The following is a 56,642-nucleotide window of genomic DNA, read 5'->3' as shown; positions in this document are numbered from 1 at the left end:
CCCGGGGGTACACCTGCCCGACGAACTTGGTGGGTCGCGCGAAGGCCGGATCGTCGGCCTGCACCCGAGTGTGGGTCACCAGTGCGGCGATCTTGCGACCGGGCAGGGCGCTGTACATGCTGCGGGCCAGCAGCGAGCCGATCATGCCCTCGGTCTGGGCACCGAGCAGGTCCAGCGGATAGGGGGCACTCAGCGCGGGATCAGACGCGCTCTCCATGGCGAGGAGGCCGATCTGCGGGCCGTTGCCGTGGGTGAGGACGACCTCGTGTTCGTGCGCGAGCGCGGCGACCGCCGTGGCGACCCGGTCGATGTTCGCCTGTTGCACGGACGCGTCGGGGTGTTCGCCCCGGTGCAGCAGGGCGTTGCCGCCGAGGGCGATGACGATGCGCATGGTTCAGTCCTCCAGAGTGGCGACGAGCACGGCCTTGATGGTGTGCAGCCGGTTCTCCGCCTGGTCGAAGACGATGGAGGCGGATGAGGAGTAGACCTCGTCGGCGACTTCCAGTGCGTCCGGGCCGTAGTTGTGGGGTACTTCCTCGCCGAGCCGGGTGTGGTGGTCATGGAGACCCAGACATCGGTGTGGAGGAAGTCGGCGCCGCGTACGCCCGTTTCGACGTCCTCGGTGAGGGTGATCCGGGCCCCGCTCCGCTCGGCGAGCGAGCGGCAGGCAGTGACCAGTCCGGGTTCCGGCCACAGCCCGGCGGGCGCGGCGATGCGTACGTCCATGCCGAGCAGAGCGCTCATGGCCAGCAGGGAATTGCCCATGACTGTGAGTCGGGTGCGCGGTGTCGGGCAGACCGTTGTAGACGGGGACACCGGAGTGGGTGGCGAGCGCCGTGACCGTCGACTGGGCTGAGCCGCGGTACTTGATGGCATCAAACAGGCGGACGAGCACGCGGGCCGTGTCGGCGACGGACTCCTTGGCTCCCACGTGAGTGTCGCCCGGCCCTAGGCAGGTGGTCGCGGCGCCCTGGTCCGCGGCGGCGACCTCGAAGGCGCAGCGGGTGCGGGTGGAGGTCTTCTCGAAAATCAGCGCGCGGTGTCTGCCGGTCAGGCGTGGTCGCTCCGTGCCGCCGCGCCGGGCGGCCTTGAGGTCGGCGGCGAGGTCGAGGAGGTGGTGGATCTCAGCGGCGGTGAAGTCGAGTTCGCTCAGGCAGGAGCGGCCTCGCAGGTCATCGAAGAGCAGGGCGTCGACGTTGCGCGGGGTCAGCCGGGACAGTTCGAGACCGGGGCGGTGGAGGATCGCTTGGCGGAGTCGGCCGACCTCGGAGTCGACGTGGAAGGTGTTCATGGCGAGCTTCCTCAGGCCGTACGGACGTGGTCAGTCGTGGTGCCGTGGCGTGTACTTCCGGGAGCCGCCAGTGCGATACCTCCGCCTCCCCCGAGAGCTCCCCTTGGCCGTCATGGGGGTCTCGGGCGCCCGTGCCTGAGGGACCGTGGCCCCGGGCTGCGCGTGCACCGTCTCGCCGTACTCACCGCGGTCGCGCTTCAGCCAGACGTAGACCGGCAGGCCGAGCAGCAGCACGAACAGCCCGTAGTAGACGGTCTGGTAGCCGCTGCCCTGGATCGACCAGTACGAGAAGGCCATCGCGAGCGCGGCGACGGTGACGTCCCGGGCCAGCTGCCCCGGCTTCAGGCTGTCCCTGCCACGTACCAGCAGCCAGTACAGCTGGGCGGCGGTGGAGAACAGGTACGGGATCACGGCGGTGAACACGCTCAGCAGGACGATCCTGGTGAAGACGTCCTCGAAGCGCGTGTAGCTGAACACGGTGATCAGCGAGGCGAGCAGGGTCGAGGCGACGATGCCGAAGACCGGGACGCCGCTGTCTCCGCGCAGCTTGGCGAAGGTCCCGGGGAAGAGTCCGTCGCGGGCTGCGGCGTAGGGCATCTCCGCGCACAGCATGGTCCAGCCGTTGAGGGCACCGATACCGGAGACGATGGCGGCGACGGCGACCGCGTCGCCCGCCCAGGTGCCGCCGAAGATGTTGTTCGCGGCGTCGGTGAACGGCGCGGTGGAGGCGCCGAGTTCGCCGTGCGAGACGGTACCGAAGACGGCAAGGGTGCCCAGGATGTAGATGACGGCGCAGACGAGCGTGCCGTACACGGTGGCCCGTGGCACGTTCCGCCCCGGCTCGCGCACGCGGCCGGCGACCACGGAAGCGGCCTCCAGCCCGAGATAGCTGAACAGGGCGATGGCCGCGGCGGCGGAGATCGCACCCGGCGCCGGCCGGCCACTGGCGTTGAAGGCGCCGAAGTTGTCCGGGTCGATGAACAGCAGCCCGATCGTGGCCATGAACACCAGCGGGACGAACTTCAGCACGGTGGTGGTCACTTGGAACGCGCCGGTGTTTCGCACACCGGTGAGGTTGATCGCAGCGGGGACCCACAGGCCGATCAGGGCGATGAGCACCGAGATCCCGGTCCTGTGCCCGGTGTTGACGAACACCTCGACATAGCCGACCCAGGCCACCACGATCGCGGCGTTCCCCGCCCAGGCGGTGATCCAGTACGACCAGGCATTGAGGAACCCGGCGAACTCCCCGAAGGCCTCACGGGCGTAGACGTACGGCCCGCCGCTCGCCGGGACCCGCTTCGACAGTGCCCCGAACGTCACGGCCAGCGCGAGCGCGCCGAGCGTGACGGCGACGAACGCCACGAGCGAGATGGGCCCGTACGGGGCGAGGGCCGACGGCAGGGCGAAGACCCCGGTTCCGATGATGCTGCCGATCACGAGCGCGGAGGCCGCGGGAAGGCCAAGTGCCGCCTTCGGGGCGGCTGGTGCGCCGTCGTCGGCGGCTTTGGATCCTTTGGGGGGCGCGGACATGACTGTGCTGCTCCTTGGATTGATCACAGAGAGGGAGTCGATCCACGATTGATCCTTCTGCTCCACGGCGACCGGGGTGAGTGGCCACAAGTCCCCCTGTTGGCCCGTTGGTCCCGAGTGCCGGCGGCTCTACCCGCCCCCGACGTTGCCTCGATGCGTGGATTCAGTCGTGCGGGACGACGGCCACGGGGCAGCCGACGTGGTGCAGCACCGCGTGCGTGACGCGACCGATATGACTGCCCGGACGGCCGTCCCGCGTCCGGCGGCCCACGACGGCGAGGGAGGCCCCGGTCGACGCGCGCACGAGTTCGGCGGTGACCCGGCCTTCGGCCACGGTCTCGACGACAGGGACACCGGACACGGGCTCGGGTCGGCTGTCCTCGGTGAGTTCGGACGACGCGCTGATGACGTGGATCACGTGCAGCCTGGCGTCGCGGCGGCGGGCGGACCCGAAGGCGAACTCGATCAGTTCGTCGCAGGGGCGGCGGGTGTCCAGTCCGAGGACCACGTCACGGTAGGGCGTTCGGGGGGCTCCTCGGGTGAGACGCCGCCCACGGCCGGCAGGTGTTCACCGCCGGCGCCTGGCTCGCGCGGACGAGCACCACGGGACGCGGAGACCGGGCGACGACCCGCTGGGAGACCGAGTCGAGCACGAACCCGGCGAAGCCGCCGAGGCCATGGGAGCCGAGCACCATCAGGTCCGCGGCCGCGGCCGCTTCGGCCAGCGCGGAGTCCGTGGAGTCGGCCTTCACCGGTTCACCGTCGATCCGCAGCCCGGGGTGCGCGGCGCGGACGCTGCCGACCTCGCCGTCCAGGGTCTGCGTGGCCCACCCGACCTGGGTGGTAGACCCCATCCTGCTCCTTGAGGATGTGCTCGCGCAGCAGGCCGAGTGTCTTGACGAGGCGCTCCGGCCAGGTGGGGTCGGCCAGGAATGGTCCGTCCGCTTCTGCCAGCACGGCCTCGATGCGGCGGTGCTCGGCCTCCAGCGCGGCGATCTTCTCGGGGAACTCGGCGGCCATCGCGGGGAACAAGCCGCCCTCCTCCACCTGGGTGTGCGGACCGAGCACGGCGGCGATCTCCCGGGCCAGTTCCGCCATACGCGTGACCCTGCCGTCGCGGTGGGCGTCGCGCACGTGGCTGATGAGATGGACAGCCGTGTCATGCTCACGGGTCAACTCGTCGTTCGCCGTGAGGGACTGGCATCCGCAGTACTCGCACATGTCAGGCTCCGTTCCCGGTCAGTGCGAGTGGACGGCGGGCGACCGGCGGGTGAGCGCGTGCCGAACGCCCGTGCCCGTGAAGGCCAGCGCCAGCGCCGCGACCACGCCCAGCAGGATCAGCCCGATCGCGTAACTGCCGTAGACGCCGTACAGCGAGCCCATCACCAGGGGCGGTACGAAACCGCCCAGGCCGCCCGCGGCACCGACGATGCCGGTGACCGAGCCGACCTTGTTCGCCGGGGCCACCAGCGCCACCAGGGCGAAGACGGCACCGCTGCCCGCGCCGAGCGCGGCGGCCATCAACAGGAACGCGATCGTACCGACCGGTACGAGGGACGGAGTCAGCGACTGTGCGAAGGCGCCCACGAGCACAACGGCCAGCGATCCGCCCAGCACCCGGACAGGGCCCAGCCGGTCGGACAGCCAGCCGCCCATCGGGCGCATCGCCACCGCCAACAGCACGAAGCCGGCCATGCGGTTCGCCGCGTCCACCTGCGTCAGGCCGTAGCCGGTCTTGAGGTAGGTGGGCAGGTAGACGGAGAAGGCGACGTAACCGCCGAAGGCCACCGCGTACAGCGCGGACGCCTGCCAGGTGACACCCAGTGTGCAGGTCGCGGCCAGTCGGCGGACCAACGGTTCGGTCGGCACCGTTCGTCCCGGCGCGTCCCGCAGCAGCAGCGCCGCCACCACCGCGTACGCCGCGAGCACGGCGGCGGTGATCAGGAACGGGTTCGCCGTGCCGTACGCGTCCACCAGCGGCACCGTGGTCAGCGCGCTGACCACGGTGCCGCCCATCCCCATGCCGAAGATCCCGATCGCCAGTCCGCGCCGCTCGGACGGGAACCACGCGTTGACGAAGGGCACCCCGACGGCGAACGCGGTGCCGCCGACACCGAGGAAGAACCCACCCACCAGCAGGGCGGTCAGCGAGGAGTGCCCGGCGAGACCGAGGTAGAGAACCGGGATGATCGTGGTGGCGGAGACCAGCGGGAACATCACCCGCCCGCCGAACCGGTCCGTCAGTGCCCCGACCGGGATCCGGCCCAGGGAACCGACCACCACCGGCACCGCCACCAGCAGCGACTGCTCGAACGCGGACAGCTCCAAAGAGTCCTTGAAGCGCGGGCCAAGCGGGCTGAGCAGCGCCCACGCCCAGAAATTGACGGCGAAGCCGACCGTGGCCAGCGCCAGCATCAGCCACGCCCGGCCGGACACCGTTGCCGACCCCTCGTCGTTCTTCCTCGGTGCTTGCAGCATGCTGCCGCTCCTCCTGCTCACAGATCTGGTCCGGCCGGCTCCTCCGGCCCGGACCAGGCCGCGTATCCGCGACGTACCGCGTGGGCCCTCAGCCAGAGTCGGTGAGCATGCGCCGCCGCACGGTGGGCCGAAAGTCCCTCGCCGCCCGCCTGGCGGGTCCCGCCTGGTGGGCCGGGTCGGCCTGCGAAAGGACCTATGGGCCCCGTGTCTTCACACCTGGGCACCGGGACAGTGGATGTACGGCCATGCATCGGGCACTGATGGCCGGCAGTCCGCAGGGAGTGGAGGAGCCACCCACATGCACGAGAGCGACGGCTTCCGCAGGCTCGACCGGCAGGAGTGTCTGCGTCTGCTGGTCAGGGCACCCGTGGGCCGCCTCGTCTACACCCGCCAGGCACTGCCCGCGGTCCTCCCGGTGAACTTCAGCCTCGACAGTGACTCCTCTGTGGTTTTGCGCACCTCGGCGGGCTCCGACCTGGTACATGCCGTCGACGGCGTGGTCGTCGCCTTCGAGGCCGACGACTTTGCCCCCGCCCACCACTCCGGGTGGAGTGTGATCGTCACCGGCCGGGCCACCGTCGTCACCGACTCCGCCGAGCGGCAACGGCTGTCCCGCACCGGTCCCCGCTCTTGGACACCCATCGCAGATCCCGTCTTCGTGCGGATCGAGTCCGAACTCGTGACCGGGCGGGAACTCGTGGGCACCGGGGCACGGACCGCGTGAGCGCCTCGGCCTGAGCCTCCAGCCTTGTCCGGGTGGGGGTCCCGGGCTCGCACAGCAGGTCGCGCTGGAGTTCGAGGGCCATCTTGCGCTCAAGGTGTACCCGCACCGCACGGATATCGCGCCTGGCTTCTCGGGGGGACCTTCGGAACCTACATCGGATCACCAGCTCCCTGGTGTCCGCGCCGGGGCCCCAGGGCCGGATCGGGCATCCTCGGTTGTCGCCGTCTCCCGTTCCCTGGCACTGCGGCCGTTCGGACGTGCTGCCGCACGCGGGGTCCGCTCGCCCTCGGGTCCGTAGCCGAAGCGGATCAGCAGCTGCGGATGGCACCGTTTGGCCGCAGGGTCGCGCGTCGCCTCGCGCAGGTCCCGCCACTCCATCGCCTGGTGCAGCATCGAGGTGCGCACGCCGTGAGCGGTGGCCACCAGCAGTGTGCGCTCCAGCGCCTGGCCCGCCCGCAGCCAGTCCTCCTGCCTGTCGCATACGGTCCACAGCAGGGCCACCTGGGCGTGCCGCTCGAAGCGCACGGACGGCCGTTGCCTCGACCACGCCCGACCGGTGAAGTCCCGCATCGGCATCCGCCCGGCCGCGTCCAATGGGCGGGGCGCGGTGACCGGGATCCCATACGGGCTGGAGCCCGGCAGAGTGATCCAGGCGCGGCTCTCCGCCGTGCGAGCCTCGTCGGTGGAGTTGCGCATTTCGGCTGCGGAGGTCACTTGCAGCAGCCGACGGGTGCCGAGGATGTCGGGGACGTACATATGCGCGCCCTCGGCCCGTGCGGCGGCGACCATCTCGGTGACGATCGGCTCGGGCACCGTGCGCCCGGTGAAGGGCATCCGGCTGGTGTGGCGGCGCTCGACGGCCTCGTACAGCCCGCGGTAGTCGGGTGGGGCGTCCGCGGTGGCCATCAGGTGCAGGGCGGCCAGGAGATCGGGGTCGTGCGGGTCCGGCAGCAGGTGCACCCAGGGATTCCAGCCCAGATGGGCTGCGGCGACCCGCAGGTTGAAGACGGCAGCGCCCGTGGACAGGTGCCGGGCGCGCTCGTCGGGATCGGCCAGCGGCAGGACGCGCCTTCGGTCGGCGCGGACCTCGATGGACCGGGTGGCCGGGTTCAGACAGAAGCGCCAGGGCTGGGTGTTGTGGATCGACGGGGCGGCCACCGCTGCCGCCAGCAGCGTTTCCAGCGCGGTGGCGTCGATCTCCCGGGTCTGCATGGGGAGCTCCTCACTCGTCCGCGGTACCGCCGGCGTGGGGCGGTTCCCCATCTGCCCTCTACCTTCCGCCTACAGCCGATCTTGCGGCGAGGGCCGCCCGGCCCCTGTCGCGGACCGGGCGGCCCGGGCCCTTGGTGGTCAAGGGCTTCATAGGGCTTGCGTGGCGGGCAGGGCGGTGGCCGGCAGGACGACGCCGAGTGCGCCGACGAGGGAGACCACCACCAGGGTGCGTGCCAGGTCGGAGCTCCAGCGGGTGCCGCCGGACGGCTTGCGGGCGGCGGACCGCCTCGACTTCTCCCGCGCCACCATCGACGCCTCGCGCGTGCAGGCCAAGCGGGGGCGAAGCAGCCCAGAAGTCGGTCCGAGCCCGGTTGACCTCGCCCGGCCGGGCTCCAAGCATCACGTGCTGACCGACGCCCGCGGCACTGCGCTGCGGGTGTCGCCGACCGGCGGTCACCGCCACGATGTCAGCCAACTGCTGCCGCTGATCGACAGCCTGGGCCGGTGCGGGGCAAGCGGGGCCGGCGCCGGCGCAAACCCGCACGATATACGCCGACCGCGACTACGACATCTACCGCCGCCGACTGCGCGAGCGCGGCATCACACCGAAGACCGCCCGACACGGCCGGCCACACGGCTCGGGCCTGGGCGAAGTCCGCTGGGTCGCCGAGTCAGCCATCGCCTGGCTCCACGGCCCCCGCTGCCCACGAACCCGCTGGGAAGCACGCGACGACATGCACGACGCCTTCCTCCAACTCGCCCACTGCACGACCCTCGCCCGCAAGCACCCGGCTTCCTGAAAGCACCCCTAAGAAGGTCGGGCCGGAAGGACACACGGAGAGGGACCTTCGGCCCCGGGCTCGGCACGCCGCGGAAGCCTAGCGTTCCGGGCCATGGAGAACGATCAGAACGCACGACCGGGACAGTCGCGCGTCGCCCGGGGCTGGCCGCTTGACGCGCGGCGACTGCTGACGCGCCGCGAGGTGTCCGCTGACGGACGTGCCGTGATCGGTGAGGCCGACGGCAAGTGGGAGGGCTTCTACCGGGACCGGTGGGCGCACGACAAGGTGGTGCGCTCGACGCACGGGGTGAACTGCACCGGTTCGTGTTCGTGGATGGTGTACGTCAAGGACGGCATCATCACCTGGGAGCACCAGGCCACCGACTACCCGTCGATCGGCGCGGACTGCCCCGAGTACGAGCCGCGCGGCTGCCCGCGCGGGGCGTCGTTCTCCTGGTACACGTACTCGCCCAGCCGGGTCCGCTACCCGTATGTGCGGGGTGCGTTGCTGAAGCTGTGGCGCGAGGCCCGCAAGCGGCTGGGTGACCCGGTGTCCGCGTGGGCCGAGATCACGTCCGACCCGGCGAAGGCGCGGGCGTACAAGCGGGCCCGCGGCAAGGGCGGCCTGGTGCGCGCCGACTGGGACGAGGTGAGCGAGCTGATCGCCGCCGCACAGGTGCACACGGTCAAGTCGTACGGCCCGGACCGGGTGGCGGGCTTCTCGCCGATCCCGGCGATGTCGATGGCCTCTTTCGCGGCCGGCGCCCGGTTCCACTCGCTGATCGGCGGCACCCTGCTGTCGTTCTACGACTGGTACGCCGACCTGCCCATCGCCTCGCCGCAGGTCTTCGGCGACCAGACCGACGTACCGGAGGCGGCCGACTGGTGGAACGCGGGCTATCTGATCATGTGGGGCTCCAACATCCCCGTCACCCGCACGCCCGACGCGCACTTCCTGACCGAGACCCGCTACAACGGCACCAAGGTCGTCGCGGTCAGCCCCGACTACGCCGACAACGTCAAGCATGCCGACGAGTGGCTCTCCCCCCACCCGGGAACGGATGGCGCGCTCGCCATGGCCATGGGGCATGTGATCCTGCGCGAGTTCCTCGTCGACCGTGAAGTGCCGTACTTCCAGGACTACCTGCGGACGTTCACCGACGCGCCGTTCCTGGTGGCACTGCGCGAAGGAGCCCACGGTCTCGTCCCGGACGGGTTCCTGACCGCGGCCGACCTCGGCCGGGACGAGGAAACCGAAGAGAACGCGGCGTTCAAGACCGTCCTGCTGGACCGCGCCACCGGCGAACCGGTGGTCCCCGGCGGCTCGCTCGGCTTCCGCTGGGGGGAGGCCGGACGAGGCCGTTGGAATCTGGACCTTGGCGATGTCGAGCCCGAGCTGAGCCTGCTGCAGCGGGCTGAGGACACGGTGGAACTCACCCTTCCGCGATTCGACGAGGGGGCGACCGAAGGCGGCTCGTTCATGGTGCGCGGGGTGCCCGTGCGACGCATCGGCGGGCGCCTGGTGACCACTGTCTTCGACCTGATGCTGGCCCAGTACGGCATTCACCGTCCCGGCCTTCCGGGCAGCTGGCCGGAGTCGTACGAAGACGCGTCGGAGCCGTACACCCCGGCCTGGCAGGAGACGGTCACCTCCGTGCCGGCCGAGCAGGCGGCACGGATCGCCCGGGAGTTCGCCCGCAACGCCGAGCGCACCAACGGTCGTTCCATGATCGCCCTCGGCGCCGGAACGAACCACTGGTTCCACTCCGACACCATCTACCGCGCCTTCCTGGCCCTGACCACCATGACCGGCTGCCAGGGCGTGAACGGCGGCGGCTGGGCGCACTACGTCGGCCAGGAGAAGGTCCGTCCGGTCACCGGGCAACAGCACCTGTCGTTCGCCTTCGACTGGCAGCGGCCCACCCGGCACATGGCGGGCACCTCGTACTGGTACCTGAACTCCGACCAGTGGCGCTACGAGGCGTTCGGACCCGAGGAGCTGGCGTCCCCGCTCGGGGAGGGGCGCTTCGCGGGGAAGGGGTTCGCCGACTGTCTGGCGCAGGCCGTGCGGCTGGGCTGGACGCCCGGCCACCCCGGATTCAACCGCAACCCCCTCGACCTGACCGACGAGGCGGCCGCCGCGGGCAGGCCGGTCGCCGAGCACATCGTCGACGAGCTCAAGTCGGGCCGACTGCGGTTCGCCGCCGAGGACCCCGACGACCCGGCCAACTTCCCCCGTGTACTGACCGTATGGCGAGCCAACCTGCTCGGCTCCTCCGGCAAGGGCAACGAGTACTTCCTGCGCCACCTGCTCGGCACCGACGCGACCGTCCGTTCCGAGGAGACCCCGCCCGAACGCCGGCCCAAGGACGTCGTATGGCGGGACGAGGCCCCCGAGGGCAAGCTCGACCTACTGGTCTGCATGGACTTCCGGATGACCTCGACCGGCCTGCTCGCCGACATCGTCCTGCCGGCGGCGACCTGGTACGAGAAGGACGACCTGTCGTCGACCGACATGCACCCTTTCGTGCACGCCTTCACCCCTGCCATCGCCCCGCCCTGGCAGGCCCGCACCGACTACGACACCTTCCTGACCATCGCCGACCGCTTCAGCGAACTGGCCGCCGAGCACCTCGGCACCCGCACCGACGTTCTCGCCGTGCCGCTGCTGCACGACACCCCCGACGAACTCGCCCAGCCGGGCGGGGTCGTACGGGACTGGAAGGCCGGCGAGTGCGAGCCGGTCCCCGGGCGGACCATGCCCAAGCTGGTCGTCATCGAACGCGACTACGCCGCGACCGCGCAGAAGATGCGCGCCGTCGGCCCCCTGCTGGACACCCTTGGCACCACCACCAAAGGCATCACCGTCCACCCCGACCAGGAAATCGACGACCTGCGCCGCCGCAACGGGACCGTGCGGGACGGCGTCGCCGCCGGACGGCCTTCGCTCGCCACCGCGAGCAACATGTGTGAGGCGATCCTCGCCCTGTCCGGCACCACCAACGGACGCCTGGCCACCGAGGGCTTCCGCGCGATGGAGCGACAGACCGGCAGCGAGGGCCTGGTCGAGCTCGCCTCCGAGCGCGAGGCCGAGCGGATCACCTTCGCCGACACCCGCACCCAGCCACGGTCCGTGATGACCTCCTACGAGTGGTCGGGCAGCGAGACGGGCGGCCGTCGCTACTCCCCCTTCGTCATCAACACCGAGCACAAGAAGCCCTGGCACACCCTCACCGGACGCCAGCACTTCTTCGTCCAGCACGACTGGATCGCCGAACTCGGCGAGCAACTCCCGGTCTACCGGCCGCCGTTGAATACGCCGCGGCACTACGGCAACGAGGAACTCGGCGGCGACCGTGCCGAAGTGACGGTCCGCTATCTGACCCCGCACTCGAAGTGGTCCATCCACTCCAACTACCAGGACAACAAGTACATGCTCGACCTGTCCCGGGGCGGACCCACGATCTGGATGTCCACCGCCGACGCCGAGAAGATCGGTGTCAAGGACAACGAGTGGATCGAGGCGTACAACCGCAACGGCGTCGTCGCCGCCCGCGCCGTGGTCACCCACCGCATGCCCGAGGGCACCGTGTACATGTACCACGCCCAGGACCGCAACGTGAACGTCCCGAAGACCGAGGTCAGCGGCAGGCGCGGCGGCATCCACAACTCCCTGACCAGGCTGCTGCTCAAGCCCACCCATCTCGCGGGCGGCTACGCCCAGTTCACCTACGCCTTCAACTACTACGGCCCGACCGGCAACCAGCGCGACGAGGTCACCGTCATCCGCCGGCACTCGCAGGATGTGGAGTACTGACATGCGCGTCATGGCACAGATCGCGATGGTCATGAACCTCGACAAGTGCATCGGCTGCCACACCTGCTCGGTCACCTGCAAGCAGACGTGGACCAACCGCACCGGAGTCGAGTACGCCTGGTTCAACAACGTCGAGACCAAGCCCGGCGTCGGCTACCCCCGCCGCTACGAGGACCAGGAGCAGTGGAAGGGCGGCTGGCTGCTCGACAAGCGCGGACGGCTCGTCCTGCGCTCCGGAGGCCGGGTCAAGCGGCTGCTGTCGCTGTTCTCCAACCCCGACCTGCCGTCCCTCGAGGACTACTACGAGCCCGTCACCTACGACTACGACAACCTCGTCAGCGCCCCTGCCGGCAAGGACATCCCCGTCGCCCGCCCACGCTCGGTCCTCACCGGCAAGCCCACCGCCATCACCTGGGGCGCCAACTGGGAGGACGGCCTCGGCGGCGCGCCCGAACACGCCGGCGGCGACCCCAACCTCAGCGGGGAATGGGCCGAGAAGGTCAAGTTCGAGTTCGAGCAGACCTTCCTCTTCCACCTCCCCCGGCTGTGCGAGCACTGCCTCAACCCGGCCTGCGTCTCCGCCTGCCCGTCCGGCGCGATGTACAAGCGGGTCGAGGACGGCATCGTCCTCGTCGACCAGGACAAGTGCCGTGGCTGGCGCATGTGCGTGACGGCATGCCCGTACAAGAAGGTGTACGTCAACCACACCACCGGCAAAGCCGAGAAGTGCACCTTCTGCTTCCCGCGCATCGAGGCCGGCCAGCCCACCGTCTGCTCCGAGACCTGCGTCGGCCGCCTGCGCTACCTCGGCCTGCTGCTCTACGACGCCGACCGCGTGGGCGAGGCCGCCGCCGCCCCTGAAGAGCACCACCTGCTGGACGCGCAGCGCGGTGTCTTCCTCGACCCGAACGACCCCGAAGTCCGTGCGGCCGCACGGGAGTCGGGTATCCCCGAGGACTGGCTGGACGCCGCCCGCCGCTCACCCGTGTACGACCTCGTCATGCGCTACAAGGTGGCGCTGCCGCTGCACCCCGAGTACCGGACGATGCCGATGGTCTGGTACGTACCTCCGCTCTCCCCCGTCCTCGACGCCGTCGACGCGGCGGGCGGCAACCAGGACGACCCCGACCATGTCTTCGCCGCCGTCACGCGCCTGCGCATCCCGCTGGAGTACCTGGCGGAACTGTTCACCGCCGGAGACACCGATGTGGTCGCTGGAGTGCTGATGAAACTCACCGCGCTCCGCTCGTACATGCGCGAACGCACCCTCGGCGAGCCGGGCGACGAGACCACCCTGAAAGCCGTGGGCCTCACCGCCCGCGAGGCGGAGGACCTGCACCGGCTGCTCGCCGTCGCCAAGTACGCCGACCGGTACGTCGTCCCCGCCGCACACAAGGAGGACGCCGCCGCGCTCACCGCGATGGAGAACCGCTGCCCGGTCGAGACGTCCGGCGACCCCGAGACACACAAGATCATGCTCGGCATCCCCACCCTGCGCCGCAACACCACTGCCGGAGGTCGTCCATGAGCCCGCTGCCCTCCACGAGCGCTGAACGCCTGGGGCGATCCCCGTCGATCCCCGCGCTCGTCCGTACCAGCGTCAGCACCCGCCTCCGCACCCGCGTCCGCGCGGCCGTACGCCGCCCGGCCCGGCTCACGCCCGAGGAGAGCGAGGGCCGAGCTCTGGTGATGCGGCTCGGGTCGCTGCTCCTGCAGTACCCGGACTCCGAACTGACCGCGTCGCGGGGCGAGTTGACCACCATGCTGGAGGCCCTCCCTGCCACGCCCGCAGCAAAGTACCTGACCCGGTTCACCGACTGGTTCGCCGAACAGGAACCGGAGGCTCTGGAGCGGCACTACGTCGAGATGTTCGACCTGCGCCGCAAGAGCAGCCTCTACCTCACCTACTACCTGCACGGCGACACCCGCCGCCGCGGCATGGCCCTGCTCACCCTGAACCAGCGCTACCGGGCCGCGGGCTGGGACATCGACGGGGGTGAACTGCCCGATCACCTCCCGGTCGTCCTCGAGTTCGCCGCCCTCGCCGGACCCGGCCGGGGCGAAGCGCCTTTGCGGCAGCACCGGCGCGGGATCGAGCTGATCCACCGCGCCCTGACCGACGCGGACTCCCCCTACCGGCACGTCATCGCCGCGCTGATCGCGCTTCTGCCACCGCCGACCGAAGCCGACTTGCGGGCCGTGGCCGAACTGGCCGCCGAGGGCCCGCCCGCAGAGGACGTCGGCCTCGGCCCTTACGGAGCACGCGAGTTCGCGCCGCCCGGTGCGTTCCTCCCGCCGGAGCAGGCCCCGCCCACGCTTGTCCCACCCGCCGCGCACCTTCATGAGGACCGCCGATGAACGCCTCCACAGCCGATCTGCTCCTGTGGGTCGCCGTTCCCTACATCTTCCTTGCCGTGTTCGCCGTGGGGCACGTCTGGCGCTACCGGCAGGACCAGTTCGGCTGGACCTCCCGCACCACCCAGCTCCTCGAACACCGCTGGCTGCGCTGGGGCAGCCCCTTGTTCCACCTGGGCGCCTTCATGGTGATCGCCGGGCATGTCGTGGGGCTCGCCATTCCCGACGCGTGGACGGAGGCCGCCGGCATCAGCGAGCACGCGTACCACACCACGGCCGTCTGGGCGGGCTCGGTCGCGGGCGTCGCCATGGTCACAGGGCTCGGCATGCTGTGCGCCCGTCGGCTGCTGACCCGCCAGATCCGCCTCGGCACCGACCGCAGCGACAAGCTCCTCTTCCCGCTGCTGTCCGCCACCGTCGTGCTGGGCATCACCGCCACCTTCGCCCACAACGTCTTCGGCGCCGGCTACGACTACCGCTCGACCGTCTCCGTCTGGTTCCGCGGCCTGTTCGTCCTCCAGCCGAGGCCCGAAGCCATCGCCGGAGCCCCGCTGCTGTTCCAGGCCCATGCCCTGACCGCCTTCCTGCTCTTCGCGGCCTGGCCGTTCACCCGGCTGGTGCACGTGTGGAGCGCGCCCATCGGCTACCTCGCCCGCCCGTACCTGGTCTACCGCCGACGAGCGACCACCCCTGCACCGGAGACGCCCAGCGCCCGGGCGACCCGGCGGCGTACCCGACGCGCCGCATGAGAGCGCCGCGCACAGCGGCGCCGGCACGGCGCATCGGCTGGCTCATGACTCTGACCGGTGTCGTCGGCTGGCTCGCCGCCTTCCGTCTCACGGTCGATAGCTGGCGCCTGCTCAAGGACCCGGACTACCAGCCGTTTTGCGACGTAAGCCCGGTGATCGGCTGCGGCAGCGCGATGGCCGGCTGGCAGGGCAACCTCTTCGGCTTCCCCAACATGCTGCTCGGTCTCGGCGCGTTCGCCGCGGTCACCGCCCTGGGCGTGACCGTACTCAGCGGGGCGCGACTACACCGGGCGCTGTGGCTCACCCTCAACGCCGGGGCGTTCGTGGGGGTGGTCTTCGCGCACTGGCTGATCTGGCAGTCGCTGTACGAGATCAACCGACTCTGCCCGTACTGCGCCGTCGTCTGGGGCGTCACCATCGCCCTGTTCTGGTACGTGACGCTGCGCAACCTCAAGCACGACGTCATTCCCGTACCCCGCAGCGGCCGCGGCACCCTGAACCTGGTGCTGGAGAGCCACTGGATGTTCCTCGTCGCCTGGTACGGCGTGATCGCGCTGCTCGTCCTCACCCGCTTCTGGACCTACTGGAGTGGCCTGCTGTGAGGGCCGATCCGATGCGCGTTCCGGGAATCGCAGCCCCGTACAACGCCGAACCATGGAATTCAGGCTCACCTAAGTAAGCCGAACGTGCAGCAGGGAGTGCGGCACTCCCATGGCGACCGCCCACCCCCTCCCTCAGGATGTGTCCGTCCCCGGTGACGGGCTGGACACGTGCCGTATGCCCGGTCATTGGCTGCTGGGCCCGCCTGGGCAAGCGCCTCCTGCGTCCGGGTGGCGTGGAGTCGACCCGTTGGATGCGCGCTGGGCGTTGTGCAGGGAAGGGGCGGCCGTGGCTTCAACGACCAGAGTGGTCACCGTTCTGGCGTCCAGCTGTGGCATGGCCGAGCGACCTCCTCACCTGACGAGTGGCTGTATCGGGGCCGTTGCTTCCAGTGTTCCGACGAAGAGCCTGACCCGTCTCGCCGAAGTACGCGTGCTCAGACCCCCGGCGGACTGACGAGAGTGTTGTCACCGGTCCGACCGGCGAGGTAGTCCTCGACGTTACCCACGGTCGTCTCGGCGATCTGGCCCACCGCGTCGCGGGTGAAATACGCCTGGTGGGAGGTGATCAGCACGTTGTTGAACGTCATCAGCCGGGCGAGGCGTTCGTCGGTCATCACCTCCAGGGACTTGTCGAGGAAGAACACCCCGGCCTCCTCCTCGTACACGTCCAGACCGACACCGCTGAGTCGCCCCGTGCGCAGCGTCGCCAGCAACGCATCGGTGTCGACCAGGCCGCCGCGGCTGGAGTTGACCAGGATCGCGTCGTCCTTCATCAGTGCCAGCGCCGCGGCGTCCAGCAGGTGATGGGTCTCGGGCAGGAGCGGCACATGCAGGCTGACCAGGTCGGACTCGGCGAACAGCTGCTCACGCGGGACGTACTCCATACCGAGGTCAAGGCAGTCGGGGTTCTCGGTGATGTCCCAGCCGAGCAGCCGCATCCCGAAGCCATGGGCGATGCGGGCGAACGCGGCGCCGATCTTGCCGGTGCCGACCACTCCGGCCGTGCGGCCGCGGAAGTCGCGGCCCATCAGACCGTCGAGGCGGAAGTCGAACTCGCGGGTGCGGTGAGCGGCCCGTACGATCCTGCGGTTGACCGCGAGCGCCAGCGCCCACGCGAACTCGGCGACCGAATAGGGCGAGTAGTACGACACCCGGGCCACCGTCAGCCCGAGTTTCTCGGCAGCGGACAGGTCGATGTTGTTGTAGCCGGTGGACCGCTGGGCGATCATCCGGGTTCCGCCTTCCGCCACAGCCCTCAGGACCTGCGCGTCCAGGGTGTCGTTGACACCGCTGAGCACGACCTCGTGGCCCGCCGCGGTAGGAGCGGTGTCCCGGTCCAGGAACATCCCGAGACAACGCAGTTCATGACGGTCTGCGAAGACCCGGTCGAACGCTTGCCGCAGCAGGGCCTCCTCGTCCGCGAGGACGCCGTACGCGACGATCTCCATGGGGGCTCCTCCCGAGGGGAAAGGCGATCGTCACTCCAGCCTAGGGGCCGTGGGTTCGTGTGGAGCCCACAGCCCGCGCCGATGCCGCAGTCAGCCCAGCGGAAGGCGAGCGGCGACGTACTCGGTGAGGTCGAGGAGGCGGTTGGTGTAGCCCCACTCGTTGTCGTACCAGCCGAAGACCTTCACCAGATCACCGTGCGCCTGGGTCAGCGGGGCGTCGAAGACGCAGGAGGCGGGATCGCCGACGACGTCCCGCGAGACGATAGGTGCCTCGGAAACCCGCAGGACGCCCTTCAGTGGCCCATCGGCGGCCTCCCGGAACGCCGCGTTGACCTCTTCCGCGGTGACGGCCCGGTCGAGGACCACACTCAGGTCGGTCAGCGAACCGTCTTCCACGGGGACCCGTACGGCGATGCCGTCCAGGGTGCCGGACAGTTCCGGCAGGACGAGGCCGACGGCACGCGCGGCACCGGTGCTGGTGGGGATGATGTTCACGGCGGCGCTGCGGCCGCGGCGCAGATCCTTGTGCGGGCCGTCGAGGACGACCTGGTCGTTGGTGTAGCCGTGGATGGTGGTCATCAGGCCCTTGTCGATACCGAAGGACTCGTCGAGGACCTTCACCATCGGCGCCACGCAGTTGGTGGTGCAGGAGGCGTTGGAGACCACGTGGTCCCGCTCCGGGTCGTACGCACCCTCGTTGACGCCCATGACCACGGTGGCGTCGACACCCTTGCCCGGCACGGACAGCAGCACCTTGCGCGCGCCAGCCTCCAGGTGCAGGCCGGCCTGTTCGCGGGTGCGGAAGCGGCCGGTGGACTCGATGACGACGTCCACGCCGAGGCTGCCCCAGCTCAGGGCGGCCGGGTCGCGTTCGGCGGTGACGGCGATGCGGTGTCCGTCGACGGTCAGGGAGTCGTCGTCGTGTTCGACGGTGCGGTGCAGGCGACCGTATGTCGAGTCGTACGCCAGCAGGTGCGCCAGCGTGGCCGGGGAGGTGAGGTCGTTGACCGCCACGACCTCGACCGGTGTGCCGGTGCCACGCTCCGCGCGTTCCAGCACGCAGCGCAGGTAGTTGCGGCCGATGCGACCGAAGCCGTTGATGCCGACGCGCACGCTCATGTCCGTCGTCCTCCCGATCGATGCCCGGCAGTGTGCCGGGGTGGGTTCCCAGCCTGTGCGCGGACGATCGGGAGGGGCAGGGGCCGGACGGGGGCGGGCTGCGGGACCATCGGCCCCGAGTCGGGCTTCGCCCGTTGCCCGGCGCCGGCTGTCGCGTCGCGCGTCGCGTCAGCGGCTTTCCTGCCGCAGCCGGTCCCGGGCTTCGGTGGCGAGCACGGCGGCCTGGATGCGCCGCTCCACGCCGAGCTTGGCAAGCAGACGGGAAATGTGGTTCTTCACCGTCTTCTCGGCCAGGAACAGGCGCTGACCGATCTGTCGGTTGGTCAGTCCCTCGCCGATCAGGGCCAGGATCTCCCGCTCCCGGTCGGTCAGACCCGGCAGGGCGTCCGGCTCCTCCTCCTTCTGCTGTCCGCCGCGCAGCCTGGCCATCAGCTTGGTGGTGGCGCTCGGGTCCAGCAGCGACTGGCCCCGGGCCACCGTGCGCACGGCCGCCACCAGGTCGGAGCCCTGGATCTGCTTCAGTACGTAACCGGATGCGCCCGCCATGATCGAGTCCAGCAGCGCCTCCTCGTCGTCGAACGAGGTCAGCATCAGGCAGGCCAGGTCCGGCATGCGCGAACGCAGCTCCCGGCACACCGTGACACCGTCGCCGTCCGGCAGGCGCACGTCGAGGACCGCGACCTGCGGGCGCAGAGCGGGGACGCGGACAAGGGCCTGCTCCGCCGTGGCGGCCTCGCCGACCACGGTGATGTCCGGTTCGTCGTTCAGCAGGTCGTGCACCCCGCGCCGTACCACCTCGTGGTCGTCCATCAGGAAGACCCGGATCGGGTTGTCGTGGCCGGGCTGCTCGCCGTCCGCCATCAAATGCTCCTGTTCTGCGTATGCCGCGTTCCGCGCCGGTGTCGGCGTGGAACGCGATGGGCCGTCTCGTTGGAGATCCTTCCCGGTTCGGGGCCGTATGCCCAGGGCCGGTCGGCCCCTGTTTCCCCGAGTACGCGCTGCCGCCGGTCGAAGTCGTCGAGGAACAGGGGCGTCGGCCGGCAGCGGGTGACGGGGCCCCACGGTCCCGGTTTCCGGGGCCGGGTGGCCCTGGGACCGGGGCGGGGGCTCGCATCAGGCTGGAGCCGCGGAACGATCACAAGGAGTGGAACAGATGACCGTCAGGGACACCGACATCCAGCAGACCCCCACCACCGTACGGGTCCGAGGCACGGGCGACGTGGACGAGCAGGCGCTCGCCTACGCCCGCACCAAGGTCGACGCGGTCCTCGGCCGGTCGGGACTGCCGCCCGTGAGCGGCGAGGTGCGGATCGAGAAGGCCACGGCGCACCAGGCCAGGCGCCTTTGGACGGCACGGGCCGAGATCCGGGTGGGCCGCGACCTCGTGGTCGTCCACGCCGAGGAGGCCACCGCCCATGAGCTCGCGGACCGGCTTCACGACCGGCTGCGTGGCCAGGTGGAGCGGGTCGTGCACCGCGGGGACGCGGCCCGCAAGTCGGCCACGCCGCCGGCCTGGCGCGGCGGCCCGACGGACGGACGGCAGGAGTAGGGGCCTGGAGCCGGGTGCGGCGGGGTTCGCCCTCCCGCACCCGGCCCGTCCAGGGGCCCCGGAGAGAGAAGGAGGGCGGCGTGAAGACCCACACCGTCGGAGAGGTGATGACCCGTGAGGTCATCCAGGCACATCGGCAGACGGCGTTCAAGGACCTCGTACGGCTGCTGAACCGGCACCGGATCGGCGGACTGCCCGTCGTCGACACGGACGACAAGGTGGTCGGGGTGATCTCTGCGACCGACCTCGTCCGCGGGCAGGCGGACCGCGCCGACCGGCGGATCCGCCTGCCGGGCCTGAGTCGTCCGGTGCGCGTCCCGGCGGGTGGTGCCCCGGGACTCGTCGCGGCGGAGCTGATGTCCTCACCCGCGGTCACGGTGCATCCGGAGCAACTGGTCCCGGAGGCCGCCCGGATGATGGAGCGTCACCACATCGAGCGGCTTCCCGTGGTGGACGAGGAGGACCGTCTCATCGGCATCGCCACCCGCCGCGACCTTCTGCGTGTCTTCCTGCGCACGGACGAGGAGATCCGCCGGCAGGTGATCGACGAGGTTCTGGTCGGCGCCCTCGGCCTGTCCTCCGACGCGGTCACCGTGTTCGTCCGGGACGGCGTGGTCACGCTGAAGGGTCGCCTGGATCGCCGGAGCGACATCACCCTGGCGATCCGATCGGCGTGGCGGGTCGAGGGGGCCGTCGGAGTGGTCAACGGCCTGACCTACAGCGTCGACGACTGCCACCCGGCCGAGCCGCGCCCCATTGACGAACCCGCTCAGGAACCGCCCGCGTGAGGTCCCGTTGCCCGAGAGGGCCGTCCGGCCCTCCCCGAGCGGGCCGGACGGGCGGAGGAAAGGACCAACGGCGTCTGCGGCCGGGCCGCACCGCGGACGACAGTGGATTCGGAGCGGCACCGGCATTGCTCGCGGTGCCGCTCCCGTACCGCCCCGCCGGATCACCTCCGGCGGCACCGACGTACCGGAGGCGCACTCCCATGACCCGACAGGAAGCCGGGACCACGACCACGACTCCTCTCACCGAGGCTCCGTCCGACACCACCATCGCGGTGGACCGGTTGGTGACGGCCGGGTCGAAGGCGCTCACCGACTACGAGGAGCTCGACCAGGAGCAGGTCGACCACATCGTCAGGAAGGCCTCGGTCGCCGCTCTGGACCGGCACACCGCGCTGGCACGGCTCGCAGTGGAGGAGACCGGACGCGGCCTGTTCGAGGACAAGGCGGCCAAGAACATGTTCGCGTGTGAGCACGTCACGCACAGCATGGGCCACATGAAGACCGTCGGCGTGATCGCCCGCGACGACGTGGAGGACCTGGTGGAGATCGCCGAACCGGTCGGCGTGATCGCCGCGGTCACCCCGGTCACCAATCCGACCTCCACCACGATCTTCAAGGCGCTGATGGCGCTGAAGACCCGCAACCCGGTCGTCTTCGCCTTCCACCCCTCCGCCCAGCGGTGCAGCGCCGAAGCGGCCCGCGTCGTGCGCGACGCCGCCGTCGCCGCCGGTGCGCCCGAGCACTGCATCCAGTGGATCGAGACCCCGTCCATCGAGGCCACGCGCACCCTGATGCACCACCCCGGCATCTCCCTCATCCTCGCCACCGGCGGCAACGCCATGGTCAAGGCCGCGTACTCGGCGGGAAAGCCCGCTCTCGGCGTGGGCGCCGGCAACGTCCCCGCCTACGTGCACAAGAGCGCGAAGCTGCGCCGGGCCGTCAACGACCTGGTGCTGTCGAAGTCGTTCGACAACGGGATGATCTGCGCCTCCGAGCAGGCCGTCATCCTCGACGACGAGATCTACGACGCCGCCCTCGCCGAGTTCCGCACCCTGCACGCCCACCTGGCGACCGCCGAGGAGAAGGCGAAGCTGGAGGTCTTCCTCTTCCCGACCGGCAAGGCGGCCGGCAGCGGCTGCGAGCCCAAGGTCAACTCCGCGGCCGTGGGGCAGAGCCCCGCCTGGATCGCGGAACAGGCCGGGTTCACCGTGCCCGCCGACACCTCGCTCATCCTGGTCGAGGCCGAGCGGGTCGGCCCGGACGAGCCGCTGACCCGCGAGAAGCTCTGCCCCGTGCTCGCCGTGCTGCGCGCCGGTTCCGAACAACAGGGCTTCGACCTCGCCGCGGACATGGTCGCCTTCCACGGCCAGGGCCACAGCGCCGTCATCCACACCGAGGATCCCGCGCTCGCGGAGGCGTACGGCCGCCGCATCAAGACGGTGCGCGTCATCGTCAACTCCCCGTCCTCGCAGGGCGCCATCGGCGGCATCTACAACAGCCTGCTGCCGTCGCTGACGCTCGGCTGCGGCTCCTGGGGCAGCACCTCGGTGTCCAACAACGTCTCCGCCGCCCAACTGCTCAACATCAAGCGGGTCTCCACCCGTCGCAACAACCTCCAGTGGTTCAAGGTCCCACCGAAGATCTACTTCGAGCCGCAGGCCCTGCGCTACCTGCAGTCCATGCCGGACGTCCACCGCGTCACCGTCGTCACCGACGCCACCATGACCCGCCTCGGCTTCGTCGACCGCGTCACCCGCATCCTGCAGCGCCGCCGCGAGCCGGTCACCGTGCAGATCATCGACAACGTCGAACCCGAACCGAGCATCGACTCCGTCCGGCGCGGTGCCCGCCTCATGGGCGACTTCCGACCGGACACGATCATCGCGCTGGGCGGCGGCTCGCCGATGGACGCGGCCAAGGTGATGTGGCTGCTGTACGAGCAGCAGGCCGACGGCAAGGACGTCGACTTCGCCGACATGCGGCACAAGTTCTCCGACATCCGCAAGCGCGCCTTCCGCTTCCCCGTCCTGGGCAAGCTCGCCCGCCTGGTGTGCGTGCCCACCACGTCCGGAACCGGCGCCGAGGTCACCCCCTTCGCCGTCATCTCCGACCCGGCCACCGGCAAGAAGTACCCACTCGCCGACTACGCGCTCACCCCCAGCGTGGCCATCGTCGACCCGCTGCTCACCACCGAACTGCCGCCCGCGCTCGCCGCCGACAGCGGCTTCGACGCCCTCACCCACGCCATCGAGGCGTACGTGTCCGTCTACGCCAACGACTTCACCGACGGCCTGGCGCTCCACGCGATCCGCCTCATCTTCGACAACATCGCGGCCTCCGTGAACGACGGCGCGGGAAGTCCCCAGGCCCGGGAGAAGATGCACAACGCCGGCACCATCGCGGGCATGGCCTTCGGCAACGCCTTCCTCGGCATCGTCCACGCCATGTCCCACACCCTCGGCGCCACCTTCCACGTCGCCCACGGCCGCACCAACGCCGTCCTGCTGCCGCACGTCATCCGCTACAACGGCACCGTCCCCACGAAGCTCACCGGCTGGCCCAAGTACGAGCACTACCGCGCCCCCGAACGCTTCCAGGACATCGCCCGCACCCTCGGTCTGCCCGCCGCCACGCCTCAGGAGGGCGTGGAGTCGCTGGCCTCGGCCGTGGAACGCCTGCGTGACAGCGTGGGCATCGAGCCGTCGTTCAGCGCCCTCGCCGTCGACGAGCGCGCGTTCCTCGACGCCCTGCCCCAGCAGGCCCTGAACGCCTACGAGGACCAGTGCGCACCCGCCAATCCACGGATGCCGATGCTCGACGACATGCAGGAACTCATGCGCACGGCCTACTACGGCCAGAAGGACGCTCCCAGCGCATAGGCCGACCGGGGTGCGGTAGGGCCGTTCGGCCCTACCGCACCCCTCACTGCCCGCATTCAAATGGCCTGATCCACTCCCGCCCGTGACCAACCGTCCACCGGGCTCCACCCCGAGACCTCGGCGGGTCTCATGCCACCGATCTTCGAAGGGACACGCAGATGCGGTACTGGCCCGGCGGCGACCAGCGCCGTCACGGCAACGGCGCTCCCACCGAAGCACCCGCGCAGTGAGCGACCAAACCTACGGAAACCCACCATGACCACCAACAACGCCCTGCCCTTCACCGTCGGTCCACGGCACAGCGTGGGACTCGACAGCGCCGAGGCCCTGCGCCTCCTGGGCAGCGTCTCCCTGGGCAGGATCGTCTTCACCCAGCAGGCGCTCCCCACGATCCGGCCGGTCAACCACATCCTCGACGACGGCGACATCATCATCCGCACCCACGAAGGCTCGGTGATCACCGCGCACACCCGCCATGCGAACAGCTCAGGCGTCGTCGTCGCCTACGAGGCCGACGCCATCGACGCGGACACCCACCTCGGCTGGAGCGTGGTCGTCACCGGCTACGCCCGCCTGATCACCGACCCCCACGAACTGGCCCGTTACCAGGCGCTGCTTCATCCCTGGGTGAAGCAGACCATGGACTACGCAGTCCGCATCCACCCCGACCTGGTCACGGGAATCCGGCTCACCGCCGCGGACGAGACCATCAGCGCCTGACCCAGACGGATCAGCGATCCGTTCGAAGACCGGGCACTGGTCCAGGAATCTCGCATACTCCTCCTGGGTGCAGAAGCCCTCCACGTGCTCAACGCCGGCACGGTCGATCAAGATCCGCTCCGGGTCGGTGGTCGGCCGGCCGGTCTACGTGGCCGTCGGCGTCGACATGGACGGCTGCAAGGACGTGCTCGGCCTGTGGGTCGGCGCCGCAGGCGAGAGCTCCACGACCTGGACGGCAGTGTTGTCGGAGCTGCGCAATCGCGGCATCGACGACGTGTGCGGTTGTACCAGCTGGGGTGTGTCGGGAAGATCCCGTCGGCCACCGGCAGGTGCTCGACGTACGGCTGGAAGTATCACTGGGTGCGTTCGCGTTCGGTCGGCTTTGGGCAGCGCCACGATTCGTCGCCACCGGCCGACTCGTGCACGCCAGCCGAGCCGTCATGCGCCGAGGTGCCGATTCCTGAGCGGCGCGGTCGCCAGGCGCTGAGACAGGCCGGAGGGCCCCACCTCCATCGCGGTCAGTTGTTGAGGCCCGTCCTACAGCGACTCCGGCGCCCTTGTCCGCCCGGGATGCACCACGCCAGGGTCACAGGGCCCGGAGCCCGTGCTCCCGGAACTGCTCACGCACGCGCTCGGTCAGCTCCGGGGCGGGCGTGGCGGTGTCGCGCAGGGGGAAGGGCAGCCCGAGGGCGTCGTACTTGTGGGCGCCGAGTTTGTGGAAGGGCAGGACGTCGACCCGGTCGACGTTGCTCAGCCCGGCCAGGAACACGCCCAGGCCGTCGATGGCTTTCGGGTCGTCGGTCCAACCGGGGACCAGCACATAGCGAACGTGCACCGGGATGCCCAACCGGTCCAGTCGGGTGGCGAAGTTCAGGGTGGGGGCGAGCGAGCCGCCGGTGAGCTTTCGATAGGTGGCGACGTCGAAGGACTTGATGTCGAGCAGGACCAGATCGGTGTCGGCGAGCAGTTCGTCGGTCGCGCGGGCGCCCAGGAAGCCGGAGGTGTCCAGAGCGGTGTGCAGGCCGGCCTCCTTGCAGCGGCGCAGCACCGCGCCCGTGAATGCCGGCTGGAGCAGGGGCTCGCCTCCCGTGAGGGTCACTCCCCCGCCCGCCGTGGTGATGAAGGTCCGGTACTTGTCGAGCTCGGCCATCACCTCGTCGACGGAGGCCTGGCGTCCGTCGCGCATGTGCCAGGTGTCGGGGTTGGCGCAGTACAGGCAGCGCAGTGGACAGCCGCTGACGAACAGCACGAACCGCGTGCCTGGGCCGTCGACTCCGGTGGACAGGTCCCAGGAGTGGATCCGTCCCGAGACCTGTCCGGCGGCGAGCTGCGTCACGGTGTTCACAGCGTCCCATGGAAGGTGCGGCTGATCACGTCGAGCTGCTGCTCGCGGGTCAGACGGACGAAGTTGACCGCGTAGCCGGAGACCCGGATCGTCAACTCCGGGTACTTCTCCGGGTGTTCCACGGCGTCCTCGAGCGTCGCCCGGTTCAGCACGTTGACGTTCATGTGGAAGCCGCCGGAGGCCATGTAGGCGTCGAGGATGCCGGCCAGGTTCGCGGCGCGCTCGGCCGGGTCGTGGCCGAGCCCCTCAGGCGTGACGGTCGACGTGAGGGAAATGCCGTCGCGGGCGGCCTCGTACGGGAGCTTCGCCACCGACAGCGCGGAGGCGACCATGCCGTGCCGGTCGCGCCCGTTCATCGGGTTCGCGCCGGGTGCGAACGGGGCACCCGCGCGCCGGCCGTCCGGGGTGTTACCCGTGTGCTTGCCATACACCACATTCGAGGTGATGGTCAGCACCGACTGCGTGTGCTCGGCGCCCCGGTACGTGGGGTGCTTGCGCACCTTCGCCATGAACGACTCCACCAGCTCGACGGCGAGGTCGTCGGCGCGGTCGTCGTTGTTGCCGTACGCGGGAAACTCCCCCTCGGTGCGGAAGTCGACGGCGAGGCCCGTGGCGTCCCTGAAGACCTTCACACGCGCGTGCTTGACCGCCGACAGGCTGTCCACGGCGACCGACAGACCCGCGATGCCGCACGCCATGAAACGGTGCACGGGGTAGTCGTGCAGCGCCATCTCGATCCGCTCGTAGGCGTACTTGTCGTGCATGTAGTGGATGACGTTCAGTGCGTCGACGTACGTGGCCGCCAGCCAGTCCAGCACCCGGTCGTACGCCGCCGACAGCTCGTCATAATTCAGGTACTCGCCCATCAGCGGGGGCATCTCCGGCGCGATCTGCTCGCCGGTCATCTCGTCCCGGCCGCCGTTGACCGCGTACAGCAACGCCTTGGCAAGGTTGACCCGGGCGCCGAAGAACTGCATCTGCTTGCCCACCGCCATCGCGGACACACAGCAGGCGATCGCCGTGTCGTCACCGGTGCGCGGCCTCATCAGCTCGTCGGACTCGTACTGGATGGAGCTGGTGTCGATGGAGACCTGGGCGCAGAACCGCTTGAAGCCCTCGGGCAGCCGCGGAGACCACAGGACGGTGAGGTTCGGCTCGGGGGCGGGGCCCAGGTTGTACAGCGTCTGCAGGAAGCGGAAGGACGTCCGCGTCACCAGCGGGCGGTCGTCGGCGCCGATGCCGCCGATGGACTCCGTCACCCAGGTGGGGTCGCCGGAGAAGAGGGCGTCGTACTCGGGGGTGCGCAGGAACCGTACGATCCGCAGCTTGATGACGAAGTCGTCGATCAGCTCCTGGGCGCGGGTCTCGTCGATACGGCCCTCGTCCAGGTCCCGCTGGAGGTAGACGTCCAGGAAGGTGGAGGTTCGTCCCAGCGACATCGCGGCGCCGTTCTGCTCCTTCACCGCGGCCAGGAAGCCCAGGTAGAGCCACTGCACCGCCTCATGTGCGGTGGCGGCGGGGCGGGTGACATCACAGCCGTAGGAGGCGGCCATCTCGGCCAGCTCCCCCAGCGCGCGAATCTGCTCGGCGAGCTCCTCACGGTCCCGGATGACGTCCGGGCTGGAGGGTTGCGCGTCCAGCAGCGCCCGCTCGGCCCACTTGGCCTCGATCAGCCGGTTGGTGCCGTACAGGGCGACACGCCGGTAGTCACCGATGATCCGTCCGCGGCCGTACGCGTCCGGCAGCCCGGTGATGATCCCGGCCTTGCGGGCGGCGCGCATCTCGGGGGTGTAGGCGTCGAAGACGCCGTCGTTGTGGGTCTTGCGGTAGGTGCCGAAGACCTCCGCCACGAACGGATCGGCCTTGTAGCCGTACGCCGCCAGCCCGTTCTCCACCATCCTCAGGCCGCCGTTCGGCATGATCGCCCGCTTGAGCGGCGCGTCGGTCTGCAGGCCGACGACCAGCTCACGGTCGCGGTCGATGTACCCAGGCGCGTGCGAGGTGATGGTGGACGGGGTGGCCGCGTCGACGTCGAGGATGCCCCTCTCCCGCTCCACGGGGAACAGGGCGCTGACCTTGTCCCAGACCGCGCGGGTGCGCCCGGTCGGGCCGGCCAGGAACTCCGAGCCGCCTTCATACGGCGTGTAGTTGGCCTGGATGAAGTCCCGTACGTCGACGCTCTCCTGCCACCGTGTTCCGGCGAATCCGCGCCACGCCTCCACGGATGCGTCCACGCCGATCTCGGCCGCTTCTGCGTGGGGTGCCACCGTCATCACTGCCTCCGCTTCGTTCACGACACCGTCCGTGGGATCTCCGCGTTCGGCTCCACCGACGATGCTCGTCGCCCACCGTGGTCCGGGGCAGGGCCGCCAGGAACCCGTCACCGCGACCGTCCGGCCCCTTTGCCCTGGGGCCGTTCGGCCCTCTGCGCAGGCCCGCCGCCCGGGTGGCCTGAGGCACTGCGCGGCCGACCGATTGCCGCACATGGTCGGGCAGGAAAAGCGGCGGAAGGACCATCCGCTTCTCGCGGATCCTGATTGCGCGGTGAACAGATGACGGCTGCTGCCCCGCGTCTGTGGCTGGTCCTTTCCGCCGGTTCCATACAACCGTCCTGTGCACCACCACTGGGAGGGCGCAGTGGGCCATCGTCCGGGTCCGGCTGCCCCTTCCGTGCTGGTGTGCCTCGTGTTAGGGCGAGGAGGCTGCCGCGACTGTCACGCGAGCCGCCCCGGCCCAGGGTGACCGAGGCGACAGAACCAGCTCCGGTCAGCTGCCCCAGGTCCAGTCGGCGACCTCGGGCCGGTCGATGCCCAGCCGGTAGCGGTCCATGTCGTTGCCGACGACCATGTCGAAACGGCGTGGTGGTGCCGACTTCCTTGTAGCCGCGAACGTGCAGGTTCTTGTGCCCGGTGCGGCGGTAGGCCAGGCGGTGGATCAGCCAGGGGTGACCGTGGTAACCGCGTGAGGCCGGGCCGGGTGTCTACAGGACGTACGTCCCGCGGTCGTCACCCCCGACGAGACCGGGCAGCGAGCCGCACTCCCGCAACGGCGCGATGTAGCAAGTCGCGCTGACTTCCTTGAGCATCGGCCCAGGCTGCCGGCGTACCGACGGCCCCAGGGTGCGCCCCGCGTCCGGCGGCGCCGCCGACCGACAGCTTTCGGACAGCTGCTTTTGACGCCGTCATGATCCCGGACAGGTCAAGATGTGCACCCTGTCTGAACGTTCAAGCGCAGACCCGCCGTATTCATGGGCGAAAGCGCGCAGCCATCTCGGAAGGAATCGTCAGCATGACCAGCGAAACGACCAAACCCGCTTCGATCCCGGGCCGTCGCACCGTGATGGCGGCCGCCGGCGTGGCGGGGCTCGCCGTCGCGCTGACCGCGTGCGGATCGGACGACGACGCGTCGGCGTCGAGTTCGTCCGGCGCCGGGGCCGGGGGCGACTCGAACGCCGACTCCGGCGGCAGCACGGGAGGCGACACGGCCGGCGGCAGCACGGGCGGCGACGCGGGCGGCAAGGAGATCGCGAAGACCGCGGACATCCCCGAGGGCGGCGGCAAGATCTTCGAGAGCGAGGGCGTCGTCGTCACCCAGCCCGAGGCGGGCACGTTCAAGGCGTTCTCGTCCGTGTGCACCCATCAGGGCTGTGCGGTGAAGACGATCGCCGACGGCGTGATCAACTGCCCCTGTCACAACAGCAACTTCTCGATCGCGGACGGCAGTGTGAAGAGCGGACCGGCGACGAAGGCGCTGCCGGCCAAGCAGGTCACCGTGTCCGGGGACTCGATCACCCTCGCCTAGCGTTCGCCGGACGCGCGGCCAACTGGCCGCTCGAAGCACTCCACCACCTCGTCCGTGGTCGCGACCGTGGCGACCAGCGCGAGGGTGTGACGGATCATCGCGGGGGTGTAGTCGGCAGGCACCCCCGCGATGGCGTCGCCGGGCACGACCACCGTGTAGCCCAGGTTGACCGCGTCGAACACCGCGTTCGGCACGGCCACGTTGGCCGAGACGCCGGCGACGACCAGGGTGCGGCAGCCCAGGTTGCGCAGGAGCGCGTCCACGTCGGTGCCCGCCAGCGGGGACAGCCCGTGCAGCCGCCGTACGATCATGTCCTCCTCGGCGACCTCGATGGGCGGCGCGACCTGTACGGCCTCACTGCCCGTCAACTGCCGTACGGGCAGCCGTTCCGCCGCGCGGAACAGCCGTGCGTTGCGGTTGGCCCCCCGGCCGTCGGGCCGCCGCTCGGCGACGGCGTGCAGGACCTGCGCCCCGCACCCGTGGGCCGCGGTGACCAACCGGGCGACACGCGCGAGCACCCCCGACGACCGGGCCTCCCGGGCGAGTTCGGGCAGCGCGCCGTCGGGTCCCACGACACCCTGCTGACACTCGACGGTCAGCAGAACGGTGGTGGCGGGATCGAGGAGCCCGCCCAATTCCCGTCGGCGCTCGGACTCACTCGCGTACGCGGGCATGACGCTCCCCCTGTCGCCGGCGATCGGGCGGTGGAGCGTAACGCCCCTTGCGCAGGGACGGAAGACGACCGATGCTCTTCTGACGCCATGTCAGAAAGAGAGACTCCATGACCGTCACCCAACGCCGGGGCCGGAAGATCATGATGGAACCCTCCGAACTGGACGCGTTCCTGAGCACGCAGCGCACCTGCCGGGTGGCGACAGTCGGGTCCGACGGCGCCCCGCACATCAGCCCGCTCTGGTTCGTCTGGGACGGCACCGCACTCTGGCTCTACTCGATCACCCGCAGCAAACGCTGGTCCGCGCTGCGTCGCGACCCGCGCGTGGCCGTCGTGGTCGACGCGGGCGAGGAGTACGGCGAACTGCGCGGCGTCGAACTGTCCGGCACCGTCGATTTCGTCGGCGAGGTGCCGCGCACGGGCGAGGCCGTCCCCGAACTCGTCGAGGTGGAGCGGCTGTTCGCCCGGAAGAACTTCGGCATCGACGAGATGCCCCACGACGGCAGGCACGCCTGGCTACGTCTGACACCGGACGCCGTCGCGTCCTGGGACTTCCGCAAACTGGGCTCGCCGTGACCGGCCCCCTCGGCCGACGGACGCTCTCGCGGTTCAGCCCGCTCCGCACCCGTCGCCCGCGGTCCGCAGCGCCTCCACCGCCGCCCTGATGGACGGCCGCCGGTCGGCGTCCGAGCGCCACACCGCGTACACGCTGCGGTGGACACGGTGGCGCACCGGCACGGTCCGCACCCCGGCCGGCATCGGGTCCCGGCCGAGCCGGGGCGCGATGCAGACACCCAATCCTGCGGCGACCAGGGCGAGTTGCGTGTGGTGTTCACCCGCGCGGTGGGCGATGTGGGGCTCGATGCCGTTGGCCCGCAGCGTGTAGAGCAGCCATTCGTGGCAGAACTCGCCCTCGGGCCAGGCGACCCACGGCTCCTGGGCCAGCTCCCGCAGTTCGATCTCGTCCCGGGCGACGAGCGGATGGTCCTCGTGCAGGGCCACCTCCACCGGGTCGTCGAGGATCGCGGCCCTGGCCAGCCCTGCGGGCACGGGCAGCGGCTTGTTGTACCAGTCGAGCACGACGGCCAGGTCGACGTCGCCCCGGATCACGGCGTTGACGGCGAGTTCGGGTTCCAGTTCCCGTGAGCGCACGCGCAGCGCGGGATGGTCCTCGCGCAGCGCGCGGAAGACGGCGGGAAACAGGCCCCGGACGGCCGTCGGGAAGCCGGCCAGCCGAAGTTCGCCGACGACCTGTCCCCGCTGTTCCTCCAGTGCCGACTGCGCCAGCTCGACCTGCGACAGGATGCGCGCGGCGTGCTCGGCGAGCAGCCGCCCCGCGTCGGTGAGGCGCACCCCCCGCCCGTTCTTGGCGAGGAGCCGCTGACCCACCTCGCGTTCCAGCTTGGCCATCTGCTGCGAGACGGCCGAGGTCGTCACATGCAGCCCCTCGGCCGCCCCGCTGACCGAGCCGTGCCGGGCGAGGGCGTCGAGGGTGCGCAGGCGCTCCAAGTTCAACATGTAAGCGATACTACGAGAATCGACTCACCAATTCTCGCTTGTGCTACGAGATCACCGGGCGCCATCGTGGTGCGCATGACCACCGCCACGCCCACCCGAGCCCCCGGTCGTGCCCCTGACCGCTCCCGCGCCGCCGTCGACTGGCGGCTGCGCTTCGCCTTCCTCTCCCTCGTCTGGGGCTTCAGCTTCCTCCTGATCAAGGTGGGCACACAGGCGTACGCGCCCTTCCAGGTCACCTTGGGACGGCTGCTGTTCGGCACCCTGGTCCTCGCGGCGGCGATGGCGGTGAGGCGGGAGCGGCTGCCGCGCGGCGCCCGCACCTGGGGTCACCTGACCGTGGCCGCCTTCTTCCTCAACGCCCTGCCGTTCTCCCTGTTCGCCTACGCGGAGCTGACCGTCCCGTCCACGCTGGCGGGCATCTGCAACGCGACCTCACCCCTGTGGGGCATGGCCCTCTCCCTGGTCGCGCTCTCCGAGGACCGCCCCACCCGGGTGCGGGTCGCCGGTCTCGGCCTCGGCTTCCTCGGAGTCCTCACCGTGCTCGGCGCCTGGCAGGGCTTTCAGGGCGTGGACGCCACCGGCACCGCGCTGGCGCTGCTGGCCTCCCTCAGCTATCCCGTCGGCTGGATCTACGTCCGCCGCACCCTGGCCGGCACCACCGCGTCGCACCTCTCCCTCACCGGCGCCCAACTACTGCTGGCCACCACCCAACTGGCCTTCGTCACCCCGGTGTTCACGAGCATGCCGAGCAGTTTCCCGGTGCTGCCCCTGCTGGCGGTCGTCGCGCTGGGCACCCTGGGCACGGGGGTCGCGATGCTCGTCCAGTACGGGCTCGTCTCCGAGGTCGGCCCGACGACGGCCCAGATGGTCACCTACTTCATCCCGGTCATCGCCACGGCCGCCGGCGTCGCACTCCTCGGCGAGTCCCTGACCTGGTCGACCCCGGTCGGCGCGACGATCGTCCTGGCGGGTGCGGCACTGACACAGGCCAGACCGCGCACCTGATCCAGCGGGAGCGGGCGTCCCGGCGGACGCACCGCGCCCACGTCCCCGGCCCGTGCCATCACACGTACGCGGTCGGCGTTCCGACTGATGTGACGGCACACGTACCGTCATGCGCATCCCCCCGCTCACGTCCCGGTCGCCGTGACCTGACCTCATACGTATCCCGCTCCCGCCCCCGGCCCGATCGCCGAGGCCACCGCGTCCGCCACCCTCCCGATCTCCTCCTCGGTGAGGGTGGAGACGGTGATCCGGATCCCCTGCGGGGCGCTCATCCGGAAGCGCGCCCCGGGCGCGACGGCCCAGCCGGCGTGCAGCAGCCGCGCGACCGCGCCGGTCTCGTCCGGCACCCGGATCCACACGTTCATCCCGCTGACCCCGTGCGCCTCGACCCCGCGCCGCGCGAGGGCACCGATCAGCGCGTCCCGCCGCCGCCCGTACGCCGCCGCCACGGCCTCCGCGTCCACCGCACCGCCGGACCACAGCCGGACGACGGCCCGCTGCACCAGCAGGCTCACCCAGCCGGGCCCCAGCCGCTGCCGGCCCCGCACCCGGTCAACGGTGACCGCGTCGCCGGTGAGCACGGCGAGCCGCAGGTCGGGGCCGTACGCCTTGGCGACCGACCGCACGAAGGCCCAGCTGCGGGTGCCCCCGGCGAGCGGATGCAGGGACTGGTCGACGATCCGGTAGCCGTGGTCGTCCTCGATGAGCAGGGTCTCCGGATGCTGGGCCAGCACGGACCGCAGGGCACGCGCGCGAGCGGCGCTCACGGCCGCGCCGGTCGGGTTCTGCGCCCGGTCGGTGACGATCAGGGCACGCGCCCCGCCCTCCAGCGCCCCTCGTACGTCGTCGGGGAGCGGCCCCTCGTCGTCGACGCCGACCGGGACGACCCGCAGCCCGAGCGCCGGCACCAGATCGAGCACGCTTCCCCACCCGGGGTCCTCGACGGCGACGGTGTCCCCCGGCTTGAGGTGGACGGCCAGCACCCGTTCGATGGCGTCGAGCGACCCCGAGGTGACGGCGACCGGCCCGTCCGGCACCCCGTCGGCGTCCAGGTCGGCCCGCGCGATCCGGGCCAGTTCGGGCTCCACGGCCGCCGCCCCGTAGAGGACCGGTTCACGGTCGCCCTGCTCGGCAGCGGCCTCGAACGCCTCCGCCAGGCGCGGCAGCAGCGCGGGGTCGGGATTGCCGACGGCGAGGTCCCGCGCACCCTCGGGGACCTCCACCCGGATGTACTCGCGCCCCGTCGTCGCCGGCCGGGACCGCACACGGCTGCCCCGGCGCCCCGAGGTCTCGATGACCCCACGCTCACGGAGCGTGCGATAGGCGGCCGCGACGGTGTTCGGATTCACGCCGAGCCGGCCCGCCAACTCCCTCATGGGCGGCAGCAGTTGTCCGGGCTCCAGCCCGCCCTCCGCCACCGCCTGCTCGACGCTCGCGGCAATCTCGACCGCACGTCGACCAGCGATCAGGTATTCTCCTAGCACAAATATAATTATGCACTAGTGCAATGGAGGGCGCAATGACGGGGACCCAGCGGTCGACGACACCGGGGCCGACGACACCACCGCCCGCCGCCTACACCCCCAGCGAGCGCACCGTCCCCACCCGGGCCGCCCAGAAGGCCTCGTACGACAGGGAGCTGGTGCACTCGCTACTCGACGAGGGGTGCGTCTGCCATCTCGGCTTCGTCCGCGACGGCGCCCCGGTGGTGCTGCCGACGCTGTACGGCCGGGTCGGCGAGACGCTCTATGTGCACGGCTCGACGGGCTCGCGCCCGCTGCGGATGACGGGCCAGGCCGACCCGGGCCTCCCGGTGTGCCTGACGGTCACCCATGTGGACGCGCTGATCCTGGCCCGCTCCGCCTTCCACCACTCGATCAACTACCGCTCGGTGGTGGTGCACGGCACCGCGCATCAGGTGACCGACCCGGAGGAGCGCCGGATCGCCCTGGACGCCCTGGTCGACCATGTCGTACCGGGCCGCTCGCGGGACTCCCGGCCCGCCAACGGCAAGGAGTTCGCGGCCACGGCCGTGATCCGCCTCGACCTGAACGAGGTCTCGGCCAAGACCCGCACCGGCGGCGTCAACGACGAGCCCGAGGACCTCACGCTCCCCCACTGGGCCGGCGTCGTCCCCCTCCGCAAGGGCTACGGAACGCCGATCCCGGACCCCGACCTGGCCCCGGGCACCGAACTCCCGGCCTACCTCAAGACCCTGTAGCCACCGGCGAACCCCCACCCCTGACCCGCGCCCCGAAGGGGCGCGGGGAACTGCGCGAGCAACCACAATGGACCCGCACCCCCGCGGGCTTCAGGCCCCGAACCGCCTCATCGGCCGCATGTCACCGGGCCCTGGCCACCTCATCGCCCCCGACCCACCGACATGCCGACCCCTGCCCCTTCCCCACCGGACGCCACCTTCCTCGGCGCCCTCCTGCCCGGCGCGGACCGCTGCGCGACATACGCCCCGGCCAGCACGACCAGCCCGCCGACGATCTGCGCCGCCCCCAGGTGCTCACCCAGCAGCACCCACGCGAGCACGGTCGCCACCACCGCCTCCAGGCATCCCACCACCCCGGCCACCTGGGGAGACAACCGCCGTACGGCCACCACTCCGGTCACATAGGCGAGCACCGTGGCGACCAGCACCACCCACCCGAGCAGCACCCACGCCGGAACGGCCGTCCCGTCCATCAGCGCGGTGCCCCCGAGCACCTCCCACTCCATCCCCCACGGGCGGGCCACCACCGTGAGCACGGCCGCCCCCACCAGCAGTCCGTAGGCGATGACACCGAGCGGGTCCGGCGCCTCGGCCCCGGCCTCGCTCCCCTGGTCGGCCAGGACGAAGTACCCGGCCTGACAACAGGCTGCGCCGAGCGCGAGCAGCAGCCCCAGCGGATCGAAGCTCAGCCCGGACCAGATCTCGACGACGCAGGCGAGGCCGCCGACCGCGAGGACGACCCCGACCGCCGCCGCCCGGGTCACCGGCCGCCGCTGCACGCATCGCACCCACCCGAGGACGAGCGCCGGCCCGAGGTACTCCACGAGCAGGGCGACTCCGACGGGGATACGCGAGATCGACGCGAAGTAGAAGGCCTGCACACCGGCCACGGCGAACAGTCCGAAACCGACGAGCAGCGCGGGCCGCCGCCGCACCAGGTCCCTGTGCCGGACGGCCAACGGCAGCATCACCAGCGCGGCGCCGACGACGCGCAGCCACACCACGTGCAACGGTTCGAGCCCCGCCTCGATGAGTGGTTTGGCCGCCGTGCCCGATCCACCGAAGGCGACGGCGGACCCGAGCGCGAGCACCAGCCCGACGCCCCGACCGCGTTGTCCGTGACTCCTCTGAGACGTATGCACCGGCACATGATGACAGCCGACGACAGGAGCGTCACCCCCGTTGACACCTGTCTCACCGACTGGACCGCAGGCGGGCTGCGGCCGACTCGAGCGCAGCCACCCAGAAGACAGCCGGGGTCAGAGGGCCTCGCCCGTCCGCACGACCCGCCGCGCCACAGCCCCGACGTCGACACCCACGGTGGCCAGCACCTCCACGGCCCGCGATCCGGTGGTCGCGACCAGCGCGGCGAGCAGGTCCACACCGTGGGCCGACCGCTCACCCCGCCGCACGGCACGGTCGTACGCCTGCCCCATCGCGCGGGCCGCGACCGGCGACCAGCCGGGCGTGCCCGGCGCACCCGGGACGACTCCGGCGTCCTCGACCCCGATCCGCCAGCGCAGTCCGTAGCCGATGCTGCGCTGCACCAGATAGCCGAGCAGCCGGGCGACCTGCGGTCCGTCGAAGAGGGCGCGGACGTCGGGGTCGGACTCCAGGAGCGTGTGCAGCAGGTGGGCGGTGTCGATCTGCCGGTCCCCGTCCCGGAGGGCCCGTCTGCGCGCAGCGGCGATCACCGAGGTCAGCTCGTCCGTGAGCCTGCCCTCGATCTCCACGTGGTCCGGACCATGATCTACGGCCGACTGCCGGGGAATAGGGGGTCGCACGCCCTCCACCCCATCAGTCCCACCACCCTCGGGTCATCCACGACAGGAAGCATCTCCGCGTCCCACACAGGTTGCGCAGGGAGGACCCGCCTCTCCTCCCTGGGGATGAGATGGCGGCGATCACGCCCCAGGGGCGCGCGCCTCCTCGCCCCACACCCCCCGCATGGGACCTGTTCGACGCGGCGCAGATCCGCCAGGCTCCCGGGACACCGAACCGTCCGGAAGCCCCCTGCCTTCCCTGACGGTTCATCAGTATTGAATGTTCAGGGGCCCGGGACTACGTTCCGCGACACCACCGTCCGAGACGAAGGGGTTGTCGCATGGCTGATGTCAGCGCGGAGGCACGCATCGAGGCGCCCGCCGAGCAGGTCTGGGCCCGGCTCGTCGACTGGTCCGCGTACGGCGAGTGGAACACGACCCACACCGGCTTCCCGCAGGGCGGCCCGCGGACCCTCGAAGTAGGTGGCACCTTCCAGGAGAACCTGAGGCTCATGGGCTTCCCGGCGGAGGTCGAGTGGACCATCGCCGAGCTGGAACCCGCGCGCACCCTGGCCATCCGCGGCAAGGGCCCCATGGCCGTGGACCTCACCACGCGCTACACCCTCACCCCCGACGGCGACGCCACCACGGTCCGCGTCGACGGCCGGTTCACGGGCGCGGCGGTCTCCCTGATGGCGGGCAAGCTCAAGGACTCCGCCACGGCCGCGCTCGACGAGTCCCTGCGCAAGCTGGGCGCACTCGTCGCCTGACCGAAGCCCTCCCCCACCACCCACGCACCCCCACCACCCACGCGCCGCCCGGCACACACGAGAGCGCCCCCGGTTCACTCCGGGGGCGCTCCCGTACCTCATCTCACCCACTCACCGCTGTCAGTCCTCGTCGGCGAGGATCAGGTACAGCTTCTTGCGGGCTTCGTTGATCACCGTCAGCGCCTTGTCGCGCTGTTCCTTGTCGCCGGTCTTCCAGACCTGGCCGAATGCCTCCATCAGACCGAAGCCGGCCTGCCGGATCTCGCTCAGCGCCTCCCAGTCGACCCCGCGCGAGGCCTCTTCCCAAGGAGCCTCGGGCCCCTCCTCGGCCGCGGTGCGACCAGCCTCGGTGAGCGAGAACAGCTTCTTGCCGCCCTCGGTCGCGCTGGCGATCAGCCCCTCGTCCTCCAAGAGCTGGAGGGTGGGGTACACCGAGCCGGGGCTGGGCTTCCACGCCCCACCGCTGCGCTCGGCGATCTCCTGGATCATCTCGTAGCCGTGCATGGGCCTGTCCTTGAGGAGGGCCAGGATCGAGGCACGTACATCGCCCCGCCGTGCCCTTCCCCGGGGTCCGCCTCGGCCGCGTCCACCCCACGGGCCACCACCGAAGGGCCCGAACGGCCCGGGACCACCATGGCCCGGCCCGAACGGCCCGAAGGCGGCACGCAGCGCCTCGCCGTCACCTCGTCCGCGGTGGCGCTCCCCACCGCGTCGCCCATGCCCATGCTCGAATCCGAAGTCCTGTCCACGGGAACGCATTGCCATCACTCCATCCATCGTTGACCTGTCGCGAATCTGTCGCGATGCCTCAACGATATATCGGAACCGATCGCATGACAACCCTCGGGCACAGGACGACCGGATAGCCTGCGCAAGACAGCAGCATGGCCAGGGAGGGGAAGCGTGACCGACACCAGCAACACCCGACCCGCCGACAGCGACGCGCGAGCTCCGCGGCAGGGCCGACTGCACCGCCTGATGCGCTGTCTCCCGCTGATCGCCCCCGTCCTCCTGTGGACCGTGCCCTGCTGGGTGCTCCTGTACGCCGGCCAGCACTGGCCGCTCCCCGTCACGCCGGTCGGCACCGCGCTGTTCGTCCTCGGCCTCGTCGGCATGCCGCTCGCGATGGCGCGCGGCCACGGCCGAGGCCGGCAGGACAGGGCGGCGATCATCGGCGACACCCTGCTCGGCGCCAGCTGGGTTCTGTTCACCTGGTCCGTTCTGCTCGGCCTCTTCCTACGGCTCGCCCTGACCGTGACCGACGTCGGCGCGAGCCAGGACCGGGCCCGCATCGTCACCTGGGCCGTCCTCGGCACCACCGCCGTACTCCTCGCCTGGGGATACGCCGAAGCCCGCCGGGTGCCACGTGTGCGCCGCCTCGACGTGCAACTCCCTCGGCTGGGCGCGGGGTTGGACGGCCTGCGCGTCGCCCTCATCACCGACACCCACTACGGCCCGCTCGACCGCGCCCGCTGGTCGGCACGAGTGTGCGAGACGGTGAACACCCTGGAAGCCGACCTGGTCTGCCACACCGGCGACATCGCGGACGGCACGGCCGAGCGCCGCCGCGCCCAGGCCACCCCACTCGCCACCGTGCGGGCCACCCATGCCCGCGTGTACGTCACCGGCAACCACGAGTACTACAGCGAGGCCCAGGGCTGGGTCGACCTGATGGACGAGCTGGGCTGGGAACCGCTGCGCAACCGCCACGTGCTGCTCGAACGGGGCGGCGACACCCTCGTCGTCGCCGGCGTGGACGACGTCACCGCCGAATCCTCCGGCCTGGCAGGCCACCGCGCCCACCTCACCGGTGCCCTGGACGGCGCCGACCCCGACCTGCCCGTCCTGCTCCTGGCCCACCAGCCCAAGTTCATCGACCGGGCGACAGCAGCCGGCATCGACCTCCAGCTCTCCGGCCACACCCACGGCGGCCAGATATGGCCCTTCCACCACCTGGTCCGCCTCGACCAGCCCGCCCTCGCCGGTCTCAGTCGGCACGGCACCCGCACCCTCCTCTACACCAGTCGCGGCACCGGCTTCTGGGGCCCGCCCTTCCGCGTCTTCGCCCCCAGCGAGATCACCCTGCTCGTACTCCGCTCCCCGCACCCGCCGACCTCGATGTAGCTCGGGCGGCCGGCTGGGTCGGCAGGTCCATCCCGGCACACCCGCGAGCCGCCGGGCGCCGACGCTCCCCTAGGGTGCGGGAATGATCTCCGACAGTTACCTCTCCCGACTGTTCTCCCTCGACGGCCGGGTAGCCGTGGTGACAGGCGGCAGCTCCGGCATCGGCAAGGCCATCGCCACGGCGCTCGCGCAGGCCGGGGCGAGCGTGGTGATCGTCGCGCGCGGGGAGACGGAACTGGCGGCCACGGTCGACCGGCTGACGGCGGACGGCTGCCGCGCGGCCTGGGTGAGCGGCGACCTCGGCACGCGAGCAGGCGTGCGCGCGGCGGCGGAGCAGGCGACGGAGGCGTTCGGCGAACCCGACATCCTCGTCAACAGCGCCGGCGTCAACCTCCGTCCCCCGCTGAGCGACCTGGGCGAAGACGTGTGGGACACCACCATGGCGGTGAACCTGGACGCGCCCTTCCTGCTGGGCCAGCGCTTCGGGCCCGGCATGGCCGAGCGGGGCTACGGACGCATCATCCACATCACCTCGCAGCAGGCGCACCGGGCGTTCGTCCGCAGCGGCGCGTACGGCGTCTCCAAGGGCGCCCTGGAGTCACTCGCCCGCTCGCAGGCCGAGGAGTGGTCGCCGCACGGCGTCACCTGCAACACCCTGGTCCCCGGCTTCGTCCCGACCCCGCTCAACGCCCGCCTGTCGTCCGACCCGGAGCAGGTGGCGGCGCTCGCCGCCCGCACCCTGACCGGCCGCAACGGTCTCCCTGACGACTTCGCCGGCGCCGCGGTGTTCCTGTCCGGACACTCAGCCGGCTACATCACCGGGCAAACGATCTTCGTCGACGGCGGCTTCTCCGTCCACTAGACGGACCCCCGACGGCGGCCAGACGGATCCCCGTCTGCCGAGCGGACCTTGTCTGTCTAGACGGACCTCGTCTGTCACGCGGACCTCGCCTGCCAGGCTGGGCCTTGGCTGCCAGGCTGATCCCGTCCACCAGGTACCTTCTCCGCCCGCCGGCCCACCGTCCGGCGAAGTGGCCCAATGAGAACCACGAAGTGGCCCATGAGAACCGGCCCACCCAGTCCACCGTCCCGGAATTGGCCTTGGCCCGTGGCTTCCCGAACCGCCTAGCGTCGTCCCATGCGCATTCGTATCGTCGACGCCTTCACCGACCGCCCCTTCTCCGGCAACCCGGCCGGAGTCCTCCTCCTCGACGCCTTCCCGGACGACGCCTGGCTCCGGAACGTGGCCAAGGAGGTCAACCACGCCGAGACCGCGTTCGCCCACCCCCTCCCGGCCGGCGGCGACGCCGACTGGGCGCTGCGCTGGTTCACGCCGGTCGCCGAGGTGGCGATGTGCGGCCACGCCACACTGGCCACGGCGCACGTCCTGAACAGCACCCACACCCACGAGGGCCCGGTTCGGTTCGCCACGCGCAGCGGCGTCCTCATCGCCACACCCCAGCCGGACGGTTCGCTCACCCTCGACTTCCCGACCGCGCCCCTCACCCCGGTCCCCGTCCCGGACGGCGTCGCGGAGGCCCTCGGCGCCGAGCCGTTGAGCGCCTTCGACACCGGCCCGCAGGTGGGCGACCTGCTGCTGGAGCTGGCCGACGAGAAGACGGTCCTCGGTCTGACCCCCGACCTGCGTTCCCTCGGCCGCTACTCCGAGCGCGGCATCATCGCCACCGCCCGCGCCGAGGACGCCGCCGTCGGCCACGACTACGTCTCGCGCTGCTTCTTCCCGAACATCGGCATCGACGAGGACCCGGTCACGGGCAGCGCCCACACCGCCCTCGCCCCCTTCTGGTCCGCACGCCTGGGCAGCCCGGATCTCACCGGCCTCCAGGCCTCCCCCCGCTCCGGCCACGTCCGCACGGGACTCCGCGGCGACCGCACCCTGCTCTCCGGCCGCGCGGTCACGGTCATCGACGGCGAACTCCTCGCCTGACGGGCGACCTGCGCGGGCGTCGGTCCCGCCGCCGTCGCCCACTCCGGCCGCACTCCCCTCAAGGCGTGGGCAGCCAGTCCACCTTCCCGGCCAGCAGCGCGTACCCCACGAACGCCCCGATGTCGAGCAGCGAGTGGGCCACCACCAGCGGGCCCACTCGCCCCCACCGCCGGTACAGATAGACGAACACCACGCCCATCACCATGTTGCCGACGAAGCCGCCGATGCCCTGGTAGAGGTGGTACGAGCCGCGCAGCACCGAGCTGGCGGCCAGCGCGCTCCCCGGCGACCAGCCCAGTTGCTGGAGCCGACGCAACAGATACCCGACCACGATGACCTCTTCGAGGATCGCGTTCTGGACCGCGGAGAGGATCAGCACGGGGTACTTCCACCACACCTCGGGCAGCGCCTCCGGTACCACGGTGAGGTTGAAGCCGAGGCCGCGCGCCGCCAGGTAGAAGGCGATCCCGGTGCTGCCGATCACCGCGGCGATCGCCGCACCCCGGCCGAGATCGGGCCACGGCTTCGTCCGGTCGAAGCCGAGGGTCCGCAGCCCGGCGCCCTCACGCAGCAGGAAGTGCGCGACCAACGCGACGGGCACCAGGGCGGTCGTGATGCCGAAGAGCTGCCACGCGAGGTCGAGCCACGGTCGGCCCGGCGCGGCCGAGGCGTTCATGGTGGCCGCCTGGTCCTTGAGCCCACCGGGTTCGGTCACCGATCCGATGAAGCTGATCAGCGCGGACACCCCGCTCGCGCCGAGCGAGAGCGCGAGCACGAGGAGCGTCTCGTCCCTCAGAATCCGTCGGCCCGGCCGCTCCTCCGGTACCGCGCCCTCCACCGACTCCACCTGCCCCTGCACCCACGCCTCCCGTTGTCCGGTCCGCCGAGGGTCCATCATCACCCGCGGCGGTCCGCGACATTCCGTCGGCGTCCCCTCTCAGCGGCCCACCCGAACGGAGGCGACGCCCGGCAGAGGGCCGGTCTCAGCGACCCAGCCGACCGGACGCGACGCCCGGGAGGCCGCCGGCGGCCCGGCGAAGGCAGGCTCTCAGCCCAGCGGCACCGGCTCCGGCAGCCCGACCGGCCAGCTGTGGACCGGTTCCCCGGAGTGCATCAGCTCGCCGTAGCGCCGTGTCGTGGCGGCCAGCGCCTCGTCCCGGCCCAGCCCCTTGGCCAGAGCCCGGTGGAACGTTTCGACCTGCCAGGACGCCCCGTTGGCCCGGCGCCGGCAGCGCTCCTCGATCACTCCGAGGTAGAAGTCGCGATCGACCGGCTCGACCCCCCACGCGTCCAGCCCCGCCTCGGCGAGCGGCAACAGCTCGTCCCGTACGAGGTTCACCGCGTCCACCGGCCCCACCCCGCCGTAGCGCCCGCGCGGCCACTGCAGCCGCGCGTCGATGCCGTGTCGGCACGCCTCGTCGAAGTTGGCGGCGGCCGCCTCGAACGGCAGCCGTGTCCAGACCGGCCGCGACTCCTCGGCGAGGGCGCGTACCACGCCGTAGTAGAAGGCGGCGTTGGCGATCACGTCCGTGATGGTCGGCCCTGCGGGCAGCACCCGGTTCTCCACGCGCAGGTGCGGGACCCCGTCGGCGATGCCGTAGACGGGCCGGTTCCAGCGGTAGATCGTGCCGTTGTGCAGGGTGAGTTCGGCGAGAGAGGGCACGCCGCCCGCGTCGAGGACGGCCATCGGGTCCTCCTCGTCGCAGATGGGCAGCAGAGCCGGGAAGAAGCGCAGGTTCTCCTCGAAGAGGTCGAACGCCGAGGAGATCCACCGCTCCCCGAACCAGGTGCGCGGCCGCACCCCTTGGGCCTGCAACTCGGGCGGCCGGGTGTCGGTGGACTGCTGGAACAGCGGCGGTCGCGACTCGCGCCACAGCTCGTGCCCGAACAGGAACGGCGAGTTGGCGCCGATGGCGACCTGCGCGGCGGCGACCGCCTGGGCGGCGTTCCACACGTCGGCGAACCGGCCCGGGGTGACCTGGAGGTGCAACTGCACCGAGGTACAGGCTGCTTCGGGCGCGATGGACTTCGAGGTGCAGACGAGCCGCTCCACCCCGTCGATGTCGAGGGTGAAGTCCTCGCCCCGGGCGGCGACGATCTGATCGTTGAGCAGGGTGTAGCGGTCGCCCGCGGAGAGGTTCGAGGAGACCAGGTCGTCCCGGCCCAGGGTCGGCAGAATGCCGATCATCACGATTCCCGCGCCGACTTCGATCGCCTTGCGGTCGGCATACGCGAGGGAGGTGCGCAGCTCCTCGGAAAGCTGGTCGAATACCCGGCCGCCGAGCCGATGTGGAGCAATGTTGACTTCCAGGTTGAACATGGCGAGTTCTGTTTGGAAATCTCGGCTCGCAATCCGCTCCAGCACTTGCGCATTCATCATTCTGGGCAGCCCGTCGCCGTCGACGAGGTTCAGCTCGATCTCCACACCCATCAGGTTCTTGGGACGATCGAACCGCTTCTCCTCCAGCAGCCGCGCCAGCCCCGCCAGGCACTGCCTCAACTTGTCGCGGTACTGCTGGCGATCGGAGAGGCCGAACGGCCCCGCCACGACCTTCTCTCCCATCTAGGGGTCCCTCCTTGGATGGGCATGCCGACGATCCGGCCACTGCTGTCTCGGGTCCACGAATGATGATGCCCCGGTGGAGCCGCTGATAACGTCCCGGCCGCGACCTGCGCACGCTAGGCTGAACGCGGTCACCTACGACACTATTCACTCGGCGTGCTTCTGGCACATTCAGCGGGCATGAATGAGCACGCGCTTTCCACCTGTTGCGTTTCGTGAAAAGCGCCGACGAGAACAGGCCGTCCGCTACGCGTCGGTATTACATGGTCACCGGCGTTCCCTGTTGAGAAAGCGGGTTGATGGGCAGCTCCTGGCGACCTGATACCGCCTTGTTCTTCATATGGGGAACGGCTAGACGAAACCTTGTGTGAACACGTGTCGTATAAACTCTGCAAACGAGGCTGAGAGCGGCACTCGCGGTCCTCGGTCCCGCCGTCGGACCACGCGCGGCGGACCCACCCACGCACCCGGACCCCGGGCACCCGTCTCTCCGATCCCCGCGAGCTGACAGCGCCGTCCGCCCCCGCCCTCGCGCCACCGTGCCTGTCGAATGGAGAGGCGACCCACCATGCCGCTGCATGTCCCCCCGGCTCCCGCGCCCGCCCTGCGCACCGTCCTCATGGCACTCGGATCTCCCACCGCCGTCCACGAGACGCGAACCCCGTCGCTGAAGAACGCCTCGGGCCCCGCCACCCCCGAACTTCCGCTGCCCGTCCACGTCCTCGACCGGATCACCCCGGCGGGCACGGGCACCGCCCGGCTCACCGGATGGCGGTTCCTGATCCGCTGCGGCGACCGCGCCGTAGCCGCCGCAGAGACCCGGCTGACCCCGGACGGCTGGGTGTTCTCGCACTTCTTCGAGGGCCCGTACATCACCTCCACCGAGCGCGCCCTGCGCCAGGCCGAGGTCATGCAGCTGCCCTACCAGCCACGCCTGTTGTCCGTGCCCGAGCTGTACATGATCACGCTCTGGCTGCACGCCGGCCCCACCGCCGACGGCGCCTCCGGCCATCCGGCCCCGGACGACCTGCTGGTCCCGCTGGCGCCGGCACCGCCCGGTATCGCCGCCCACCGCCCACACCGGGTCGCCGATCTCCTCCCGGTACTGACCACCCGACTCACGCCCGCCCCCCTACTGGGGTCACCCGCCTGAACCAAGGCCGGCTCGCCTCTTCGCATCGCTCGCGCCCCGCTGCCGATTTCCCGGTGGCGGGGCGCTCGTTTTCCCTCTGCTCCCCCACCGAGAATGCGCGCTCTTTCGGGCGGCAATACGCTCGTACGAGCTATTCGGTCGCTATCCCGCCACCGGACTAGCCCCATCCGACCATGGCGAACCACCCGAAGGGACAGGGGGGCGGGGATGAACCGTCCGCGCAAGGGATGCGTCATCAACCTGTGAAGAAGCCGTGCTGCGAAATGCCTGCGGATTGACGCCCGTGGGGCAACACTGGGACCGGACCGATTTATCACAACGGGGGGCGGCCATGAACGAGGCTTCAAGCCGCGGGTCGGACAAACCAGCCGACTCAGACCACACGACAAGCCGAAAGATCCCAACAACCATGTGCCAGCACCAGCCACTGTGCCCGACAGCCGAGTCCGCCGACCGGGAGGGCGCCCGACTCGTGGCGCACCACCCGGAGCAGGGATGGAGCCTGCTCTGCAACGGCGTTCTGCTCTTCGAGGACACCGGTGAGCTCCTGCCGGACGGCCAGATCATCGCACCGCACCGCCCGATGGGCACCGTGGTGACAGCCGCCTGAGCCGCACAGACGTGCGCGCAGGGTGAACGTCCCCGCACGGGACGTCCGCCCGGACAGACGAGGGGCCGGCCGGAGAACGCACTCTCCGAACCGGCCCCGACGCGTACCCCCGGACGACTACTCCGCGTAAGCGTCCAACGGCGGGCAGGAGCAGACGAGGTTCCGGTCGCCGAAGGCCTGGTCGATCCGGCGCACCGGCGGCCAGTACTTGTCGGCGGGCGAGACCCCGGCCGGGAAGACCGCCTCCGCACGGGTGTAGGCGTGCTCCCACTCCCCGCCGAGCGCGGCCGCCGTGTGCGGCGCGTTGCGCAGCGGGTTGTCGTCCGCCGGCCACTCGCCCGAGGCGACCTTCTCGATCTCCGCACGGATGGCGATCATCGCGTCGCAGAACCGGTCCAGCTCACCGAGGTCCTCCGACTCGGTCGGCTCGATCATCAGCGTCCCGGCCACCGGGAACGACATCGTCGGCGCATGGAAGCCGTAGTCGATCAGCCGCTTGGCGATGTCGTCGACGCTCACCCCGGTCGCCTTGGCCAGCGGCCGCAGGTCGACGATGCACTCGTGCGCCACGAGCCCGCCGGGACCGGTGTAGAGCACCGGGTAGTGCGGCTCCAGCCGCTTGGCGATGTAGTTGGCGCTGAGCACCGCCACCTGAGTGGCCCGCTTGAGCCCCTCGCCGCCCATGAGCCGGACGTACGCCCACGAGATGGGCAGGATGCCCGCCGAGCCCCACGGCGCCGCCGAGATCGGGCCCACGCCCGTCTCCGGACCGGCCGCGGGCTGCAACGGGTGGTTGGGCAGGAACGGCGCCAGGTGCTCGCGCACCGCCACCGGCCCGACGCCCGGACCGCCGCCGCCGTGCGGGATGCAGAACGTCTTGTGCAGGTTCAGGTGCGAGACGTCGCCGCCGAAGTGTCCCGGCTTGGCGAGCCCCACCAGCGCGTTGAGGTTGGCCCCGTCGACGTAGACCTGCCCACCGGCGTCGTGCACCTGCGCGCAGATGTCGGCCACGTGCTCCTCGAACACACCGTGCGTGGACGGGTACGTGATCATCAGCACGGACAGCTCGTCACGGTACTGCTCGATCTTCGCCCGCAGGTCCTCGACGTCGATCTCGCCGTCCTCGGCGGTCTTCACGACGACGACCTTCATCCCGGCCATGACGGCGCTCGCCGCGTTGGTGCCGTGCGCGGAGGACGGGATGAGGCACACGGTCCGCTGCGCGTCGCCGTTGGCCCGGTGGTAGCCGCGCACAGCCAGCAGCCCGGCCAGCTCGCCCTGCGAGCCGGCGTTCGGCTGCAGCGACACCTTGTCGTACCCGGTGGCCTCCGCCAGGCGCTCCTCCAGCTCACGGATGAGCGTGAGGTACCCCTGCGCCTGCCCGGCGGGCGCGAACGGGTGCAGCTGCCCGAACTCCGGCCAGGTCACCGGCTCCATCTCGGTGGTCGCGTTGAGCTTCATCGTGCAGGAGCCCAGCGGGATCATGCCCCGGTCCAGCGCGTAGTCCCGGTCGGCGAGCCGGCGCAGATAGCGCAGCATCGCGGTCTCGGAGCGGTACTCGTGGAACACCGGGTGCGTGAGGTAGTCGTCCGACCGCAGCAACGCCTCGGGCAGCGTGTCGTCGGCGGCGGCGTCCAGGGCCTCGACATCCCCCTCCACCCCGAACGCGGTCCACACGGCGCCGAGCTGCGCCCGGGTGGTGGTCTCGTCGCAGGAGATCGACACCAGGTCGGCGTCCACCGGGTGCAGGTTCACGCCATGTTCCCGCGCGGCCGCCACGACCTCACCGGCCCGCCCGGGCACCCGCACGGTGAGCGTGTCGAAGTACGCGCCGTGCACGACCTCGATGCCACCGGCGGCGAGCCCCGCGGCGAGCACGGTGGCGTACCGGTGCGTACGCCGGGCGATGGTCCGCAGCCCCTCCGGCCCGTGGTAGACGGCGTACATCCCGGCCATCACGGCGAGCAGCACCTGAGCCGTACAGATGTTGCTGGTCGCCTTCTCCCGACGGATGTGCTGCTCCCGCGTCTGCAGGGCGAGCCGGTACGCCTTGTGTCCGTCCTCGTCCACGGAGACGCCCACGAGCCGCCCGGGCAGGCTGCGCGCGAACTTCTCCTGTACGGCCATGTAGCCCGCGTGCGGACCGCCGAAGCCCATCGGCACACCGAACCGCTGTGTCGTGCCCACCGCGATGTCGGCACCCAGCTCACCGGGCGACGCCAGCAGCGTGAGGGCGAGCAGGTCGGCGGCGACGGTGACCAGCGCGCCGAGCCGGTGCGCCTGCTCGACGACCGGCTTCAGATCGCGTACGGCACCGGAGGCGCCGGGGTACTGAAGCAGCACCCCGTTGATCTCCCGCTCGGCGATGTCGGCCGGGATCCCCTCGCTCAGGTCCGCAACGACGACCTCGACCCCGGTCGGTTCGGCACGGGTCTGGATCACGGCGATCGTCTGCGGCAGCGCGTCCGCGTCGACGAGGAAGAGCCCCTTCTTGTTCTTCCCCATGCGCCGGGACAGCGCCATCGCCTCGGCGGCGGCGGTGCCCTCGTCGAGCAGGGAGGCCCCGGAGGTGGGCAGCCCGGTCAGTTCGGCGACGACCGTCTGGAAATTGAGCAGTGCCTCCAGGCGCCCCTGGGAGATCTCGGGCTGATACGGCGTGTAGGCGGTGTACCAGGCCGGGTTCTCCATGACGTTGCGCAGGATGACGGGCGGCGTGAAGGTCCCGTAGTACCCGAGCCCGATCATCGACCCGAGCACCTGGTTGCGGTCCGCCAGCGAACGCAGCTCCGCCAGTACCTCGGCCTCGGTGCGGGCACCCGGCAGATCGAGCACCTCGGCGTTCTTGATCACATCGGGCACCGCGGCGGCCGTCAGCTCGTCGAGCGAGCCGTACCCGACGTGCGCGAGCATCTTGGCCCGGGCCTCGACGTCCGGGCCGATGTGGCGCCGCTCGAAGGGGATTCCCTGTTCGAGCTCGGAGAGCGGAATGCGATGGGCGGTCATTACGGAGGCCTCCTGGTCTGACACGACCTTCGAGGGGCACCACGGCACGGGTGCCCGGACGGCCTCCCCCTCTGTCATCTCAACCTGAGAGTTTCACCGGTCCTGGTTCGGGCCGGTTTTCACCGTCGGTGAGAGCGGGAGCCGTGACACCCGCTCTGCTTTCCAGAGTGACCTCGTCCGTGCGGTACGTGGGCCTGAGAGATTCCGGGGAGGATTTGCTCCTTCGGCGCCTCCGGATGGTGTCCGGAGGACTCTCCCGCACGGGGTCAACAGCCGCTGCCAGCGTATCAGCGCGGTCAACGCACTCACCTTCGAGTGGCCGCCGCCCCCGATGTGCCTTTTCGTAGTCATGAGACACGATGTGTGACTGTTTTGCGACCATATGGAGGGCCCGTGCAGACCGACATCGATCCGCGCAACCTGATCGGCCGCAAGGCGTTCGACCGCAGAGGCAGCAAGATCGGCACCGTGGACGAGGTCTACCTCGACGACGCCACGGGCATCCCCGAGTGGGCCGCGATACGCATGGGCTTCTTCGGCCGCGACGCTTTCGTCCCCCTGGAGCCCAGCGAACTGGTCGAGGGCACCCTCCGCGTTCCCTTCGAACGCTCCCTCATCAAGGACGCCCCCGACTTCGGCGTGGGCCGCCACCTCTCCCCGGAACAGGAACTCCAGCTCTACCACCACTACGGCCTGGACACGGCCCCACCCCCACCCCTGGACCACGACTTCGGCAACACAGCAGGCAAGGACGACACCTGACCCCGCCCCTCCCCGAACCGGCCCTCCCCCCGAGCCGACCATCCGCCCGACCCTCCCGCGAGTCGGCGACCCGTCCGGCCCTCCCCCGAGCCGGCCACCCGCCTGACCCGGCACGGGCCCTCCCGGGGCCGCCACCCCCGGCCCTCTCGCGAGCCACCGCCCTTTCATTCCCGGCCTGCCCCTGATCCCCGCCGCGACGGCGCTCAGCCCCGGCGGCACGGCCCGGCGGCGCCCAGCCTTGCTCAGCCCCGCACCCCACCCTGCACCAACGGCAACGGCTCAGCCGGTTCCAGCTCCGGATCGTCGGTCCGGAACGTCCGCACACGCCCGGGCTCCACGTCGTCCGGCGTCTCGAACCGCACGGTCACCCGCCCCAGTCCACTTCCCTGCACCCACCCGTGCCCGTACTCGGCATGGCGCACGTCGTGCCCGGCTCTCCACTGCCGCTCCCCACCCGCACGCTCCTCGACAGCGGGCGCATCCACAGCGACCCCGGCGGCCCCGGCATCGTCCTGGACAGGACCCACCTCACCGGCCGCCTGCGCGAACAGGTCCTCCTGCGTGTAGTCGGCGAGACCGCTGACGCCCACCCCCAGCAGCCGCACACCACCTGTCGTGTCCACGGCCTCCAGCAGCCGCCCCGCCGCCTCCCGCACCACCGTGGGGTCGTCCGTGGGCCCCCGCAACGTCTCGGACCGGGTCAGCGTCGAGAAGTCGTACCGCCGCACCTTCAGCACGATCGTCCGCCCCGACAGCCCGGCCCCCCGCAGCCTCCGCACACACCGGTCCGCGAGCCGCTGCACCTCCATCCGCACCCGCACCCGGTCATGGATGTCGACGTCGTACGTGTCCTCCACCGACACCGACTTGGTGTCCCGCTCGGCCACGACCGCGCGGTCGTCCCGCGCCAGCGCCATCGCGTACAGCCCGTGCCCGTGCGCCTTGCCCAGCAGCCGGACGATCTCGTCCTCCCCGGCCTCCACGATCTCCTCGACCGTGGCGATCCCTGCCCGCCGCAGATGGTCCCCGGTCGCCGGCCCCACGCCCGGCAGGATCCGTACGGACATCGGCCCCAACAACGCCCGCTCGGTCCCGGGCTCGATCAGCACCAGCCCGTCCGGCTTGGCCTGCTCGGAAGCGATCTTCGCGATCATCTTGGAGGCCGCGAGCCCCACGGAGCCGGTGAGCGCGGTCACCGCCCGTATGTCCGCCCGCAACCGCACCCCCACCAGCCGCGCGGACTCCTCGTCCCAGGCCGCTCCTCCGGCCTCCAGGTCCACGAACGCCTCGTCCAGGCTCAACGGCTCCACCAGTGGAGACAGATCCCGCAAGAGCCCCATGACCTGATCGCTGATCGCCCGGTAGAACGTGAAGCGCGGCGTGAGATACGCGGCGTTGGGAGCGAGCCGACGCGCCTGCGCCATCGGCATCGCCGAGTGCACCCCGAAGACCCGCGCCTCGTACGAGGCGGTCGCGACCACTCCCCGGGGCCCCAACCCGCCCACCACAACGGCTTTCCCGCGCAGACTCGGCTTGGACGCCTGCTCCGCCGAGGCATAGAAGGCATCCATGTCGAGATGCAGGATGGTGGGCGCGGTTCTCACATGTCCGATGCTGCCCTACGCCACTGACAATGCCCCATGTCCCGCGTCGACGACGGCATCGCTGCTCACACCTCCCGGCCCCGCGCCGGCCTCTCAGACCGCCCGGTTGCGTCGCCGCGCCAACTCGTCCGACGGGTTGTGTCCCACGAATGTCTCCCCGGTGTCGACCCGTTCTCCGTGCAGCTGGGAGAGAGCGCTTTCCACATCACGCCAAACGACCCCCACGGCAATCCCGAAGACCCCCTGGCCGCCCTGGAGCAGGGCGTGGACCTCGTCGGGCGAGGTGCACTCGTAGACCGTCGCCCCGTCGCTCATCAGCGTCATCCGCTCCAGATCACTGAAGCCCCGCTCCCTCAGGTGCTGGACGGCGCTGCGGATGTTCTGCAGCGACACCCCCGTGTCGAGGAACCGTTTCACGATCTTGAGGACGACGACGTCCCGGAAGCTGTAGAGGCGCTGCGTCCCGGAGCCCTGCGCTGAACGCACACTCGGCTCCACGAGACCCGTGCGGGCCCAGTAGTCGAGCTGCCGGTAGGTGATGCCGGCCGCCGCGCACGCGGTGGGACCGCGGTAGCCGACGTTCTCATGCGGCTCGGACGCCGCCTCCGCGCTGTCCTGCACGACCGCGGGCCGCTGCGGGATGTGACCGGCCGCGCTGCTGTGAAGCTGGTACGGGCCGCTGTCCCCCAGCCTGCGTCCGGGGGCACCCCCAGCCGTACCGTCGCCGCTGCTTCTCACGCCGACCTCCGTCCTTGACCTGCCTTATCGACGGTAGGCAGCCACCAAGGGTGCGTCAACGACCACCGCACTCGCCACGCCGAGTGATAATCACCCTGAGAGTGGTTTCGCGTGCCCTCCCGCGGGGAAAGGCTAGCTGAATGCACTCCGGCGGAGCCGACTGACGGTGCACAGTCCCCGGCACGTGCGGGCCCCGCTCGGACGCCCTCAGAGCAGCAACGCCCCGCCACCTGGATACATGCACGGACATCCGCGACGGCGGCGCCGAGACCGCACGGCCTCGCACCACCGCCCACCCGGCTCACTGACTGTTCGTACCGAAGTCCTCGGGCGAGATCTGGTCGAGGAACTCGCGGAACTTCTCCACCTCGTCCTCCTGCTCGTCCGGGATCGCGATGCCCGCGTCGTCGAGCACCCCGTCACTGCCAAAGATCGGCGTACCGGTACGCAACGCCAGCGCTATGGCGTCGGACGGCCGCGCACTCACCTCGACCCCACTGGCGAACACCAGCTCCGCGTAGAAGACGCCCTCACGCAGGTCGGTGATGCGCACTTCCGTGAGCTCCTGGCCGACGGCCTCCAGCACATCCTTGAACAGGTCGTGGGTCAGCGGCCGCGCGGGGGCCATGCCCTGCTGGGCGAAAGCGATCGCCGTCGCCTCCCCCGGCCCGATCCAGATGGGGAGGTAACGATCGCCTCCCACTTCGCGCAGGAGCACGATCGGTTGGTTGGAGGGCATCTCGACCCGGACACCTACGACATCGAGCTCGTTCACACAGCAACCCTAGGCCGTGCTCGGGACGTTTGGGTAGTCGGGCACAGATCGGCCGCCCGATCCGCCACAGGCGAACACCGCGCCTCAGCGGATTCGAACGCCCAGCGCGCTGCGCACCAGAGCCGCGTGCAGCTTCACCGTGAGCCCCGCCAGCTCCCGCGTGCGGTCCTCCGCATGGGCCCTGGTCTGCGGATTGCGATGCAGACGCAGCGGCGCCACCACCTGATCCACGAGCCCCGCCTCGCGATCCGCGGCGGCCCGCATCACCCTCAGATGCCGTGGCTCGATACCGAACCGCCCCAGTTCGACCACAAGCGTGGCGACGGTGAGCGTCTCGGCCTCGTACGAACCGTCCGGCAGCGCGGCCACCAGCCCGTACGACTCCCACTCCGCCAGCTGCTCCTCGTCGATCCCGGCGCCGGCCAGAAGCTCATCACGCCCGATCCGGGCCGCCGGCGTCTCCTCCGGCTCCCCGAAGAGCTCGCTCAGGCGCTCTCCGTCGCCCACGTCACGCTGACGCCCCACGGACGGCAGCCGTACGTCCTCGCCGCGCTCCAGGGCCTCCAGATACTCGCGGATCACCTTGAGCGGCAGATAGTGGTCCCGCTGCATCCTGAGAACGTGCCCCAGGCGCTCGACGTCCTCGGCGCTGAACTTGCGATACCCCGAGGGGGTCCGCTGCGGCTCGATGAGCCCCTCCGACTCCAGGAAACGGATCTTGGAGATGGTTACCTCGGGGAACTCCTCGCGCAGTGCGTTCAGCACCGTGCCGATGCTCACTAGGCCACTGTCCGCGGCGGCGGTGCCGTGGTCGGCACCACCGCTCGTTGTTCGAAGCATGGACCTTCCCTGGGGTCCCCCCGGACGCGGTCCGGGGGAGGGTCAGTAGCCCCGCTGGCTCGCGTAGAAGACCAGCCGGTACTTGCCGATCTGCACCTCGTCGCCGTTGTGCAGGGCGACCTGGTCGATCCGCTCACGATTGACGTACGTGCCGTTCAGGCTGCCGACGTCAGCGACCGTGAACGAGCCGTCCTGGCCCCGGCGGAACTCCACATGGCGACGCGACACGGTCACGTCGTCCAGGAAGATGTCGCTCTGCGGGTGACGGCCGGCCGTGGTCAGATCGCCGTCCAGCAGGAAGCGGCTGCCCGCGTTCGGGCCGCGACGCACGACGAGGAGTGCCGAGCCGAGCGGGAGCGCGTCGACGGCGGCCTGGGCCTCGGGAGAAAGCGCCGGCAGCTGGGTCTGGCCGGTGACCTCGGAGTCATAGGCCTCGAGGCCGGAGATGGAGATCGTGGAGGTCGTCTCGGACGGACGCTCGGGAGTCGCGCCGGCCCGCAGCGGAGCACCGCAGTTCGAGCAGAAGCGACTGTTCTCCGCGTTGCGGTTACCGCACCTCGTACACACCAGGGCCGACATCGACGGATCCTCCTGCCGCGGCTGCCCCGCCGGGGCATTGGACGCATACGGGTCTGAAGCGAAACCTCCACCCGTACCTGAGGTTGACGGATCCCCGAAACCTATGCGGCCCGACTGGGCAGGGTCAACAGACGGCGCGCCCTGACCTCCGGAAATGTCACCTCCCGGACCAGCGACCTGGTCCCGGAACATGGGGCGCTCACCGCCCTGGCCCTCCGCCTCCGAAGGCTGCGCGCGATGGCGGGAGGTCGCGTTGTCGCTGCCCTCTCGCGCGCTCTTGCCGAACAACTTCGCAAACAACTTCACGGGCGATTCCCCTTGACCGAAACAGACCCGCCCGTGGGGCAGGACGAACCCTGACTGAACACACCGGCCGAGCCGGACAACCTCACAACGTCCGTACCCACCGGACAGTTTCCACCACGCACCACCCATTCGGTGCGCCGACCCCCCGCAACCTCATGCCCTCGACGGACGGGCCCCATGCACCTGCGGTTCACTGGGAGGACGACCGAGCGTAGTCAGGCCGCTTCGCCGCTCGCAAGGCGTCCACGACGATCTTCTCCGCCCGCCGCACGGTCACGGTGGCCTGCTCCTTCTCCAGTGTCTGCACCACTCCTCCGGGGATGTTCAGTGCGGGCTCGAGGTCCTGCGGGTTGCCGATGACCTTGAAACGAAACGGCTGGGTGATCTTGTTCCCGTCGACACTGATTCCGTCGTCGGAATCGGTCAGATACGTGCTGGCCACGACCCGCACACCGTTCACCTGGATCGCCTCCGCGCCGGCCGCGCGCAGCTCCTGGATCGCGTCGAGCAACATGTCCGCCTCGACCGTCCCCTTCGTGTCGTCGATCGTCAGTGTGATGCCGGGCCCCTGCGCCGCCACCGTGCCCGCCAGAATTCCGAGTTGCCGCTCCTTCTCGACCGTCTGCTTGCGCGCCTCCTCAGCCTGGTCCGAGCTGTTCTCCAGCTCGGTGCGCTGATCCTCCAGACCCTGCTTCTCCTCCTCCAGACGCTGCGTACGGTCATCCAGTTCATCCAGGATGCGAACGAGGTCCTCCTGGCGCGCTCCGCGGAGCGCACTGTCGTCGTTGTTGGAGGCCACCTGGATGGCCAGCCCGAAGCCGAGGCCGAACAGCAGCAGGGCCACGATGAGTTGGGCACGGGTGAAGCGCGGCGGCCACAGCCCCTGGGCCAGCCGCTGCCGCCCGGTCAGCCTGTTTTTCTCCTCCTGAGGTGCCTCACCGGTCTCCTCGATGGCCGTGGGGGCCGTGGGGGCCACTTCCTGCGGAAGTTCCCGGCGCAGCCGGGTCGTGGGCGCGTCGTCCTCTCCCGCACCGGGAGTCGGCTTCGGGTCGGGCGTGCGGTCCTGGTCGCTCATCGGCCTCACGCCCGGAACACGTGCCGGCGGATCGCCGCGGCGTTGGAGAAGATGCGGATGCCGAGAACGACCACGACGCCCGTGGACAGCTGGGCGCCGACGCCCAACTTGTCACCGAGGAAGACGATCAGGGCGGCCACGACCACGTTCGACAGGAACGACACGACGAAGACCTTGTCGTCGAAGATGCCGTCCAACATCGCGCGCAGACCACCGAAGACGGCGTCCAGCGCCGCCACCACGGCGATGGGGAGATACGGCTCTACCACCGCCGGTACCTCGGGCCGGACCAACAGTCCGGCCACGACTCCGAGGACGAGGCCCAGTACGGCGATCACGATGTGCCCTTCTCTGTGCTGGGTTCTGCTGTTCGTACGATCACGCTCGGCGCGGCCGGCACCTTGAGGTCGTCCTCGACGGAAATGCTCGTCCGGATGCCGAAGTTCTCCTGGAGGGCATGCAGATACAGCCCGTCGGGGCTGTTCTGGAACCTGGTGCTCAGCCGCTGCCCGTCCCCCACCGCGAGGACCGTGTACGGCGGTGCCAGGGGCTTGTTGTCGACCAGTATCGCGTCGCCCGCGGCCCTGATCGCCGACAGCGCGGTGAGCCGCTGGCCGTTGACCGAGATGGCTTCGGCGCCGGACTCCCACAGCCCGTTGACGACCCGCTGCATGTCACGGTCCCGCACACGGCCCGTGTCCGAGAACCCGGAGGTCTCCCGCGGGTCTCCGTCACCGCCCTGACCGGCGCCCTTGGAGTCGTTGACGACGAGGCGGACTCCGGGGCCGTGCACCTCGACGGCGCCCGACAGGATGCCCATCAGGTCGTTCCCGTCGCTGCCGCCGTCGTCCTTGAGGGCTTTGCGCTGGCGTGCGCTCACGTCGTCCCGGAGCTCGTCCACGGAGTCCTCGAGCTCGTCCGCGGCGGCGGTCTCCTCCTGGATGCGGTCGATGAGCTCCTCGCGCTCCTTGGCGACCACGGGCGCGCTGATGCGTGCCTGCGCGGCACCCACCGTCACCACCAGGGCGGCGAGGACCAGACCGACCGCGAGTCCCAGCTTGGCCCGCACCGTCTTCGGCATGCCCGCGGTGCCCGCGGCCTTCTTGCGGGCGGCGGCCTCGGCGTATCCGTCGTCGAGGCTGTGGTCCATGACGTTGTTGAGCAGCGACATGGAGGCGTCCGGACGCGACGGGCGCGCGGGTGTGCTCCGAACGGGGGGCTGCTGCGGCATGCCGCACATCGTCGCACGTCGCGACCACTACCTCCGAATGGCCCCACCGGCGTGCCGGACAGGCCCCGTTGGGGGCACTTGTCCGGCACGCGCGCGTGCGAGGTCGATCAGCGGCCGGCGCTGTCCACGACCGCCGCCCACTCGTCCAGCAGGGCCTGCGCCGAGGCGTCGTCGGGCCCCTCGGCCCACA

Annotated in this window: 54 protein-coding genes, 4 pseudogenes and 1 riboswitch (2 of these 59 cut by a window edge); of the genes and pseudogenes, 23 read left to right on the top strand and 35 right to left on the bottom strand. The window is 70.6% G+C overall.

Annotated features, from left to right (window positions below):
• The 8 genes and pseudogenes from P8T65_RS40135 to P8T65_RS40100 form a co-directional block, all read right to left on the bottom strand.
• Positions 1-391, bottom strand: the beginning of a protein-coding gene (locus tag P8T65_RS40135) for a carbamate kinase (protein ID WP_316730306.1). Its footprint begins 533 nt before the window's first position; only the first 391 of its 924 coding nucleotides appear in the window; the start codon lies at positions 389-391; its stop codon lies off the left edge, out of view.
• A gap of 3 nt (positions 392-394) precedes the next feature.
• Entirely contained in the window at positions 395-694 is a 300-nt protein-coding gene (locus P8T65_RS40130) for a hypothetical protein (RefSeq protein ID WP_316731873.1), read from the bottom strand.
• An 87-nt stretch (positions 695-781) separates the two neighbouring features.
• A pseudogene (locus P8T65_RS40125) lies at positions 782-1,291 on the bottom strand (hypothetical protein); the annotation flags it as partial.
• Between the two features lie 30 nt (positions 1,292-1,321).
• Positions 1,322-2,824, bottom strand: coding sequence for an amino acid permease (locus tag P8T65_RS40120; RefSeq protein WP_316730305.1), 1,503 nt, complete (start codon positions 2,822-2,824; stop codon positions 1,322-1,324).
• A gap of 163 nt (positions 2,825-2,987) precedes the next feature.
• Positions 2,988-3,332 carry a universal stress protein gene (locus P8T65_RS40115; protein ID WP_316730304.1) on the bottom strand — a complete coding sequence of 115 codons (345 nt, stop codon included), beginning with the start codon at positions 3,330-3,332 and terminating at the stop codon, positions 2,988-2,990.
• Position 3,333: 1 nt separating this feature from the next.
• Positions 3,334-3,576, bottom strand: a complete 243-nt coding sequence (locus tag P8T65_RS40110) for a universal stress protein (RefSeq protein ID WP_316730303.1) — start codon at positions 3,574-3,576, stop codon at positions 3,334-3,336.
• 4 nt (positions 3,577-3,580) lie between these two features.
• Positions 3,581-4,045, bottom strand: a complete 465-nt coding sequence (locus P8T65_RS40105) for a hemerythrin domain-containing protein (RefSeq protein ID WP_316730302.1) — start codon at positions 4,043-4,045, stop codon at positions 3,581-3,583.
• 18 nt (positions 4,046-4,063) lie between these two features.
• On the bottom strand, positions 4,064-5,302 hold the full coding sequence (locus P8T65_RS40100; RefSeq protein ID WP_316730301.1) for an MFS transporter: 1,239 nt from the start codon (positions 5,300-5,302) through the stop codon (positions 4,064-4,066).
• 298 nt (positions 5,303-5,600) lie between these two features.
• Between P8T65_RS40100 and P8T65_RS40095 the strand changes: the two genes are divergently transcribed.
• Positions 5,601-6,026 carry a pyridoxamine 5'-phosphate oxidase family protein gene (locus P8T65_RS40095; protein WP_316730299.1) on the top strand — a complete coding sequence of 142 codons (426 nt, stop codon included), beginning with the start codon at positions 5,601-5,603 and terminating at the stop codon, positions 6,024-6,026.
• Between the two features lie 159 nt (positions 6,027-6,185).
• Here P8T65_RS40095 and P8T65_RS40090 read toward each other — a convergent pair whose 3' ends face one another.
• Positions 6,186-7,238, bottom strand: a complete 1,053-nt coding sequence (locus P8T65_RS40090) for an Acg family FMN-binding oxidoreductase (RefSeq protein ID WP_316730297.1) — start codon at positions 7,236-7,238, stop codon at positions 6,186-6,188.
• A gap of 147 nt (positions 7,239-7,385) precedes the next feature.
• Complete coding sequence (locus tag P8T65_RS40085; RefSeq protein ID WP_316731974.1) at positions 7,386-7,571, bottom strand: hypothetical protein; 186 nt, start codon at positions 7,569-7,571, stop codon at positions 7,386-7,388.
• On the opposite strand from P8T65_RS40085, the pseudogene P8T65_RS40080 reads away from it, so the two are divergent.
• From P8T65_RS40080 to P8T65_RS40055, 6 genes and pseudogenes are all read left to right on the top strand, one after another.
• A pseudogene (locus P8T65_RS40080) lies at positions 7,480-8,038 on the top strand (transposase); the annotation flags it as partial. The gene P8T65_RS40085 and the pseudogene P8T65_RS40080 sit on opposite strands and share 92 nt — an antisense overlap.
• A gap of 93 nt (positions 8,039-8,131) precedes the next feature.
• The gene (locus P8T65_RS40075) at positions 8,132-11,836 is read left to right on the top strand and encodes a nitrate reductase subunit alpha (protein WP_316730296.1); all 3,705 of its coding nucleotides are present in this window, start codon (positions 8,132-8,134) and stop codon (positions 11,834-11,836) included.
• 1 nt (position 11,837) lies between these two features.
• The gene (narH, locus tag P8T65_RS40070) at positions 11,838-13,364 is read left to right on the top strand and encodes a nitrate reductase subunit beta (protein ID WP_316730294.1); all 1,527 of its coding nucleotides are present in this window, start codon (positions 11,838-11,840) and stop codon (positions 13,362-13,364) included.
• On the top strand, positions 13,361-14,194 hold the full coding sequence (gene narJ / locus P8T65_RS40065; protein WP_316730293.1) for a nitrate reductase molybdenum cofactor assembly chaperone: 834 nt from the start codon (positions 13,361-13,363) through the stop codon (positions 14,192-14,194). Before narH ends, narJ begins: the two co-directional genes overlap by 4 nt.
• Positions 14,191-14,940 (top strand): respiratory nitrate reductase subunit gamma, encoded by a 750-nt coding sequence (gene narI, locus P8T65_RS40060; protein ID WP_316730292.1) that lies wholly within the window; start codon positions 14,191-14,193, stop codon positions 14,938-14,940. The genes narJ and narI overlap by 4 nt, the downstream gene beginning before the upstream one ends.
• Positions 14,941-14,984: 44 nt before the next feature.
• The gene (locus P8T65_RS40055; protein ID WP_316730291.1) at positions 14,985-15,542 is read left to right on the top strand and encodes a vitamin K epoxide reductase family protein; all 558 of its coding nucleotides are present in this window, start codon (positions 14,985-14,987) and stop codon (positions 15,540-15,542) included.
• A gap of 434 nt (positions 15,543-15,976) precedes the next feature.
• Here P8T65_RS40055 and P8T65_RS40050 read toward each other — a convergent pair whose 3' ends face one another.
• The 3 genes from P8T65_RS40050 to P8T65_RS40040 all read right to left on the bottom strand — a co-directional run bounded on the left by P8T65_RS40050 (position 15,977) and on the right by P8T65_RS40040 (position 18,970).
• The gene (locus P8T65_RS40050; RefSeq protein ID WP_316730289.1) at positions 15,977-16,990 is read right to left on the bottom strand and encodes a 2-hydroxyacid dehydrogenase; all 1,014 of its coding nucleotides are present in this window, start codon (positions 16,988-16,990) and stop codon (positions 15,977-15,979) included.
• Positions 16,991-17,080: 90 nt separating this feature from the next.
• On the bottom strand, positions 17,081-18,109 hold the full coding sequence (gap, locus tag P8T65_RS40045) for a type I glyceraldehyde-3-phosphate dehydrogenase (RefSeq protein ID WP_316730288.1): 1,029 nt from the start codon (positions 18,107-18,109) through the stop codon (positions 17,081-17,083).
• Positions 18,110-18,277: 168 nt separating this feature from the next.
• A complete protein-coding gene (locus P8T65_RS40040; protein ID WP_316730287.1) occupies positions 18,278-18,970 on the bottom strand; it encodes a response regulator transcription factor in 693 nt (230 codons plus the stop codon).
• 292 nt (positions 18,971-19,262) lie between these two features.
• Between P8T65_RS40040 and P8T65_RS40035 the strand changes: the two genes are divergently transcribed.
• From P8T65_RS40035 to P8T65_RS40020, 4 genes are all read left to right on the top strand, one after another.
• Positions 19,263-19,658 (top strand): hypothetical protein, encoded by a 396-nt coding sequence (locus P8T65_RS40035; protein ID WP_316730286.1) that lies wholly within the window; start codon positions 19,263-19,265, stop codon positions 19,656-19,658.
• An 80-nt stretch (positions 19,659-19,738) separates the two neighbouring features.
• Positions 19,739-20,446, top strand: a complete 708-nt coding sequence (locus tag P8T65_RS40030; RefSeq protein ID WP_316730285.1) for a CBS domain-containing protein — start codon at positions 19,739-19,741, stop codon at positions 20,444-20,446.
• A 200-nt stretch (positions 20,447-20,646) separates the two neighbouring features.
• Positions 20,647-23,325: a bifunctional acetaldehyde-CoA/alcohol dehydrogenase gene (adhE, locus tag P8T65_RS40025; RefSeq protein WP_316730283.1), complete on the top strand. Its 2,679-nt coding sequence runs from the start codon at positions 20,647-20,649 to the stop codon at positions 23,323-23,325.
• Positions 23,326-23,580: 255 nt separating this feature from the next.
• Positions 23,581-24,045, top strand: coding sequence for a pyridoxamine 5'-phosphate oxidase family protein (locus P8T65_RS40020; RefSeq protein WP_316730282.1), 465 nt, complete (start codon positions 23,581-23,583; stop codon positions 24,043-24,045).
• Here the strand turns inward: P8T65_RS40020 and P8T65_RS40015 are convergent.
• Positions 24,046-24,165 (bottom strand): annotated as a pseudogene (locus P8T65_RS40015) (polyphosphate kinase 2); the annotation flags it as partial. It lies immediately after the preceding gene.
• Here P8T65_RS40015 and P8T65_RS47505 point away from each other — a divergent pair.
• On the top strand, positions 24,113-24,532 hold the full coding sequence (locus tag P8T65_RS47505; RefSeq protein ID WP_399102150.1) for a transposase: 420 nt from the start codon (positions 24,113-24,115) through the stop codon (positions 24,530-24,532). The pseudogene P8T65_RS40015 and the gene P8T65_RS47505 sit on opposite strands and share 53 nt — an antisense overlap.
• Before the next feature lie 99 nt (positions 24,533-24,631).
• Here the strand turns inward: P8T65_RS47505 and pflA are convergent, their stop codons facing one another.
• From pflA to P8T65_RS39995, 3 genes and pseudogenes are all read right to left on the bottom strand, one after another.
• The gene (pflA, locus tag P8T65_RS40005; RefSeq protein WP_316730281.1) at positions 24,632-25,390 is read right to left on the bottom strand and encodes a pyruvate formate-lyase-activating protein; all 759 of its coding nucleotides are present in this window, start codon (positions 25,388-25,390) and stop codon (positions 24,632-24,634) included.
• Positions 25,387-27,663: a formate C-acetyltransferase gene (gene pflB / locus P8T65_RS40000; protein ID WP_316730279.1), complete on the bottom strand. Its 2,277-nt coding sequence runs from the start codon at positions 27,661-27,663 to the stop codon at positions 25,387-25,389. The genes pflA and pflB overlap by 4 nt, the downstream gene beginning before the upstream one ends.
• Before the next feature lie 493 nt (positions 27,664-28,156).
• A pseudogene (locus P8T65_RS39995) lies at positions 28,157-28,361 on the bottom strand (hypothetical protein); the annotation flags it as partial.
• 317 nt (positions 28,362-28,678) lie between these two features.
• Between P8T65_RS39995 and P8T65_RS39990 the strand changes: the two are divergent.
• A complete protein-coding gene (locus tag P8T65_RS39990) occupies positions 28,679-29,191 on the top strand; it encodes a Rieske (2Fe-2S) protein (protein ID WP_316730278.1) in 513 nt (170 codons plus the stop codon).
• Here P8T65_RS39990 and P8T65_RS39985 read toward each other — a convergent pair.
• Positions 29,188-29,865: a cysteine hydrolase gene (locus P8T65_RS39985; protein WP_316730277.1), complete on the bottom strand. Its 678-nt coding sequence runs from the start codon at positions 29,863-29,865 to the stop codon at positions 29,188-29,190. The two genes, P8T65_RS39990 and P8T65_RS39985, sit on opposite strands and share 4 nt — an antisense overlap.
• A 107-nt stretch (positions 29,866-29,972) precedes the next feature.
• Between P8T65_RS39985 and P8T65_RS39980 the strand changes: the two genes are divergently transcribed.
• Positions 29,973-30,440, top strand: a complete 468-nt coding sequence (locus tag P8T65_RS39980; protein WP_316730275.1) for a pyridoxamine 5'-phosphate oxidase family protein — start codon at positions 29,973-29,975, stop codon at positions 30,438-30,440.
• 33 nt (positions 30,441-30,473) lie between these two features.
• Here P8T65_RS39980 and P8T65_RS39975 read toward each other — a convergent pair whose 3' ends face one another.
• The gene (locus P8T65_RS39975) at positions 30,474-31,382 is read right to left on the bottom strand and encodes a LysR family transcriptional regulator (RefSeq protein WP_316730274.1); all 909 of its coding nucleotides are present in this window, start codon (positions 31,380-31,382) and stop codon (positions 30,474-30,476) included.
• A 75-nt stretch (positions 31,383-31,457) separates the two neighbouring features.
• Between P8T65_RS39975 and P8T65_RS39970 the strand changes: the two genes are divergently transcribed.
• Entirely contained in the window at positions 31,458-32,387 is a 930-nt protein-coding gene (locus P8T65_RS39970; RefSeq protein WP_316730273.1) for a DMT family transporter, read from the top strand.
• A gap of 152 nt (positions 32,388-32,539) precedes the next feature.
• Here the strand turns inward: P8T65_RS39970 and P8T65_RS39965 are convergent, their stop codons facing one another.
• Positions 32,540-33,871: an aminotransferase class I/II-fold pyridoxal phosphate-dependent enzyme gene (locus P8T65_RS39965; protein ID WP_316730272.1), complete on the bottom strand. Its 1,332-nt coding sequence runs from the start codon at positions 33,869-33,871 to the stop codon at positions 32,540-32,542.
• A 35-nt stretch (positions 33,872-33,906) separates the two neighbouring features.
• Here P8T65_RS39965 and P8T65_RS39960 point away from each other — a divergent pair, with 35 nt between their 5' ends.
• A complete protein-coding gene (locus P8T65_RS39960) occupies positions 33,907-34,608 on the top strand; it encodes a pyridoxamine 5'-phosphate oxidase family protein (RefSeq protein WP_316730271.1) in 702 nt (233 codons plus the stop codon).
• Positions 34,609-34,748: 140 nt separating this feature from the next.
• Here the strand turns inward: P8T65_RS39960 and P8T65_RS39955 are convergent, their stop codons facing one another.
• Positions 34,749-35,756, bottom strand: coding sequence for an EamA family transporter (locus P8T65_RS39955; RefSeq protein WP_316730269.1), 1,008 nt, complete (start codon positions 35,754-35,756; stop codon positions 34,749-34,751).
• 111 nt (positions 35,757-35,867) lie between these two features.
• Positions 35,868-36,392 carry a Clp protease N-terminal domain-containing protein gene (locus tag P8T65_RS39950; protein ID WP_316730267.1) on the bottom strand — a complete coding sequence of 175 codons (525 nt, stop codon included), beginning with the start codon at positions 36,390-36,392 and terminating at the stop codon, positions 35,868-35,870.
• Between the two features lie 320 nt (positions 36,393-36,712).
• Here P8T65_RS39950 and P8T65_RS39945 point away from each other — a divergent pair, with 320 nt between their 5' ends.
• Positions 36,713-37,141 carry an SRPBCC family protein gene (locus tag P8T65_RS39945; protein ID WP_184896585.1) on the top strand — a complete coding sequence of 143 codons (429 nt, stop codon included), beginning with the start codon at positions 36,713-36,715 and terminating at the stop codon, positions 37,139-37,141.
• Between the two features lie 120 nt (positions 37,142-37,261).
• Here the strand turns inward: P8T65_RS39945 and P8T65_RS39940 are convergent, their stop codons facing one another.
• Complete coding sequence (locus P8T65_RS39940) at positions 37,262-37,900, bottom strand: PadR family transcriptional regulator (protein WP_399102138.1); 639 nt, start codon at positions 37,898-37,900, stop codon at positions 37,262-37,264.
• Positions 37,901-38,044: 144 nt separating this feature from the next.
• On the opposite strand from P8T65_RS39940, the gene P8T65_RS39935 reads away from it, so the two are divergent.
• The 3 genes from P8T65_RS39935 (at position 38,045) to P8T65_RS39925 (ending at position 41,213) form a co-directional block, all read left to right on the top strand.
• Entirely contained in the window at positions 38,045-39,265 is a 1,221-nt protein-coding gene (locus tag P8T65_RS39935; protein WP_316730264.1) for a metallophosphoesterase, read from the top strand.
• Positions 39,266-39,347: 82 nt separating this feature from the next.
• Complete coding sequence (locus P8T65_RS39930) at positions 39,348-40,127, top strand: SDR family oxidoreductase (RefSeq protein ID WP_316730263.1); 780 nt, start codon at positions 39,348-39,350, stop codon at positions 40,125-40,127.
• A gap of 276 nt (positions 40,128-40,403) precedes the next feature.
• Positions 40,404-41,213 (top strand): PhzF family phenazine biosynthesis protein, encoded by an 810-nt coding sequence (locus P8T65_RS39925; protein WP_316730262.1) that lies wholly within the window; start codon positions 40,404-40,406, stop codon positions 41,211-41,213.
• 58 nt (positions 41,214-41,271) lie between these two features.
• On the opposite strand, the gene P8T65_RS39920 is transcribed toward P8T65_RS39925, so the two are convergent.
• Together P8T65_RS39920 and P8T65_RS39915 are read right to left on the bottom strand one after the other, a co-directional pair.
• Positions 41,272-42,072, bottom strand: a complete 801-nt coding sequence (locus tag P8T65_RS39920) for a CPBP family intramembrane glutamic endopeptidase (protein ID WP_399102133.1) — start codon at positions 42,070-42,072, stop codon at positions 41,272-41,274.
• Positions 42,073-42,261: 189 nt separating this feature from the next.
• A complete protein-coding gene (locus tag P8T65_RS39915) occupies positions 42,262-43,776 on the bottom strand; it encodes a glutamate--cysteine ligase (protein ID WP_316730261.1) in 1,515 nt (504 codons plus the stop codon).
• A 568-nt stretch (positions 43,777-44,344) separates the two neighbouring features.
• On the opposite strand from P8T65_RS39915, the gene P8T65_RS39910 reads away from it, so the two are divergent.
• Both P8T65_RS39910 and P8T65_RS39905 read left to right on the top strand, forming a co-directional pair.
• Positions 44,345-44,929, top strand: coding sequence for a hypothetical protein (locus P8T65_RS39910; protein WP_184896571.1), 585 nt, complete (start codon positions 44,345-44,347; stop codon positions 44,927-44,929).
• 409 nt (positions 44,930-45,338) lie between these two features.
• Positions 45,339-45,539, top strand: coding sequence for a DUF5999 family protein (locus P8T65_RS39905; protein WP_013005137.1), 201 nt, complete (start codon positions 45,339-45,341; stop codon positions 45,537-45,539).
• 117 nt (positions 45,540-45,656) lie between these two features.
• On the opposite strand, the gene gcvP is transcribed toward P8T65_RS39905, so the two are convergent.
• Complete coding sequence (gene gcvP, locus P8T65_RS39900) at positions 45,657-48,542, bottom strand: aminomethyl-transferring glycine dehydrogenase (protein WP_316730260.1); 2,886 nt, start codon at positions 48,540-48,542, stop codon at positions 45,657-45,659.
• A 172-nt stretch (positions 48,543-48,714) separates the two neighbouring features.
• A riboswitch (glycine riboswitch) is annotated at positions 48,715-48,811 on the bottom strand.
• Positions 48,812-48,935: 124 nt separating this feature from the next.
• On the opposite strand from gcvP, the gene P8T65_RS39895 reads away from it, so the two are divergent.
• Positions 48,936-49,304, top strand: a complete 369-nt coding sequence (locus P8T65_RS39895; RefSeq protein WP_316730258.1) for a PRC-barrel domain-containing protein — start codon at positions 48,936-48,938, stop codon at positions 49,302-49,304.
• A gap of 242 nt (positions 49,305-49,546) precedes the next feature.
• Here P8T65_RS39895 and P8T65_RS39890 read toward each other — a convergent pair whose 3' ends face one another.
• The 9 genes from P8T65_RS39890 to P8T65_RS39850 form a co-directional block, all read right to left on the bottom strand.
• A complete protein-coding gene (locus P8T65_RS39890) occupies positions 49,547-50,908 on the bottom strand; it encodes a DNA polymerase IV (RefSeq protein WP_316730257.1) in 1,362 nt (453 codons plus the stop codon).
• Between the two features lie 93 nt (positions 50,909-51,001).
• The gene (locus P8T65_RS39885; protein WP_399103357.1) at positions 51,002-51,529 is read right to left on the bottom strand and encodes a MerR family transcriptional regulator; all 528 of its coding nucleotides are present in this window, start codon (positions 51,527-51,529) and stop codon (positions 51,002-51,004) included.
• Positions 51,530-51,947: 418 nt separating this feature from the next.
• Entirely contained in the window at positions 51,948-52,421 is a 474-nt protein-coding gene (locus tag P8T65_RS39880; protein ID WP_005475662.1) for a bifunctional nuclease family protein, read from the bottom strand.
• Positions 52,422-52,505: 84 nt separating this feature from the next.
• Positions 52,506-53,261 carry a MerR family transcriptional regulator gene (locus P8T65_RS39875; protein ID WP_316730253.1) on the bottom strand — a complete coding sequence of 252 codons (756 nt, stop codon included), beginning with the start codon at positions 53,259-53,261 and terminating at the stop codon, positions 52,506-52,508.
• Between the two features lie 42 nt (positions 53,262-53,303).
• Complete coding sequence (locus tag P8T65_RS39870; protein ID WP_215451069.1) at positions 53,304-54,275, bottom strand: FHA domain-containing protein; 972 nt, start codon at positions 54,273-54,275, stop codon at positions 53,304-53,306.
• Positions 54,276-54,336: 61 nt separating this feature from the next.
• Entirely contained in the window at positions 54,337-55,221 is an 885-nt protein-coding gene (locus P8T65_RS39865) for a DUF881 domain-containing protein (RefSeq protein WP_316730251.1), read from the bottom strand.
• 5 nt (positions 55,222-55,226) lie between these two features.
• Positions 55,227-55,559, bottom strand: a complete 333-nt coding sequence (locus tag P8T65_RS39860) for a small basic family protein (RefSeq protein ID WP_009343209.1) — start codon at positions 55,557-55,559, stop codon at positions 55,227-55,229.
• The gene (locus P8T65_RS39855) at positions 55,556-56,461 is read right to left on the bottom strand and encodes a DUF881 domain-containing protein (protein ID WP_316730249.1); all 906 of its coding nucleotides are present in this window, start codon (positions 56,459-56,461) and stop codon (positions 55,556-55,558) included. The genes P8T65_RS39860 and P8T65_RS39855 overlap by 4 nt, the downstream gene beginning before the upstream one ends.
• Positions 56,462-56,559: 98 nt before the next feature.
• Positions 56,560-56,642, bottom strand: partial view of a mannose-1-phosphate guanyltransferase gene (locus tag P8T65_RS39850; RefSeq protein WP_184896552.1) — the end only. It continues 2,413 nt past the right edge of the window; the window shows 83 of its 2,496 coding nt (coding positions 2,414-2,496); the start codon falls outside the window, past its right edge; its stop codon occupies positions 56,560-56,562.

The sequence above is a fragment of the Streptomyces sp. 11x1 genome (assembly GCF_032598905.1).
In the GTDB taxonomy this organism is placed as follows: Bacteria; Actinomycetota; Actinomycetes; order Streptomycetales; family Streptomycetaceae; genus Streptomyces.
Note: the sequence above shows the minus strand (reverse complement) of the source record. Positions and strands in the feature narration are given on the sequence as shown.

Coding starts and splice junctions, on each gene's coding strand:
- P8T65_RS40120 (WP_316730305.1), bottom strand. CDS start 2,824: ATGTCCGCGCCCCCCAAAGGATCCAAAGCCGCCGACGACGGCGCACCA.
- P8T65_RS40105 (WP_316730302.1), bottom strand. CDS start 4,045: ATGTGCGAGTACTGCGGATGCCAGTCCCTCACGGCGAACGACGAGTTG.
- P8T65_RS40100 (WP_316730301.1), bottom strand. CDS start 5,302: ATGCTGCAAGCACCGAGGAAGAACGACGAGGGGTCGGCAACGGTGTCC.
- P8T65_RS40095 (WP_316730299.1), top strand. CDS start 5,601: ATGCACGAGAGCGACGGCTTCCGCAGGCTCGACCGGCAGGAGTGTCTG.
- P8T65_RS40090 (WP_316730297.1), bottom strand. CDS start 7,238: ATGCAGACCCGGGAGATCGACGCCACCGCGCTGGAAACGCTGCTGGCG.
- P8T65_RS40075 (WP_316730296.1), top strand. CDS start 8,132: ATGGAGAACGATCAGAACGCACGACCGGGACAGTCGCGCGTCGCCCGG.
- narH (WP_316730294.1), top strand. CDS start 11,838: ATGCGCGTCATGGCACAGATCGCGATGGTCATGAACCTCGACAAGTGC.
- narJ (WP_316730293.1), top strand. CDS start 13,361: ATGAGCCCGCTGCCCTCCACGAGCGCTGAACGCCTGGGGCGATCCCCG.
- narI (WP_316730292.1), top strand. CDS start 14,191: ATGAACGCCTCCACAGCCGATCTGCTCCTGTGGGTCGCCGTTCCCTAC.
- P8T65_RS40055 (WP_316730291.1), top strand. CDS start 14,985: ATGACTCTGACCGGTGTCGTCGGCTGGCTCGCCGCCTTCCGTCTCACG.
- P8T65_RS40050 (WP_316730289.1), bottom strand. CDS start 16,990: ATGGAGATCGTCGCGTACGGCGTCCTCGCGGACGAGGAGGCCCTGCTG.
- gap (WP_316730288.1), bottom strand. CDS start 18,109: ATGAGCGTGCGCGTCGGCATCAACGGCTTCGGTCGCATCGGCCGCAAC.
- P8T65_RS40040 (WP_316730287.1), bottom strand. CDS start 18,970: ATGGCGGACGGCGAGCAGCCCGGCCACGACAACCCGATCCGGGTCTTC.
- P8T65_RS40035 (WP_316730286.1), top strand. CDS start 19,263: ATGACCGTCAGGGACACCGACATCCAGCAGACCCCCACCACCGTACGG.
- adhE (WP_316730283.1), top strand. CDS start 20,647: ATGACCCGACAGGAAGCCGGGACCACGACCACGACTCCTCTCACCGAG.
- P8T65_RS40020 (WP_316730282.1), top strand. CDS start 23,581: ATGACCACCAACAACGCCCTGCCCTTCACCGTCGGTCCACGGCACAGC.
- pflB (WP_316730279.1), bottom strand. CDS start 27,663: ATGACGGTGGCACCCCACGCAGAAGCGGCCGAGATCGGCGTGGACGCA.
- P8T65_RS39990 (WP_316730278.1), top strand. CDS start 28,679: ATGACCAGCGAAACGACCAAACCCGCTTCGATCCCGGGCCGTCGCACC.
- P8T65_RS39985 (WP_316730277.1), bottom strand. CDS start 29,865: ATGCCCGCGTACGCGAGTGAGTCCGAGCGCCGACGGGAATTGGGCGGG.
- P8T65_RS39980 (WP_316730275.1), top strand. CDS start 29,973: ATGACCGTCACCCAACGCCGGGGCCGGAAGATCATGATGGAACCCTCC.
- P8T65_RS39975 (WP_316730274.1), bottom strand. CDS start 31,382: ATGTTGAACTTGGAGCGCCTGCGCACCCTCGACGCCCTCGCCCGGCAC.
- P8T65_RS39970 (WP_316730273.1), top strand. CDS start 31,458: ATGACCACCGCCACGCCCACCCGAGCCCCCGGTCGTGCCCCTGACCGC.
- P8T65_RS39960 (WP_316730271.1), top strand. CDS start 33,907: ATGACGGGGACCCAGCGGTCGACGACACCGGGGCCGACGACACCACCG.
- P8T65_RS39945 (WP_184896585.1), top strand. CDS start 36,713: ATGGCTGATGTCAGCGCGGAGGCACGCATCGAGGCGCCCGCCGAGCAG.
- P8T65_RS39940 (WP_399102138.1), bottom strand. CDS start 37,900: ATGCGTTCCCGTGGACAGGACTTCGGATTCGAGCATGGGCATGGGCGA.
- P8T65_RS39930 (WP_316730263.1), top strand. CDS start 39,348: ATGATCTCCGACAGTTACCTCTCCCGACTGTTCTCCCTCGACGGCCGG.
- P8T65_RS39925 (WP_316730262.1), top strand. CDS start 40,404: ATGCGCATTCGTATCGTCGACGCCTTCACCGACCGCCCCTTCTCCGGC.
- P8T65_RS39915 (WP_316730261.1), bottom strand. CDS start 43,776: ATGGGAGAGAAGGTCGTGGCGGGGCCGTTCGGCCTCTCCGATCGCCAG.
- P8T65_RS39910 (WP_184896571.1), top strand. CDS start 44,345: ATGCCGCTGCATGTCCCCCCGGCTCCCGCGCCCGCCCTGCGCACCGTC.
- P8T65_RS39905 (WP_013005137.1), top strand. CDS start 45,339: ATGTGCCAGCACCAGCCACTGTGCCCGACAGCCGAGTCCGCCGACCGG.
- gcvP (WP_316730260.1), bottom strand. CDS start 48,542: ATGACCGCCCATCGCATTCCGCTCTCCGAGCTCGAACAGGGAATCCCC.
- P8T65_RS39875 (WP_316730253.1), bottom strand. CDS start 53,261: ATGCTTCGAACAACGAGCGGTGGTGCCGACCACGGCACCGCCGCCGCG.
- P8T65_RS39870 (WP_215451069.1), bottom strand. CDS start 54,275: ATGGGTGGTGCGTGGTGGAAACTGTCCGGTGGGTACGGACGTTGTGAG.
- P8T65_RS39865 (WP_316730251.1), bottom strand. CDS start 55,221: ATGAGCGACCAGGACCGCACGCCCGACCCGAAGCCGACTCCCGGTGCG.
- P8T65_RS39855 (WP_316730249.1), bottom strand. CDS start 56,461: ATGTGCGGCATGCCGCAGCAGCCCCCCGTTCGGAGCACACCCGCGCGC.